55 protein-coding genes, 7 tRNA genes and 1 riboswitch (1 of these 63 only partly in view) are annotated in these 55,602 nt (G+C 63.4%); of the genes, 38 read left to right on the top strand and 24 right to left on the bottom strand.

All coding sequences use genetic code 11. From position 1 onward, the window contains the following. A protein-coding gene (locus GJ668_RS10450; protein ID WP_186343028.1) for an FAD-binding domain-containing protein crosses the window boundary here: on the bottom strand, positions 1-1,291 show its 5' portion. The gene continues 137 nt to the left of window position 1, outside the view; only the first 1,291 of its 1,428 coding nucleotides appear in the window; it begins with the start codon at positions 1,289-1,291; its stop codon lies beyond the left edge, outside the window. A gap of 185 nt (positions 1,292-1,476) precedes the next feature. Between GJ668_RS10450 and GJ668_RS10445 the strand changes: the two genes are divergently transcribed. Continuing rightward, positions 1,477-1,553, top strand: a tRNA-Met gene (locus GJ668_RS10445). 117 nt (positions 1,554-1,670) lie between these two features. Here GJ668_RS10445 and GJ668_RS10440 read toward each other — a convergent pair. Then, positions 1,671-2,414: a ferredoxin--NADP reductase gene (locus GJ668_RS10440; protein WP_155450091.1), complete on the bottom strand. Its 744-nt coding sequence runs from the start codon at positions 2,412-2,414 to the stop codon at positions 1,671-1,673. A 166-nt stretch (positions 2,415-2,580) separates the two neighbouring features. Between GJ668_RS10440 and GJ668_RS10435 the strand changes: the two genes are divergently transcribed. Next, a complete protein-coding gene (locus GJ668_RS10435) occupies positions 2,581-3,126 on the top strand; it encodes a glutathione peroxidase (RefSeq protein WP_155450090.1) in 546 nt (181 codons plus the stop codon). 64 nt (positions 3,127-3,190) lie between these two features. On the opposite strand, the gene GJ668_RS10430 is transcribed toward GJ668_RS10435, so the two are convergent. Together GJ668_RS10430 and folD are read right to left on the bottom strand one after the other, a co-directional pair. After that, positions 3,191-3,640 (bottom strand): PGPGW domain-containing protein, encoded by a 450-nt coding sequence (locus GJ668_RS10430; protein WP_155450089.1) that lies wholly within the window; start codon positions 3,638-3,640, stop codon positions 3,191-3,193. A 31-nt stretch (positions 3,641-3,671) separates the two neighbouring features. Then, positions 3,672-4,535 (bottom strand): bifunctional methylenetetrahydrofolate dehydrogenase/methenyltetrahydrofolate cyclohydrolase FolD, encoded by an 864-nt coding sequence (gene folD, locus GJ668_RS10425; RefSeq protein WP_155450088.1) that lies wholly within the window; start codon positions 4,533-4,535, stop codon positions 3,672-3,674. Between the two features lie 188 nt (positions 4,536-4,723). On the opposite strand from folD, the gene GJ668_RS10420 reads away from it, so the two are divergent. From GJ668_RS10420 to GJ668_RS10395, 6 genes are all read left to right on the top strand, one after another. Next, positions 4,724-4,800, top strand: a tRNA-Pro gene (locus tag GJ668_RS10420). 60 nt (positions 4,801-4,860) lie between these two features. Beyond that, positions 4,861-4,937 (top strand) — tRNA-Arg (locus GJ668_RS10415). Between the two features lie 73 nt (positions 4,938-5,010). Beyond that, positions 5,011-5,086: transfer RNA gene (locus tag GJ668_RS10410), tRNA-His, on the top strand. Between the two features lie 54 nt (positions 5,087-5,140). Next, positions 5,141-5,216: transfer RNA gene (locus GJ668_RS10405), tRNA-Lys, on the top strand. Positions 5,217-5,459: 243 nt separating this feature from the next. Continuing rightward, positions 5,460-5,678 (top strand): hypothetical protein, encoded by a 219-nt coding sequence (locus GJ668_RS10400; protein WP_155450087.1) that lies wholly within the window; start codon positions 5,460-5,462, stop codon positions 5,676-5,678. A gap of 28 nt (positions 5,679-5,706) precedes the next feature. Further along, positions 5,707-6,156, top strand: coding sequence for a DUF2335 domain-containing protein (locus GJ668_RS10395; protein WP_246194781.1), 450 nt, complete (start codon positions 5,707-5,709; stop codon positions 6,154-6,156). Positions 6,157-6,287: 131 nt separating this feature from the next. Here GJ668_RS10395 and GJ668_RS10390 read toward each other — a convergent pair. Both GJ668_RS10390 and GJ668_RS10385 read right to left on the bottom strand, forming a co-directional pair. Beyond that, a tRNA-Glu gene (locus GJ668_RS10390) sits at positions 6,288-6,363 on the bottom strand. 59 nt (positions 6,364-6,422) lie between these two features. Then, positions 6,423-6,498, bottom strand: a tRNA-Ala gene (locus tag GJ668_RS10385). Positions 6,499-6,688: 190 nt separating this feature from the next. On the opposite strand from GJ668_RS10385, the gene htpX reads away from it, so the two are divergent. Beyond that, the gene (htpX, locus tag GJ668_RS10380; RefSeq protein ID WP_155450085.1) at positions 6,689-7,567 is read left to right on the top strand and encodes a protease HtpX; all 879 of its coding nucleotides are present in this window, start codon (positions 6,689-6,691) and stop codon (positions 7,565-7,567) included. Positions 7,568-7,661: 94 nt separating this feature from the next. On the opposite strand, the gene GJ668_RS10375 is transcribed toward htpX, so the two are convergent. From GJ668_RS10375 to GJ668_RS10345, 7 genes are all read right to left on the bottom strand, one after another. Continuing rightward, positions 7,662-8,033, bottom strand: coding sequence for a diacylglycerol kinase (locus GJ668_RS10375; protein WP_155450084.1), 372 nt, complete (start codon positions 8,031-8,033; stop codon positions 7,662-7,664). Beyond that, positions 8,026-9,495 (bottom strand): aminomethyl-transferring glycine dehydrogenase subunit GcvPB, encoded by a 1,470-nt coding sequence (gene gcvPB / locus GJ668_RS10370; protein ID WP_155450083.1) that lies wholly within the window; start codon positions 9,493-9,495, stop codon positions 8,026-8,028. Before gcvPB ends, GJ668_RS10375 begins: the two co-directional genes overlap by 8 nt. 62 nt (positions 9,496-9,557) lie before the next feature. Further along, complete coding sequence (gene tpx / locus GJ668_RS10365; RefSeq protein WP_155450082.1) at positions 9,558-10,055, bottom strand: thiol peroxidase; 498 nt, start codon at positions 10,053-10,055, stop codon at positions 9,558-9,560. A 66-nt stretch (positions 10,056-10,121) separates the two neighbouring features. Next, positions 10,122-11,528 (bottom strand): aminomethyl-transferring glycine dehydrogenase subunit GcvPA, encoded by a 1,407-nt coding sequence (gene gcvPA, locus GJ668_RS10360; protein ID WP_155450081.1) that lies wholly within the window; start codon positions 11,526-11,528, stop codon positions 10,122-10,124. A gap of 46 nt (positions 11,529-11,574) precedes the next feature. Further along, positions 11,575-11,967: a glycine cleavage system protein GcvH gene (gcvH, locus tag GJ668_RS10355; protein WP_155450080.1), complete on the bottom strand. Its 393-nt coding sequence runs from the start codon at positions 11,965-11,967 to the stop codon at positions 11,575-11,577. Positions 11,968-12,019: 52 nt separating this feature from the next. Beyond that, the gene (gcvT, locus tag GJ668_RS10350) at positions 12,020-13,114 is read right to left on the bottom strand and encodes a glycine cleavage system aminomethyltransferase GcvT (RefSeq protein ID WP_155450079.1); all 1,095 of its coding nucleotides are present in this window, start codon (positions 13,112-13,114) and stop codon (positions 12,020-12,022) included. A 192-nt stretch (positions 13,115-13,306) separates the two neighbouring features. Then, positions 13,307-13,397: riboswitch (glycine riboswitch) on the bottom strand. Between the two features lie 73 nt (positions 13,398-13,470). Beyond that, on the bottom strand, positions 13,471-14,001 hold the full coding sequence (locus tag GJ668_RS10345) for a zinc ribbon-containing protein (RefSeq protein WP_155450078.1): 531 nt from the start codon (positions 13,999-14,001) through the stop codon (positions 13,471-13,473). 168 nt (positions 14,002-14,169) lie between these two features. Here GJ668_RS10345 and leuS point away from each other — a divergent pair, with 168 nt between their 5' ends. Continuing rightward, the gene (gene leuS / locus GJ668_RS10340; RefSeq protein WP_155450077.1) at positions 14,170-16,725 is read left to right on the top strand and encodes a leucine--tRNA ligase; all 2,556 of its coding nucleotides are present in this window, start codon (positions 14,170-14,172) and stop codon (positions 16,723-16,725) included. Positions 16,726-16,788: 63 nt separating this feature from the next. Continuing rightward, the gene (locus GJ668_RS10335; RefSeq protein ID WP_155450076.1) at positions 16,789-17,289 is read left to right on the top strand and encodes an LPS-assembly lipoprotein LptE; all 501 of its coding nucleotides are present in this window, start codon (positions 16,789-16,791) and stop codon (positions 17,287-17,289) included. Here GJ668_RS10335 and GJ668_RS10330 read toward each other — a convergent pair. Continuing rightward, complete coding sequence (locus tag GJ668_RS10330; protein WP_155450075.1) at positions 17,286-18,098, bottom strand: inositol monophosphatase family protein; 813 nt, start codon at positions 18,096-18,098, stop codon at positions 17,286-17,288. The genes GJ668_RS10335 and GJ668_RS10330 overlap by 4 nt on opposite strands. 95 nt (positions 18,099-18,193) lie before the next feature. Here GJ668_RS10330 and GJ668_RS10325 point away from each other — a divergent pair, with 95 nt between their 5' ends. The 7 genes from GJ668_RS10325 to GJ668_RS10295 all read left to right on the top strand — a co-directional run bounded on the left by GJ668_RS10325 (position 18,194) and on the right by GJ668_RS10295 (position 23,307). Beyond that, positions 18,194-19,702: a mannose-1-phosphate guanylyltransferase/mannose-6-phosphate isomerase gene (locus tag GJ668_RS10325; protein ID WP_155450074.1), complete on the top strand. Its 1,509-nt coding sequence runs from the start codon at positions 18,194-18,196 to the stop codon at positions 19,700-19,702. A gap of 54 nt (positions 19,703-19,756) precedes the next feature. Further along, positions 19,757-20,848, top strand: a complete 1,092-nt coding sequence (ychF, locus tag GJ668_RS10320; protein WP_155450073.1) for a redox-regulated ATPase YchF — start codon at positions 19,757-19,759, stop codon at positions 20,846-20,848. 165 nt (positions 20,849-21,013) lie between these two features. Then, on the top strand, positions 21,014-21,646 hold the full coding sequence (locus GJ668_RS10315; protein ID WP_155450072.1) for a CBS domain-containing protein: 633 nt from the start codon (positions 21,014-21,016) through the stop codon (positions 21,644-21,646). After that, positions 21,643-22,206, top strand: coding sequence for an HPP family protein (locus GJ668_RS10310; RefSeq protein ID WP_155450071.1), 564 nt, complete (start codon positions 21,643-21,645; stop codon positions 22,204-22,206). Before GJ668_RS10315 ends, GJ668_RS10310 begins: the two co-directional genes overlap by 4 nt. A 106-nt stretch (positions 22,207-22,312) precedes the next feature. Beyond that, the gene (locus tag GJ668_RS10305; RefSeq protein ID WP_155450070.1) at positions 22,313-22,510 is read left to right on the top strand and encodes a hypothetical protein; all 198 of its coding nucleotides are present in this window, start codon (positions 22,313-22,315) and stop codon (positions 22,508-22,510) included. A gap of 204 nt (positions 22,511-22,714) precedes the next feature. Continuing rightward, a complete protein-coding gene (locus GJ668_RS10300) occupies positions 22,715-22,942 on the top strand; it encodes a DUF433 domain-containing protein (protein ID WP_155450069.1) in 228 nt (75 codons plus the stop codon). Then, on the top strand, positions 22,939-23,307 hold the full coding sequence (locus GJ668_RS10295) for a DUF5615 family PIN-like protein (protein ID WP_222930774.1): 369 nt from the start codon (positions 22,939-22,941) through the stop codon (positions 23,305-23,307). The genes GJ668_RS10300 and GJ668_RS10295 overlap by 4 nt, the downstream gene beginning before the upstream one ends. Before the next feature lie 38 nt (positions 23,308-23,345). Here GJ668_RS10295 and GJ668_RS10290 read toward each other — a convergent pair whose 3' ends face one another. The 4 genes from GJ668_RS10290 to GJ668_RS10270 form a co-directional block, all read right to left on the bottom strand. Next, positions 23,346-23,945: a chemotaxis protein CheB gene (locus GJ668_RS10290; protein ID WP_155450068.1), complete on the bottom strand. Its 600-nt coding sequence runs from the start codon at positions 23,943-23,945 to the stop codon at positions 23,346-23,348. A gap of 16 nt (positions 23,946-23,961) precedes the next feature. Then, positions 23,962-25,494 (bottom strand): HD domain-containing phosphohydrolase, encoded by a 1,533-nt coding sequence (locus GJ668_RS10285; protein ID WP_155450067.1) that lies wholly within the window; start codon positions 25,492-25,494, stop codon positions 23,962-23,964. A 675-nt stretch (positions 25,495-26,169) separates the two neighbouring features. Further along, a complete protein-coding gene (locus tag GJ668_RS10275) occupies positions 26,170-26,820 on the bottom strand; it encodes a DUF4276 family protein (RefSeq protein WP_155450066.1) in 651 nt (216 codons plus the stop codon). Continuing rightward, positions 26,817-28,004: an AAA family ATPase gene (locus tag GJ668_RS10270; RefSeq protein WP_155450065.1), complete on the bottom strand. Its 1,188-nt coding sequence runs from the start codon at positions 28,002-28,004 to the stop codon at positions 26,817-26,819. The genes GJ668_RS10275 and GJ668_RS10270 overlap by 4 nt, the downstream gene beginning before the upstream one ends. 636 nt (positions 28,005-28,640) lie before the next feature. On the opposite strand from GJ668_RS10270, the gene GJ668_RS10265 reads away from it, so the two are divergent. The 14 genes from GJ668_RS10265 to GJ668_RS10200 all read left to right on the top strand — a co-directional run bounded on the left by GJ668_RS10265 (position 28,641) and on the right by GJ668_RS10200 (position 43,148). Next, entirely contained in the window at positions 28,641-28,949 is a 309-nt protein-coding gene (locus tag GJ668_RS10265; protein ID WP_155450064.1) for a helix-turn-helix domain-containing protein, read from the top strand. After that, positions 28,949-30,178: a type II toxin-antitoxin system HipA family toxin gene (locus GJ668_RS10260; protein ID WP_155450063.1), complete on the top strand. Its 1,230-nt coding sequence runs from the start codon at positions 28,949-28,951 to the stop codon at positions 30,176-30,178. Before GJ668_RS10265 ends, GJ668_RS10260 begins: the two co-directional genes overlap by 1 nt. Positions 30,179-30,377: 199 nt before the next feature. After that, positions 30,378-32,141 (top strand): biosynthetic-type acetolactate synthase large subunit, encoded by a 1,764-nt coding sequence (gene ilvB, locus GJ668_RS10255; RefSeq protein ID WP_186343023.1) that lies wholly within the window; start codon positions 30,378-30,380, stop codon positions 32,139-32,141. Between the two features lie 17 nt (positions 32,142-32,158). After that, positions 32,159-32,650: an acetolactate synthase small subunit gene (gene ilvN, locus GJ668_RS10250; protein ID WP_155450062.1), complete on the top strand. Its 492-nt coding sequence runs from the start codon at positions 32,159-32,161 to the stop codon at positions 32,648-32,650. 61 nt (positions 32,651-32,711) lie between these two features. Continuing rightward, positions 32,712-33,728, top strand: a complete 1,017-nt coding sequence (gene ilvC / locus GJ668_RS10245) for a ketol-acid reductoisomerase (RefSeq protein WP_186343027.1) — start codon at positions 32,712-32,714, stop codon at positions 33,726-33,728. Positions 33,729-33,809: 81 nt separating this feature from the next. After that, positions 33,810-34,232 carry a tol-pal system-associated acyl-CoA thioesterase gene (ybgC, locus tag GJ668_RS10240; RefSeq protein WP_155450060.1) on the top strand — a complete coding sequence of 141 codons (423 nt, stop codon included), beginning with the start codon at positions 33,810-33,812 and terminating at the stop codon, positions 34,230-34,232. A gap of 12 nt (positions 34,233-34,244) precedes the next feature. Then, positions 34,245-34,919, top strand: a complete 675-nt coding sequence (gene tolQ, locus GJ668_RS10235) for a protein TolQ (RefSeq protein WP_155450059.1) — start codon at positions 34,245-34,247, stop codon at positions 34,917-34,919. A 21-nt stretch (positions 34,920-34,940) separates the two neighbouring features. Continuing rightward, positions 34,941-35,384, top strand: coding sequence for a protein TolR (gene tolR, locus GJ668_RS10230; RefSeq protein WP_155450058.1), 444 nt, complete (start codon positions 34,941-34,943; stop codon positions 35,382-35,384). A gap of 2 nt (positions 35,385-35,386) precedes the next feature. Then, a complete protein-coding gene (tolA, locus tag GJ668_RS10225) occupies positions 35,387-36,562 on the top strand; it encodes a cell envelope integrity protein TolA (protein WP_155450057.1) in 1,176 nt (391 codons plus the stop codon). Between the two features lie 15 nt (positions 36,563-36,577). Beyond that, on the top strand, positions 36,578-37,888 hold the full coding sequence (tolB, locus tag GJ668_RS10220) for a Tol-Pal system beta propeller repeat protein TolB (protein WP_155450056.1): 1,311 nt from the start codon (positions 36,578-36,580) through the stop codon (positions 37,886-37,888). 73 nt (positions 37,889-37,961) lie between these two features. Then, entirely contained in the window at positions 37,962-38,495 is a 534-nt protein-coding gene (gene pal / locus GJ668_RS10215; RefSeq protein ID WP_155450055.1) for a peptidoglycan-associated lipoprotein Pal, read from the top strand. A gap of 10 nt (positions 38,496-38,505) precedes the next feature. Beyond that, positions 38,506-39,375 (top strand): tol-pal system protein YbgF, encoded by an 870-nt coding sequence (gene ybgF / locus GJ668_RS10210; RefSeq protein WP_155450054.1) that lies wholly within the window; start codon positions 38,506-38,508, stop codon positions 39,373-39,375. Positions 39,376-39,416: 41 nt separating this feature from the next. Further along, positions 39,417-40,673 (top strand): HD-GYP domain-containing protein, encoded by a 1,257-nt coding sequence (locus tag GJ668_RS10205; RefSeq protein ID WP_155450053.1) that lies wholly within the window; start codon positions 39,417-39,419, stop codon positions 40,671-40,673. 51 nt (positions 40,674-40,724) lie between these two features. Then, positions 40,725-43,148 carry a sensor domain-containing protein gene (locus GJ668_RS10200; RefSeq protein ID WP_155450052.1) on the top strand — a complete coding sequence of 808 codons (2,424 nt, stop codon included), beginning with the start codon at positions 40,725-40,727 and terminating at the stop codon, positions 43,146-43,148. A gap of 27 nt (positions 43,149-43,175) precedes the next feature. Here the strand turns inward: GJ668_RS10200 and GJ668_RS10195 are convergent, their stop codons facing one another. From GJ668_RS10195 to GJ668_RS10170, 6 genes are all read right to left on the bottom strand, one after another. Continuing rightward, the gene (locus GJ668_RS10195; protein WP_155450051.1) at positions 43,176-43,496 is read right to left on the bottom strand and encodes a BolA family protein; all 321 of its coding nucleotides are present in this window, start codon (positions 43,494-43,496) and stop codon (positions 43,176-43,178) included. Between the two features lie 43 nt (positions 43,497-43,539). Further along, on the bottom strand, positions 43,540-44,445 hold the full coding sequence (locus GJ668_RS10190) for a hypothetical protein (RefSeq protein WP_155450050.1): 906 nt from the start codon (positions 44,443-44,445) through the stop codon (positions 43,540-43,542). An 84-nt stretch (positions 44,446-44,529) separates the two neighbouring features. Continuing rightward, positions 44,530-44,928 (bottom strand): PIN domain-containing protein, encoded by a 399-nt coding sequence (locus GJ668_RS10185; protein ID WP_155450049.1) that lies wholly within the window; start codon positions 44,926-44,928, stop codon positions 44,530-44,532. 10 nt (positions 44,929-44,938) lie between these two features. Beyond that, on the bottom strand, positions 44,939-45,169 hold the full coding sequence (locus GJ668_RS10180) for a type II toxin-antitoxin system Phd/YefM family antitoxin (protein ID WP_155450048.1): 231 nt from the start codon (positions 45,167-45,169) through the stop codon (positions 44,939-44,941). Between the two features lie 182 nt (positions 45,170-45,351). Then, complete coding sequence (locus GJ668_RS10175; RefSeq protein WP_155450047.1) at positions 45,352-45,921, bottom strand: ankyrin repeat domain-containing protein; 570 nt, start codon at positions 45,919-45,921, stop codon at positions 45,352-45,354. 53 nt (positions 45,922-45,974) lie between these two features. Beyond that, positions 45,975-46,757: an IclR family transcriptional regulator gene (locus tag GJ668_RS10170; RefSeq protein ID WP_155450046.1), complete on the bottom strand. Its 783-nt coding sequence runs from the start codon at positions 46,755-46,757 to the stop codon at positions 45,975-45,977. A 145-nt stretch (positions 46,758-46,902) separates the two neighbouring features. Here GJ668_RS10170 and GJ668_RS10165 point away from each other — a divergent pair, with 145 nt between their 5' ends. From GJ668_RS10165 to GJ668_RS10140, 6 genes are all read left to right on the top strand, one after another. Continuing rightward, entirely contained in the window at positions 46,903-49,155 is a 2,253-nt protein-coding gene (locus GJ668_RS10165) for a phosphoketolase family protein (RefSeq protein WP_155450045.1), read from the top strand. A 146-nt stretch (positions 49,156-49,301) separates the two neighbouring features. Next, positions 49,302-50,633, top strand: a complete 1,332-nt coding sequence (locus GJ668_RS10160; protein WP_155450044.1) for a four-carbon acid sugar kinase family protein — start codon at positions 49,302-49,304, stop codon at positions 50,631-50,633. A gap of 179 nt (positions 50,634-50,812) precedes the next feature. Then, positions 50,813-51,034 carry a DUF2065 domain-containing protein gene (locus GJ668_RS10155; protein ID WP_343032202.1) on the top strand — a complete coding sequence of 74 codons (222 nt, stop codon included), beginning with the start codon at positions 50,813-50,815 and terminating at the stop codon, positions 51,032-51,034. A gap of 38 nt (positions 51,035-51,072) precedes the next feature. After that, positions 51,073-52,275, top strand: a complete 1,203-nt coding sequence (locus GJ668_RS10150; RefSeq protein WP_155450043.1) for an ATP phosphoribosyltransferase regulatory subunit — start codon at positions 51,073-51,075, stop codon at positions 52,273-52,275. Between the two features lie 95 nt (positions 52,276-52,370). Continuing rightward, positions 52,371-53,669: an adenylosuccinate synthase gene (locus GJ668_RS10145; RefSeq protein ID WP_155450042.1), complete on the top strand. Its 1,299-nt coding sequence runs from the start codon at positions 52,371-52,373 to the stop codon at positions 53,667-53,669. A 193-nt stretch (positions 53,670-53,862) separates the two neighbouring features. Beyond that, positions 53,863-55,602 (top strand): DUF2868 domain-containing protein (locus tag GJ668_RS10140; protein WP_186343022.1); only part of this gene is annotated, 1,740 nt, incomplete at its 3' end.

Here is a 55,602-nt window from a genome sequence, read left to right as displayed (position 1 = left end):
GATACTTATCCGGCAGCCGCGCCAGCTCCGGACACCAGCGACGCACATAGCCGCCATCGGGATCGAAACGCTGGCCCTGAAGCACGGGGTTGAAGACGCGAAAATAGGGCGCGGCATCAGCCCCGCAACCGGCGGTCCACTGCCAGCCGAGCGTGTTGCTGGCCAGATCGGCATCGACCAGGGTATCCCAGAACCAGCGCGCGCCGTCCTGCCAGGGAATCAGCAGATTCTTGGTCAGCAGCGAGGCGACCACCATCCGCGTGCGATTGTGCATCCAGCCGGTATGCCAGAGTTCGCGCATCCCGGCATCGACCAGTGGTATGCCGGTCTGGCCGCGCTGCCAGGCGCGCAAGGCGACGTCCGCGCCATCCGTTGCCCAGGGAAAGGCGGCGAAGCGTCCATCCAGCGGTTCGCTCGGCGTGCGCGGATAGTGATACAGCAGGTGATAGCCGAATTCGCGCCAGCCGAGTTCGCGCACATAGGGCGCGGCGGCGCTCGTGGTCGGGTCGCCGAACGCCTCGATGATCAGGCTCAGCAGACGTCGCGGGCTGATTTCGCCGAAGTGCAGATAGGGCGACAGACGCGAACTGCCCGGCTGGTCGGGACGGTCGCGCGCGGTGCCATAGTCGGCGAGCCGCTCGGCGATAAAGGTGCGCGCCTGTGCAAGTGCCGCTGTCTCACCGATGCTCCAGGTGGCGCGCAGACCCTGATCCCAGTCGCGGCGCGGCAGCAGCTCCAGGGCATCGAGCGCGAGTGTTGCGCTGGGTGTGATGTGCGCCGGGAGGCTCGGAATGGTCGCTGGTGCCGGGATAGGCTGGGCAACCGGCCGTGCGCGCATGCAGGCACGCCAGAAGGCGCTGAAGACGCGATAGGGCTGATGGCTGTTGTTGAGAATATCCCACGGCTCGAAGAGCAGGGCGGCGTTGTGACTCTCGCCGCGTAGCCCCTCGGCGCGCAGCGTCTGCTTGATGGAGGTATCGCGGTCACGGGTGGCCGGATCATAGCGGCGATTCCACTGGATCGTCCCGGCGCCGGTCTCGCCGGCGAGACGACGCAGTGCGTCCAGACTCGGGCCGCGCAGAATCCAGAGCCGATTGCCACGCGCCCGCAGTGATTCATCGAGCGCGTTCAGGCTCCAGTGCAGCCACCAGCGGCTTGCGGCGCCCGGCTCCCAGGGTGATTCTTCCTCCGGGGCATGGATATAGACCGGAATGATCGGGCCGCCGGTCTGATGCGCGGCGAGTAATGCTGGATTGTCGTCCAGGCGCAGATCGTGCCTGAACCAGAGGATGGTCGGAGCAGTGCCGGTGCCGGCCGTGTGATTTGATGGGGTATGTGTTTGATTTGAAGGCTGAATCAAGGCGTTGATCCTGATTGGTTAGTGCGTGTTGAACGCGGCTCGCCGCCGCAGATGATACAAATTTTCAAATTAGGGGTTGCGCCCCAGGCGGTGGGTGGTTATTATGGGCCCTCAGTTGCGGGGTGGAGCAGTCAGGCAGCTCGTCGGGCTCATAACCCGAAGGTCGTAGGTTCAAATCCTGCCCCCGCTACCACATACCAAAAAGGCTTACAGTTCATCGCTGTAAGCCTTTTTGCTGTGCGCTCGATAAACAGGCGGCAGGCGAGAACCCCGGTCGATGGGGCGCTCGCGCGTGCCGGGTCTTCGCGACTCAGTGATACTGCTCGGTGGTGTAGTGGCCGGGTACCTGCCGTCGGTGCCGCACCAGTCCGCGCGCCTCCAGGATGACCTTGGCATCCTTGATCATGGCCGAGTTGCCACAGAGCATCACATGGCTGGTGGCCGGATCGATGGTCAGATCCACATGGCGCTCCAGATCCCCGCTGGTCAGCAGATCCGTGATGCGGCCGGACAGGGCTGTCGGCCAGGACTCGCGACTGACGGCCGCCACGCGCGTGAAGCGTCCGGGGTAGCGGTTGGCGATCTCATCGAGCGTCTCGCTATACGCCAGATCCGCGCCCTGACGCACGCCGTGGACCAGGATCACCCGTTCGAACAGGCGCCAGGGATCGGGCGAGCGCAGAATCGAGAGATAAACCCCGAGTCCCGTCCCCGTGGCCAGCATCCACAGATCCCGCGCCGGCTGGACTGTCTCCAGCGTGAAGATGCCACTGGCGGTCGCCGTCAACCAGACCGTATCGCCCGGATTCAGTGCTGAAAGCGGTCGTGTCAGTGGACCCTGTGGCACCTCGTTGAAAAAGATCTCGACCGGCTGCTCACCGGGTGCATTGACCAGCGAGTAGGGACGCCCCACGCGCTCACCCTCGATGTCGAGCGCGACCTTGATGTACTGACCTGCCACGAAGTTTGTGATCGGCGCCTCGAATTGCAGACTGTAGAGTCCTTCGGTCCAGCAGTGCTTGCCGACGACTCGCGCCTTGACCCAATCGTTCATATCTGTACCGCCTTGACTCTGTCTCGAATCTGTTTTTGTAGAGATAAAGGTGTGTGCGGATAGCTGAAATCCGCTCTCACATCATGATCGGTGCAATCGCCGTCATTGCAATCCCGGCGCGATGCTCCACTTCTGTGAGCCAGACGAACCGCGATTGGAGCGATGCATGAAATCATCCCTATGGCTACTCGGGCTGGCGGCCATGAGCACGACGGCCGGCGCCGAAACGAAGACCTGTTCCTCCCTGCTCGATCTCGATGTCCGGCGTCTGGCTGGCGAGGAGGTTGTCAATCTCTGCCAAGCCTATCAGGGGCAGGTGATCCTGGTGGTCAACACCGCCAGCAAGTGCGGTTTCACCTCCCAGTATGAAGGGCTGGAGCACCTCTACCGGACCTACAAGGATCGCGGTTTGGTGGTCCTGGGCTTTCCGTCCAACGACTTCGCCAATCAGGAGCCGGGCAGCGAGCAGGAGATCCAGAAATTCTGCCGCATGACCTATTCGGTCGAATTTCCGATGTTCGAGAAGGTCAGCGTCAAGAAGGGTCAGGCCGCACCGCTGTTCGAGCGCCTGGCGGTGGCCGGTGCGCCCTATCCGAAATGGAATTTCTACAAGTATCTGATCGACCGCAACGGCAACCTCGTCGATCACTACATCAGCACGACCAAGCCCGACAGCGGTAAGGTCATCAAGGCCATCGAACGGCTGCTATGAGCGTCAGGCGGCGACAGACGCGTCAGGGCAGCACTCCCGTTCGGCACATCACGGACGGAAAGCCTTAGCGATCGCGTGGTGTGAGTGGCGGCTCCGGCGCCTGGAGCGGCGGCCGCCCGGCGCGCTGTCGCAACCAGTTGAAAGCGCCCATGACCCGGGGCATGGACGCCAGCCGGCGTTCGAGCGCGAACTTGCCTGGAAAATCGCTGAGCACCAGCCCGACCAGAATCGTGAGCAGTCCCTGGCCGGGCAGCACCAGCATCAGGATTCCGCACAGCACCAGCAGCCAGCCCGCGACATTTTTCAACACCCGCAGTCCCAGATAGACCAGCGGATGAAAACGCCGCAGACGGCTCTGTTGGCGCTTGGCATCGAGGAAATAATCCTCCGGCATGGACGCCACCAGCACGGGCAGCGCCAGAATGGAACCGATGAACGTCAGCATGGAAGCGCCCGCCAACAGCAGCGTCAGCGTCTGATGCGACTCGATCCAGCTCATTAACGCATCGAGCATGGCCGGCACGACCTGATGAAGCGAGTCGGTTTCAAGATGCGGCTTCCGCGTGCAGCTCGGCCGCCTGGAGCGTGTTCTCCAGCAGACTGGCGATGGTCATGGGACCGACCCCGCCCGGCACCGGCGTGATCCAGGACGCGCGCTCGGCGCAGGTCGCGAAATCCACGTCGCCGACGAGCTTGCCGTCCGCGGTGCGATTGATGCCGACATCGATCACGATCGCTCCGTCCTTGATCCAATCGCCCGGCACGAAGCCGGGCCGACCGACGGCGGCGACCAGGATATCCGCGCCCCGAACCTTCTCGGCCAGATCGCGCGTTCGGCTGTGGCAGATGGTGACCGTACAGCGCGCCGCGAGCAGTTCCAGCGCCATGGGCCGACCGACGATGTTGGACTGGCCGATGATGACGGCGTCCAGCCCCTCTAAAGGTCGGCCCGTGCGCGCGAGCATCGTCATCACGCCCTTGGGCGTGCAGGAGCGCAGCAGCGGCATCCGCAGTACCAGACGCCCGACGTTGTAGGGATGAAAGCCGTCGACATCCTTGGTTGGCAGAATACGCTCGGTGACCGCTGTCTCATCGAGCTGTTCGGGGAGCGGCAGTTGGACCAGGATGCCGTCGATGGCCGGATCGGCGTTGAGCCGGTCGATCAGATCCATCAACTCAGCCTGAGACGTGTGCTCCGGTAATTCGTGCAGTTGCGAGTGGAATCCGACCTCGGCGCAGGCACGGCGCTTGTTGCGCACATAAACCTGAGAGGCCGGGTTCTGGCCTACCAGGACCACGGCCAGTCCTGGCGCCCGGCCTCGGGTGGACAACATCGCGGCGGCGTGCTGTTTGATGGTTTGCTGAATATCGGCGGCGATGGCTTTGCCATCGAGTATGGCGGCACTCATGTGAATCCTGAAAAAAGGCCAATAGGCTAGGGATGCACCATGATAGCGACTCACCGTCGACTGTAAACAATCTCGCCGTCCTGTAGAAATCATGCAACGAAACGGTTGACGTCGCCCGGAACGCTGGCTATCATGCCGGCTCTTCGGTTCCTGGATGCTTCAAAAAGCTCCGGATACGCATCCGAAGCCGGGGTATAGCGCAGTCTGGTAGCGCGCCTGCTTTGGGAGCAGGATGTCGGGGGTTCGAATCCCTCTACCCCGACCAAATGCTTTCCAGACGTGGCTCTGCTGCGTTGAATGCGTTGACCGAACTGCACCCGATAAAGCGCTCGTAGCTCAGCTGGATAGAGCAACGGCCTTCTAAGCCGTGGGTCGCAGGTTCGAGTCCTGCCGGGCGCGCCATTTGCGAATCCGGAGATGCTATAAAGGCATCGATTGCGATAGAATGACAGGGATGCGTCGGAATGCTTCAATGGTGGACGTAGCTCAGTTGGTAGAGCGCAGGATTGTGATTCCTGTGGTCGTGGGTTCGATCCCCATCGTCCACCCCAAATTTGAAAACTTGAGTCCAATCAAATAGACTCAAGTCGTTCGAGAAAGTCAATGGGCTGTTAGCTCAGCTGGTAGAGCAGTGGACTCTTAATCCATCGGTCCGGGGTTCGAATCCCTGACAGCCCACCAATAAAACAAAGGCTTAGGCGAGAAATCGCCTAAGCCTTTTGTTCGTGTAGGCGGATCGCAGGCAGGCGCCAAATCGAGATTTTGCAGGGGATTCTTGCAGGGCGATGAACGCTGGCGCGCAGCCAGGGATGGCCGCTCGCCCGGTAGGCAGTGGAACCTGAAGTTGTTAGGCTAGCCAAAGGCTACAGACTGGAAGTAGCGACATCGATAACAGGGACATGACAACAACCTGAGAGAAGGGCTATGCAATCAACCCGCGTCGACAAGCGAACCATCGAGGCCGTGGGGTCCGTGATGGATCTCTGGCCAATGGGCGACTACTCAGAGTATGTACCGCGCGGCACGGCGCGCGAGCGGATCTACCGACACTGGGTCACCGTCGGTCGGCATCTTAAGACAGCCGTCGCTCAGTACGAGCGCGCGGCGCCGGCGTCGAGGGCCTTCCGTGCCGATGGACGCTGAAGATCAGATCGCGCCACCCCAGGATCCGATGGAACTCGAATCCCTGTATCGCGGTCTGGAGACAGGTACCCTGTCACCGCCAGAGCAGCAGCGTCTAGCGGTGTCCACGCGCGCGCTGCTCATGGCCGAGGTCCGCGAAACCCATATTGGGCCGCTCCCTCATGCCGACCTGCTCAATCGTTACGACGACGCCACCCGGCAAATCATCGTGCAGATGGCCGTCGATGAACAGCGCCACACGCACCAGATGCAGGCTAAGAGCCTGGATGGCGCCATTCGTAAAGACCGTCGCGGCCAAGTCTTTGGTTTGCTGATTGCCTTGACCGGCCTCCTAGTCGCCGGCTTCGTGGCTACATTCAGCCCGACCGCCGCCGCCGTCATTGGCTCGATCGATCTGCTAGGGATGGTGGCGCTGTTTGTGGCGCCGCGCGTTTTGGAGGGCTTGGGCCGATCCTCGAAGACAAACGACGAGTCCTGACGCCAACTTCAGCGCCACGGATAGCGCCTTCCACTAAGCCCGCCGCGCGCGGGCTTTTTGGGCCCAGACCTTAATTTCTTGGCGGCACAACAAAAAAGACCTGGATTTTCATCACAGGTCTTTCTTAAATGTGGCGTCCCCACGGGGGTTCGAACCCCGGTTACCGCCGTGAAAGGGCGGTGTCCTAGGCCACTAGACGATGGGGACAATAATCGTTTCCCAACGAATTCGACGAACTGGACTTGATCATCGAACCTGTTTGAATTTGGTGGAGCCAGGCGGGATCGAACCGCCGACCTCAACACTGCCAGTGTTGCGCTCTCCCAGCTGAGCTATGGCCCCAGTGCTCTGAGACCGTTAATGCTACAGATGCTCGTTAGGTTTGTCTAGCGTTTTTTCACATTTTTTTGTTCGGACTCTGTCCCCATCTTACGCGCCAGTGCTCAACGCGCATCTTGGGGCTTGTGTCCCAGTGGCCATCTGGCGATCAAATACTTGTTTTTTAAATGGTTAAATTAAAGGTTACCTCGACATGATGCGTATTTTGCTGTTTCTGGCAACCAACGCCGCCGTGCTGGTGGTCATCAGCGTCGTTTTCCGGCTACTTGGGATCGACGGCCTGCTGCTGGAGAGCGGCGGTATCGACATGGGCTCGCTGCTGATCATGGCCGCCGTCATCGGTTTCAGTGGCTCGCTGATCTCGCTGTTTCTGTCCAAGACCCTGGCCAAGCGTGGCATGGGTGTCCATGTCATCGAGCAGCCATCCAACCAACTGGAGCAGTGGTTGATGGAAACGGTCGCGCGTCAGGCCGAGCAGGCCGGCATCGGCATGCCCGAGGTCGGGATCTTCGACACGCCCGACCCCAATGCTTTCGCGACCGGCTGGAATCGCAATGAGGCGCTGGTGGCCGTCAGCACCGGATTGCTGCGGAACATGCGCGAGGACGAGGTTGAGGCGGTCATCGGTCACGAGATCAGTCATGTCGCCAATGGCGACATGGTGACGCTCGCGCTCATCCAGGGCGTGGTCAATACCTTTGTCGTCTTCCTCTCGCGCATCGTCGGCCATGTGGTCGACCGCGTGATCCTGAAGAACGAGCAGGGCTATGGCGTGGGTTACTTCGTGTCGTCGATCGTCGCCGAGCTGATGCTCTCGGTGCTGGCGACCATGATCGTGATGTGGTTCTCGCGCTATCGCGAGTATCGAGCTGATGCCGGCGGCGCGAGCCTTACCAGCCGGCAGCAGATGGCCTCGGCGCTGCGTGCACTCCAGCGCGTGCATGAGCCGCAAGACCTGCCGTCTGGTGAGTTTGCTGCCTTCGGCGTCTCGGGCCAGGTCAGTGAGGGGTTCATGGCGCTCTTCCGCAGCCATCCGCCGCTGGAGAAACGCATCGCAGCACTGGAGTCCTGAGCGGCGTTCCTGGATGCATCACACTTGAACTGATCTGATGTCGAAAGCGCCGGCGCCGGTTGGACGCTGGATATCCAATCGGCGCCGGGCGCACTCACACCCATTTGGGCAGCAGGATCAGCGCCCAGACCACCAGACAGAACGCGATACTGGAGAACACAGCTGCCGAGGCAATGTCCTTGGCGCGCCCGGAGAGTTCGTGACGCTCCAGCCCGACGCGGTCGACATTGGCCTCGATGGCCGAGTTGAGCAGCTCGACGATGGGGACGAGCAGCAGACTCCCGACCAGCATGGCGCATTCGACGGGCGAGTCGCCGAGCCAGAGTCCGAGCGGAACCAGCGGGATCAACAGAAAGATCTCCTGCCGAAAAGCCTCCTCCAGCTCGAAGCAGGCCTTGAACCCCTTCATCGAATAGCCGAAGGCGCGCACCACGCGCCGCCAACCGCCTCCATTGTGGTTAGCCATGCGCATCCTCGCTGGCGCCCGGCGTCCAGGCCAGATCCAGTTGACGTGCCGCGCGCACGTCGTCGAGTCGGCGCACCGGCAGGCTGTGAGGCGCGCCCTTGACCTGTTCGGGAGTCTCCTGCGCCTCGTGTCGAATGGCGGTCATGGCCGCGACGAAGCCGTCGAGATCTTCCTTGCTCTCGGTCTCGGTCGGCTCGATCAGCAGGCACTCGGGCACCAGCAGCGGAAAATAGGTGGTCGGGGCGTGATAGCCGTAATCGAGCAGGCGCTTGGCGAAGTCCATGGTGTTCACGCCGAACTCGCGCGCTTCGCGCTTGAGGGTGACGATGAACTCATGGCTGGCGCGCCGCTCGGGATAGGCGGCCTCGAATCCGGCTTCCTGGAGCCGTGCGAGCAGATAGTTGGCGTTGAGCGTGGCGAACTCGGCCACCCGGCCCATGCCCTCGCGTCCGATCAGCCGCGCATAGATATAGGCACGCAGCAGGATGCCCATGTTGCCGCCGAAGGCCGTCAGCCGGCCGATGCTCTCGGGGCGGTCGGACTCGGTCAGCCAGAGGTATCCGGCGTCCTCGTGCGCGACCAGCGGCACCGGCAGATAGGGCTCCAGACGCTTGGAGACACCCACCGGACCCGCGCCCGGACCGCCGCCGCCGTGCGGGGTCGAGAAGGTCTTGTGCAGGTTCATGTGGATGACGTCGAAGCCCATGTCGCCGGGGCGCACCTGGCCGAGGATGGCGTTGAGGTTGGCCCCATCGTAATAGAGCAGTCCGCCGGCCGCGTGCACCGCCTGGGCGATGGCCTGGATGTTGCGATCGAAGACACCGACCGTACTCGGGTTGGTGAGCATGATGCCGGCCGTCTGCGGACCGACCGCCGCGCGCAGGGCGTCGAGGTCGACATCGCCATCGGACCCGGTCGGGATCTCGCGTACCTTGAAGCCGCACATCACCGCCGAGGCCGGGTTGGTGCCGTGCGCGGCATCCGGAACCAGGATCTCGGTGCGGGCGTGATCGCCGCGCGCGCGATGATAGGCGCGGATCATAGCCACGCCGGCGAACTCGCCCTGCGCGCCGGCCGAGGGGGCGAGCGAGACGGCGTGCATGCCAGTCACGGCCTTGAGGATCTCTTGCAGGTCGAACAGACAGGCCAGGAGGCCCTGCCCATGCGTCTCCGGTGCCAGCGGATGACGCCCCAGGAAACCAGGCAGCATCGCCAGACTGTTACAGGCCCGGGGGTTGTACTTCATGGTACAGGAGCCGAGCGGATAGAAATGGGTGTCGATCGAGAAGTTCTGCTGCGACAGCCGCGTATAGTGGCGCACCGCCTGCATCTCGGAGACCTCCGGCAGCGCGGGTCGGGCGCGGCGGCGCAGTCCCTCAGGGATATCGGCGACCTCGGGCGAATGGAGCGGCGCTTGCGCCGTGGCACGGCGGCCGGTTCTGGATTGCTCTTGGATCAGCATGGCGAGGCGATCATGGGTTGACTTAGGTGAGTCCCCCGAGGGCTTCGGGGGACGGACAGGACTCAGAGCGCGGCCAGGGCGGCCTCGTAATCAGGCTCTTCGGTGATCTCGGGGACGAGCTGGGTGTAGACCACCCGGTTGTCGGCGTCGAGCACCACGACCGCGCGTGCGGTGATGCCAGCGAGCGGGCTGTCCTCGATCAGGACGCCATAGTCCTTGGCGAAGTGGCGCGAGCGCATCATCGACAAACCGATGACGTTCTCGATCCCCTCAGCACCACAGAAGCGGCCCATGGCGAAGGGCAGATCAGCCGAGACGACCAGGGCCACGGCCTCGGGCTTGGCGGCCATGGCGGCGTTGAACTTTTTGGTCGAGGTCGCGCAGACCGGGGTGTCCAGGCTCGGGACGATGTTGAGCAGCTTCTTCTTGCCGGCGAAATCGGCCAGTGAGCGGTCGGCCAGATCCTTGTCGACGAGCTGGAAGTCGGGCGCGACGCTACCGACGGCCGGAAGTTCGCCGCTGAGCGTGACGGGGTTGCCTTGCAGTGCGGTTTGGGCCATCTCTGGTCTCCAGGGCTGGATGTGAATGAAGTCTTCTGGTCTTCGGTCAGGCCGGCTGGATTTCGGCTAGACCTGACTCACCTGGCCAGAAGACGAGGTGACTGGCGTGGCAATGAGCCGTGCCAGGGTATCGGCATAGCGGCGCAGTTCGTCCTCGGTGCGCATCTCGGTCGCGCATACCAGGAGCGCCGGGTCGAGTTCGGGATAGTCCGGCCCGAGATCGAAGCCGCCCAGGATGTCCTCGGCGGCCAGCGAACGTAGCAGCTCGGCCGTCGGTGCCGGCAGACGCAGCGCCAGTTCATGGAAGACCGGGCGCTCGAACAGCGGTTCGACTCCAGGGATGGCGCCGAGCAACTCGCCCAGCCGGCGCGTGTTGGCATGACAGTTCGCCGCCACCCGCTCCAGTCCCTCGGCTCCAAGCAGCGCCATATGAATGGTCGCCGCCGTCACCAGCAGACCCTGGTTGGTACAGATATTAGACGTCGCCTTGCCGCGCCGGATGTGCTGCTCGCGCGCCTGGAGCGTGAGCGTGAAGCCAGGCTTGCCGTCCAGATCCAGGGTGCGTCCGACGATGCGGCCGGGAAGCTGGCGTACATACTCCTGCTTGCAGCACAGAAAACCGGCATAGGGTCCGCCCGAGGACAGCGGCATCCCCAGCGGCTGAGCCTCGCCACAGGCAATGTCGGCACCCTTCGCACCCCAGTCGCCCGGCGGCGAGAGCAGGGCCAGCGCGACCGGATTGACCACGGCGATCGCCAGCGCTTTGTGCGCGTGCGCCCAATCGGTCAGTTCATCGACCGCTTCCAGGATACCGAAGAAATTTGGCTGATTGATGACGACAGCGGCGCATTCCTCGCTGCCCGCTGCCGCCTCCAGCCGCTCGACCGGCGTGTGCCCACCGCGCGGATCGAAATCCACCTCTACCAGCTCAAGGCCCTGCGGTTCGATGATCGCGCGCAGCGTGCGCCGGTAGGCCGGATGCAGCGCACGCGGGATCAGAACGCGCTGTGACTTGGTCTGGCGATTGGCACGCACCGCCATCAGCACCGCCTCGGCCAGCGCCGAGGCGCCGTCGTAGAGCGAGGCGTTGGAGGCATCCAGCCCGGTGAGCGCCGTCATCATCGACTGGAACTCATAGAGCAACTGAAGCGTGCCCTGGCTGGCCTCGGCCTGATAGGGCGTATAGGCACTGTAGAACTCGCCGCGCGTGGCGATCTGCCAGACGGCGGCCGGGATATGATGCTCATAGGCCCCGGCGCCGATGAAGCACAGGGGTTGGCCATCGGTGCGGGCGCGCGCTTGCATCAGGCGCGTGATCTCCATCTCCGAGAGCGCGTTTGGAATAGCATTGAGCGCCGGTGCGCCGACGCGCAGATCCGCCGGGATCTCGTCGAAGAGCGCCTCGATGGAGTCGACCCCGATGGTCGCGAGCATCGCGGCGATGTCGTCTGGTGTGTGTGGGATGAACGGCATGCGAGTTCGACCGCTTGGGTTGGACGATGAGAGCGGGCAGGGTGGATCAGGACTCGTCGGCGACGATCTGCTCATAGGCCGCCGCATCGAGCAGGCCGGCGAGCGCGCCCATGTCGGCTGGTGTCAGACGGAAGATCCAGCCGTCCTCGTAGGGACTGGTGTTGATGGCGTCCGGGGTGTCGGCGAGCGCCGCGTTGCCCTCGACGATCTCGCCGGCGAGGGGCGAATAGATGTCGGAGGCAGCCTTGACCGACTCGACCACGGCGCTGGCCTCCTCGGCGGCGACTGTGCGCCCGTTCTCGGGCACTTCGACGAACACGATGTCGCCGAGTGCGTCCTGGGCATGGTCGGTGATGCCGACAGTGACGGTACCGTCGCCGTTGTCGCGCACCCATTCGTGGGTCTTGGTGTATTTCAGATCAGCAGGCAGGTTGCTCATAGCGGGTCACTCCGAATGAATGGTCAGACAGGCAAAGGGATTTTTTAGACGTTCACAGCTCGACCAGGATCCGGCCCTGGCGCACGAACGGCGGCTTGACGATGCGCGCCGGAACCGGCTTACCGCGGATATCGACCTCGCAGGTCTCGCCCAGACCGGGCGCCACGCGCGCCAGCGCGATCGAGCGTTGCAGTGTTGGCGCGAAACCGCCGGAGGTGATCTCGCCGACCTCGCGCCCATGGCTGAGCACGGTCTGATGGGCTCGGAGCACGCCGCGCCCGGTCAGTAGTAGCCCGACGAATTCGCGCCGCTCGGGACTCGCGCGCAACTCTTCCAGCGCGGCGCGGCCGATGAAATCGCGCTCGGCCGGCTCCCAGGCGATGGTCCATTCCAGGCCGGCTTCCAGCGGGCCGACGTCCTCGCCCATGTCCTGACCATAGAGGTTCATCCCGGCTTCCAGACGCAGCGTATCGCGCGCGCCCAGACCACAGGGCCGGACACCGGCGTCCAGCAGCACCGACCAGAGATCGACGACATGATCGGCGGGTAACAGGATCTCAAAGCCATCCTCGCCGGTATAACCGGTGCGCGCGATGAACCAGCCGCCGCATTCGGTGGCGTTGAATGGGGCCAGCTCCAGGGCGGATTCAGCCATCTCGCGCGGCAGGCAGGTCGCGGTCAGTTCGCGCGCCCTGGGGCCTTGCACCGCGATCATGGCCAGATCGTCGCGACGACGGATCTCGACGTCGAAGCCTTCGCGGCGGGCCTCCAGCCAGGCCAGATCTTTGTCGGCTGTGCCGGCATTGACCACCAGCCGATAGTGGCCGGCCGGGCCGCGCAGATAGACGATGAGATCGTCAACCACGCCGCCGGAGTCGTTGAGCATGCAGGAATAGAGCGCCTTGCCGACCGTCTTGAGCTTGGCGACGTCGTTGGCGAGCAGGCGACGCAGAAAGCCTTGGGCGTCCGGTCCCTCGATGTCGACCGGGCACATGTGCGAGACGTCGAACATACCAGCGTGCTCGCGCACGGCGTCGTGTTCCTCGATCTGAGAGCCGTAGTGCAGCGGCATGTCCCAGCCGCCGAAGGGCACGAGCCGCGCGCCAAGACGCGCATGCTCGGAATGGAGTGGGGTACGCAGGGCCATGCGGCTCTCCTCGTGGCATGAAGGGGCTGCCTCGGCCGGGCGGCGCGTGGCAAACGACAACAGCGAGGATCCCTGATCCCCGCCTGTCGCCCCTCTGTCCTAGACCTGAGAGTTTGCGCTCGGACGTTTGGCATCCGGGCGGCCCCGTCGGTGGGCGCGGATCTCGATCCGCGCCGCTCTCCAGAGTCGGTCGCTATTCCCGCGGTCCTTCTGCCTGAGCGATTCCGGGCGGTGTTGCGCCTTCGGCGCCGGCCAAACGGCCGGTCTCTCCCACGGGACATGACACGAAGCCGGCACTATAAGCGCGAGCCGATCGGATTACCAGTCGTCCGGTGCCATGAGCGAGGTGAGGCCGATCAGCCCTTGTCCTCGGTACGCCGGCGGAACCGGGTGCCGCCGCAGTCGGCGCAGGGCGGAATGCGGCCGGCCTTGACGAAATGGGTCTCGGCGCCGCACTTGTCGCAGACCAGGGTGCCGGGGCCGGTGATCTCGCCGGCCTGATAGAGACTCATCTGGCGCGCGGTCTCGGCCCACTGGGCCAGTTGCAGGCTGGTCTGATCGGCGACCAGCTTGAACATGTCGAGCATGCGCTTTTCCATCAGCTCCAGATCGAAGCGCCACCAGTCGCGGATGTCCTGTCCGGTGTCGGCGATGTACTTGGCTGCGTCCTCGATGTCGCGCTGGACATAGTCCGAGACCTTATCGGCCTCCTCGCGGGTCAGCTCGCCGAGTTCGACCATGCGCTCGCGCGTCTTGTCGAGGATCTCGCGAAACCTGGGCGCCGATTCCTGCTGCGCCTGTTCGATCGCCTCGTGGGTCTGCTTGAGCATGCGCTCGTAGGCATCGACCAGCTTGTCGGTGGTGTCGTGCGTGTGTTCTTCGCTCATGGCGGCGTCGCTCTTTGTTGGCTTAAGGAATGTTGGCGTGCTCGGAATTAGGATAGCAAAAGCCCATGCGGTATCCTTGCGCGATCGAATCCCAGGCGCGTTTGGCGTCTCCGTGGTTTCAACATTCAGTTATAAGCCTTCACTCTTTCGTCAGGACCATCAGCACCCATGCAGACCGACTATGATCCGCGCGCCATCGAGGCGGCGGCCCAACGCTATTGGGAACAGCAGCAGTCTTTCAAGGCCGTCGAAGATCCGTCCCGCGAGAAGTTCTATTGCCTGTCCATGTTTCCCTATCCCTCGGGTCGGCTGCACATGGGCCATGTGCGCAACTACACCATCGGGGACGTAATCGCGCGCTATCAGCGCCTGCTCGGCAAGAACGTGCTCCAGCCGATGGGCTGGGACGCCTTCGGTCTGCCCGCTGAGAACGCCGCCATCCAGCACGGTATCCCGCCCTCGCAGTGGACGCGCTCCAACATTGAGTACATGAAGGGCCAGCTCAAGTCGCTGGGCTTCGGTTACGACTGGGAGCGTGAGCTGGCGACCTGCGACCCGGACTATTATCGCTGGGAGCAGTGGCTGTTCACACGCCTGATCGAGAAGGGGCTGGCCTATCGCGCCAAGGCCACGGTCAACTGGGATCCGATCGACCAGACAGTGCTGGCCAACGAGCAGGTCATCGACGGGCGCGGCTGGCGCTCGGGCGCCCTGGTCGAGAAGCGCGAGATCGAACAGTGGTCGGTGCGCATCACCGACTATGCGCAGGAACTGCTGGACGCGCTCGACGGACTGGACGGCTGGCCGGAGCGGGTGCGGATCATGCAGCGCAACTGGATCGGGCGCTCCGAAGGTGTGCACATGGAGTTCGGCGTCGCCGGCTCTGACGAGACGCTCGGCATCTACACCACCCGTCCCGACACCGTCATGGGCGTGACCTATGTCGCGGTGGCCGCCGAACATCCGCTGGCACAGCGTGCCGCTGAGCAGAACCCGGCGCTCGCGGCCTTCATCGACGAGTGCCGTCAGGGCGGCACGTCCGAAGCCGAACTCGAAACCATGGAGAAGAAAGGCCATCCGCTCGGCCTCGACGCTCTCCATCCCATCACCGGCGAGCCGGTGCCCATCTATGCGGCCAATTTCGTGCTCATGGGCTATGGCACCGGCGCGGTGATGGCGGTGCCGGCACACGATCAGCGCGACTGGGAGTTTGCCGAGCGTTACGGCATCGCCAAAAAAGCCGTCATCCGTTCGGCCGACGGCAGCCCATGCGGAATCGAGCAGGCCGCCTATACCGAAAAGGGCGTGCTTTTCGACTCCGGTCCTTTCGACGGCCTGACCTCGGAAGCGGCCTTCGACGCCATCGCCGACTGGCTTGCCGAGCGCAACACGGGCAGCAAGACCATCAACTTCCGGTTGCGCGACTGGGGTGTCTCACGTCAGCGCTACTGGGGCTGTCCGATTCCGGTGGTCAGGACCGCCGATGGCGAGATCCGTCCCGAGACCGATCTACCCGTGCGACTGCCCGAGGATGTCGTCGTCGACGGCTCCGGCTCGCCGCTCAAGAAGATGCCCGAGTTCTATCAGCTCGCTGGCGACGAGACACGCGAGACCGACACCTTCGATACCTTCTTCGAGTCGAGCTGGTATTACGCGCGCTACTGCTCGCCCGACTGCGACACGGCCATGCTCGATGAACGCGCCAGCTACTGGCTGCCGGTCGATCAGTACATCGGCGGCATCGAGCACGCCATCCTGCATCTGCTCTATGCGCGCTTTTTCCACAAGCTGATGCGCGACGAGGGGCTGGTCGACTGTGACGAACCCTTCACCAATCTGCTCACCCAGGGCATGGTGGTCGCCGAGACCTGGTATCGCGAGGACGCCGAGGGCCGCAAGCAGTGGTTCAACCCGGCAGAGGTCGAGGTCGAGCGCGACGAAAAGGGCAAGCTGCTCGGTGGCCGGCTCCAGTCCGACGGTCAGCCGGTCCACTTCGGCGGCATCGAGAAGATGTCCAAGTCCAAGAACAATGGCGTCGATCCGCAGACTCTGACCGAGCGTTATGGCGCCGATACGGTGCGCCTCTACACGATGTTTACTTCGCCGCCCGATCAGTCGCTCGAATGGAACGACGAGGGCGTCGAGGGCGCGTTCCGCTTCATCCGTCGGTTGTGGGCGCTGGCAGTCGGCGAGGCTGAGTCGATCCGTTCCATGCCAGATTCAGGCGAGCTGGACGAACCAGCTCAGGTCGCCCGGCGCGAGATCCACACCGCGCTCAAGAAGGCGCTCTACGATTACGAGCGCCAGCAGTTCAACACCGTGGTCTCGGGCTGCATGACCATGGTCAACGCGCTCTACCGGCTGGAATCCTCGACCGCGCGGGCGGCGGTGATCCGCGAGGGCGTGGGGATCGTGCTGCAACTGCTGGCGCCCATCGCGCCGCACGTCACCCATCATCTGTGGCGCGAGCTGGGCTTCGGTAATGACATCCTCAACGGCGGCTGGCCGAGCGTCGATGAGGACGCGCTCAAGCAGGACAGTCTCGACTATGTGGTCCAGGTCAACGGCAAGATGCGCGGCCGCGTCAAGGTGTCAGCCGACGCTGATCAGGCGACCGTCCAGGCCGCCGCATTGGCCGATGAGCAGATCGCCAAGTTCATCGACGGCAAGCCGATCCGCAAAGCGATCCTGGTGCCGGGCAAGCTGCTCAATCTGGTCGTTTGAGGTCGGTAGCGGGCGGTTTGGATCGTCTGCCGTCACACGCGGACGCAGAAGAGGTTGGGTGCAATGGCGCGGACGAAGATGACCTTCATGGGTCTGTTGGTACTGATCCTGACGTTACAGGCCGGTTGCGGTTTCCGGCTGCGCGGCAGCGTCGAGATTCCAGCCGAATACAACCCGTTGCTGATCCAGGCACCCTGGGCTTCGCCGGTCGAGCGCGCCATCCGCGACCTGCTGGCAGGCAGTCAGGTCAGGCTGACGACCAACCCGACGGAGGCGAAGCTGACGCTGCGCATCCTGTCCGAGAACCGCTCCGAGCGGGTGGCGGCCGTCGATCTCAATGGCAAAACGCTCGCCTATGAGCTGCATTATCTGATCAAGTTCGATGCCGTTGGAGCGGACGGCCAAGCCCGGCTCTTGCCGCAAACGCTCGATCTGACACGCAACTTCGACAACCCGGACGTCGAGGTGCTCGGCAAGCAGCTTGAACAGGCGATGATCTACGAAGACTTCGCGGTCGAGGCGGCTGACCGCATCCTGATGCGGCTGTGGGCGGTGTTGCGCTAATCGGCGGTTACGTCCAGTTCCAGACAGGCGCGCCAGGCCGCGAGCAGCTCGACGTTAGCGGCGGCGATGGCCAGCCGGGGTTCCAGCGTGATCGCTGGGCTGGGTTCGAGGCTGTCCGGGATCAAATGGCAGGCCGCCGCACCCGCTTCATCGGCGATCAGACGCCCGGCGGCATAGTCCCAGAGCTTTTGACCGCCGTGCAGATAGAGCTGAAAACGCCCGGCGGCCAGCCAGCACCATTCGAGCGCCACCGAGCCGAGACTGCGTTGCGAGCTGAAGCAGGCGTGACTGGTGATGGTCTGGAGTTGCGCCGGCGGGAGCCGTTTGAGATCGGCCATCGCCAGACAGTCCTTGAGCGATCGGCTCGGGGCGAAGGGCTGGATCGGCTGGCCGTTCAGGGACGCGCCCTGGCCCTTGGCGGCGACGAAACACTCATCGCGCACCGGGTCGAGGATCGCACCCAGCACCGGCTGGCCGCCTTCGATCAGCGCCAGCGAGATCGAGAACGCGGGAAAGCCCGCGGCATAGTTGCTGGTGCCATCCAGCGGGTCGACCACCCACAGGGCGCGGTCAGCCTGCTGGAGCATCTGTTCCTGCTCAGCGGGCGTCATCTCCTCGCCGAGCAGTGGGATACCGGGGAAGTCGCGTGCAAGTGCCGCCGCCAGATGACGCTGTGCGGCCAGATCGGACTCGGTGACGAAGCTGCCGTCAGACTTGTGTCGCGCCTCGATCCCATGCCAGTTGGGCAGGATGGCGGTCGCGGCGGTCTCGCGGAGCAAACGGGCGAGATGGGTCGGTTCGGCTGTCATAGGTGGCCTCTTGGTTCGGTGAGCTACACATCGGGCGCCGGACGCGGTTTAATTCACGCCTTTATTCTTCGATTTCAAGCTTGGAGCCTGTTGCGATGCCTTTACAACCCGTCATTCTTTCCGGTGGATCCGGCACGCGACTCTGGCCGCTTTCGCGTGAAGCCTATCCCAAGCAGTTCCTGCCGCTGACCAGTCAGCATACCATGCTGCAGGAAACGGTCGGACGGCTCGACGGTCTGGCTGAGGAGCATCCGCGCCAGGCCATCGTGCAGCGCGATCCGCTGGTGGTCTGTAACGATGCCCATCGCTTTCTGGTCGCTGAGCAACTGCGGCTCATAGGGCGGCGTCCGGCCTCCATCGTGCTCGAACCCAAGGGACGCAACACCGCGCCCGCGCTGACACTGGCCGCGCTCGTTGCCGCGCCGTCTGATGACGATCCGGTGATGCTGGTGATGCCCGCCGATCACAACATCCGCGACGAACCCGGTTTTCGCGCCGCTGTCGCCGATGCGCACGCCCTTGCACGCGACGGCGCCGTTGTCACCTTCGGCATCGTGCCGAGCAAGCCCGAGACCGGCTATGGCTACATCCGTCAGGGTGCGCCCTTCGAGATGGCCGATCTGCACGGCGCGGCCTACGCGCTCGACGGCTTCGTCGAAAAACCCGATGCCGAAACCGCCCAGCGCTATCTGGCCTCGGGCGATTATCTGTGGAATAGCGGAATCTTCGTGCTGCGCGCTTCGGTGTGGCTGACGCTCATCGAGCGCTTCCGGCCCGACATCGCGCAGGCTGTGACCCTGGCGTTCGAGAGCGCCACAAGCGACGGCGACTTCCTGCGTCTCGACGGCACACTGTTCGCGGCCTGCCCGAGCGATTCGATCGACTATGCGGTCATGGAGCCGCTGGCGCGTGCGGCCCGAGGCGGGGAGGGCCGCGATCTGCCGTCGGCGATCGTGATTCCGCTCAACGTCGGCTGGTCGGACGTCGGCGCCTGGTCGGCGCTGTGGGAAGTGCGCGAGCAGGACGCCAGCGGCAACGTGCTCGATGGCGATGCGTTCGTTCACAATGCGCACGACAATCTGCTGGTGGCCAAGCATCGCATGGTGGCGGCCATCGGCGTCGACAATCTGATCGTGGTCGAGACCCCGGATGCGGTGCTGGTCGCGACCAAGGAGGCGGCGCAGGACGTCAAGGCCGTCACCCAGTTCCTCCAGCATCAGAACCGCGACGAATATATTCATCATCAGCGCGTGCATCGGCCCTGGGGCGCTTATGAGTCGATCGGGCAGGGATCGCGCTATCAGGTCAAGCGCCTGACCGTGAAGCCCGGCGAATCGCTGTCATTGCAGATGCATCATCATCGCGCCGAGCACTGGATCGTCGTCTCAGGGACGGCGCGCGTGAGCTGTGACGACAAAAGCTTTCTGCTCACCGAGAACCAGTCGACCTATATCCCGGTCGGTACCACGCATCGGCTGGAGAATCCGGGCCGCATCCCGCTCGAACTGATCGAGGTCCAGTCCGGCAGCTATCTGGGCGAGGACGACATCGTGCGCTTCGAGGATCGCTACAATCGCGATCCGGTCGAGCCGCGCCAGGATTGACGCACCACCTGATTTTTCACTCATTTCACTCGATCACAACGCGGTTTACATCACATGGGATTCAAATGCGGCATCGTCGGTCTGCCCAACGTCGGCAAGTCGACCCTTTTCAATGCCCTGACCAAGGCGGCCATCGCGGCCGAGAACTACCCCTTCTGCACCATCGACCCCAATGTCGGCGTGGTGCCGCTGCCTGACCCCCGGCTCGATGTCATCGCCGGCATCACCAAGCCGCAGAAGGTGCTGCCGACCTCGATGCAGTTCGTCGACATCGCCGGGCTGGTGGCCGGTGCGTCCAAAGGCGAGGGGCTGGGCAACAAGTTCCTGGCCAATATCCGCGAGACCGATGCCATCGCCCATGTGGTGCGCTGCTTCGAGAACGATGACGTGGTGCATGTCGCGGGCAAGGTCGATCCGCTCGGCGATATCGAGGTCATCAACACCGAGCTGGCGCTGGCCGATCTGGAATCGGTTGGCAAGGCGCTCGACCGGGCGCAGCGTGCCGCCAAGACCGGCGACAAGCAGATCCTCAAGCGTAAGGAGATCCTGGAACGGGCGCAGGCCCAGCTCGACGCCGGCCAGCCGATCCGCGCCCTGGGTCTGGATGACGACGCACTCGACGAGCTACGCGATCTGTTCCTGCTGACGGCCAAGCCGACCATGTATATCGCCAATGTGTCCGAGGACGGCTTCGAGAACAACCCGCTGCTCGACCGCGTGCGGGCACTGGCTGAGGCCGAGGGCGCGGTGGTGGTGCCGGTGTGCGCGGCGATCGAGGCCGAGATCCTCGAACTCGACGATGAGGCACGCGATGAGTTCCTGGCCGATCTCGGGCTGGATGAACCGGGCCTGAACCGCGTGGTGCGCGCCGGTTATCGGCTGCTGGGTCTGGAGACCTATTTCACCGCCGGACCCAAGGAGGTGCGCGCCTGGACCATTCCCAAGCAGTCCAAAGCCCCCCAGGCCGCCGCCGTCATCCACACCGACTTCGAGCGCGGTTTCATCCGCGCCGAGGTGATCGCCTATGAGGATTTCGTCGCCTGCAAGGGCGAGCAGGGCGCCAAAGAGGCTGGCAAGCTACGCTCGGAAGGCAAGGAATATGTCGTCCAGGATGGCGACATCATCCACTTCAGGTTCAACGTCTGAGGCTGGGGGAGGTTCTCGTTGCGGGTTGGGAGCCTGGTAGCGATCTCAGCGCATCCTGGGCGCTACCCGACGTGACCCTGGACTTGACCTGCATCAAGGCGTCAATCGTCGTGCGCGTGTGCAATGAGCCAACTGGCGAACCCATCGCCCTGGAGGTTCCGTGCAATGACCCAGCGCTCGTCCCGCGATTCGTCGGAGCCGTCGTCCGCTCAGGGCGACCTTGCTGATATCGAGTTCACCGACGCCGACATCCTGGAGGCGATGCGCGAGATCCCCGGCTATCTCGATATCAGCACGATGGATTTCCGCGCCATCTATCGTCTGGCGCATCGTCACGCGCTCGACCGGCTGTTCAGCGGCATCACCGCCGGACGGCTGATGCGCCGCGAGGTCAATCCGCTGACGCCCGAGATTTCGCTCGCCGAGGCCATCCCCAGCTTCGTGCATCAGGGGCTGAAATCGCTGCCGGTGGTGGACGGGCAGCAGCAAGTGCTTGGCATCCTGACCGAGACCGATGTGCTGCGCTGGCTTGGGGCCGAGACCTTTCTCGGCCTGCTGGCGCGGGTGATCACGGACGAGCCGTGGATCAAGTCGGATCCGTACCATCGTGCGGTCGGCGAGTTCATGACCTCGCCTGTGGTGAGTGTACCGCTGGACGCCGGACTGCGTGAGCTGCTCGCCGCCTTCGCCAGCCATCCCGGCCGCGCCATGCCGGTCCTTGCAGCCGATGGGCGTCTGGCAGGGCTGCTTCAGCGCAAGGTCTTTCTGGCCGCCTATCATCCGGATCGCCGCTCATGAGACTCCATGGCGATAGACTCAGTGACTATTTGAGCAAGATGCGCGGCAGCGTCTATGGCAGCCCGCCCCGCGTCAGCCTGCCGGAGGTGCTCTGGTCGTGGGCCGGCGCGTTTCTGGGGATTGCCGCCGTCGCCTGGCTCAATCAGTGGTTCTTCGTCGGGACTGATCTGACGCTCGCCATCGGCTCGCTCGGCGCTTCGGCGGTGCTGGTCTTCGGCGCGGTACGCAGCCCACTGGCCCAGCCGCGCAATCTCATCGGCGGGCATGTGCTCTCAGCGTTGGTGGGCGTGACCTGCTGGCAGTGGCTGGGTGGCGAGCCCTGGCTGGCGCAGGCGGTCGCGGTCGCCACCGCCATTGCTCTGATGCATCTGACCCGCACCCTGCATCCTCCGGGCGGGGCGACGGCGCTCATCGCCGTCATCGGCTCCGACCAGGTGCATGCCATGGGCTATCTCTTCGTGCTGCTTCCGGCTACGCTGGGGCCGCTGGTACTGTTGGTGGTGGCACTGCTGTTCAACAATCTCCCCGCCGCCAGGCGCTATCCTGAGTTCTGGCTGTAGCCGACTCGACTCGGTCTCAGTCTCGGTCCATGGCTGGATCGTCGATACCTCGATCGAATGCGATCATCAGCGATTCAGCGGCTTTCTCAAGGTATCCCTGGAGGAGGTGCTGATCGCCCTGCGGGACGACCGGCATTTGTTGAATGATCCTGAAGGCATCTTGTCTGGTCGGTATCAAGCCGATGAACTTGCCATAGCGGAGGAGGCTCACACTGAAACATCGCTTTACCCAGGAGGCTTCACCGTGGAAGGTTTTATGGATGCGGTGGAAAAGGAGGCGGTTTGGGAAGAGGCTGGCTACTGAGGTTCAAGCCTCTTTCTGGCGCCCCGCTGTGAACGGGGTTTGGAATGAGAGAAAAGCTCCGAGCGAGAAGGGCGATTGGGGACATAAAGGCGTGGTGCAAATTTGTGCATCGTTTCCGGCAGACTTCTGAAAAACAATGATTTAAGCTTTGCCGTGCAAGCATTCACAACACGACCTTTCGCGAACCGGGTCTTGAGGATCACCATGGACATTGATCGAATCACCTTGAATCCGGCGGTGATGGGCGGCAAGCCCTGCCTCCGAGGTCTCAGAGTCACAGTGGGAACAGTCCTCGGACTCATGGCCGAGGGCGTCAGCCGGGAGCGCATCCTGGAGGCTTACCCCTACCTGGAGCCGGCGGATCTGGATGCCGCGCTTGCCTATGCCGCCTGGCGTCTTGAAGAGCGCGAAGAGGTTCTTACGGCAGCATGACCCTGCGACTGGTCATCGATGTCAATCTCTCGCCCGACTGGGTGCCTGTTCTCAAGGAAGCGGGATTTGATGCCGTGCATTGGAAGCAGGTTGGAGATCCCACGGCACCTGACCGCGAGATCATGGATTGGGCGATCGCCAACGGCCACGTCGTCTTCAGCCACGACCTGGATTTCTCGAGCATGCTCGCACTCACACATGCCGGCGGGCCGAGTCTGGTTCAGCTCAGGGGGACAAAGGTACTGCCTGAACAGATTGCCGAGACATTGATCCACTCGCTGCGGCGCTTTCACCTCGACTTGGAGGCCGGTGCCCTGCTGCTCATCGAGCCCGGACGCAGTCGGGTACGGGTGTTGCCCCTCTGACTCTCCGATCTCAGTCGATCCGGGCTGCCGGTCAGCGTTTAGTGGTTCTGTGTGTTGGACTCGCCGGCAATACCGACGATTTTTAGCGCAATCTCTTCGGGTGAAAGTACGAAATCGATACACCCGCTGGCGATGGCGCTCTCCGGCATCTCCGGCTGCGTGGCGGTTGCGAGCGTCTGCGCGATGGTGATGCCTCCCACGTCCTTGATTCCGCAGAGCGCCGCCGCCCCATCGCCATCGTAGCCCGAGACGATGACGGCGATCAGCGTGCCGTCCCAATACTGCGTGAGTGAACGCAGAAAGACCGTGATCACATCCGGCCATCCCCTCGGCTTTGAGATCGGCTTGAGACGAAACTCGTCATCGCAAATGTGTAAATCCCGCTGTGCCGGGATGATGAACACATGGTTCGGCTGAATCAGCAGGCGTTCCGTGATCAGCTCGACCGGCATCCGGGTGTAATTCGGGAGAATCTCGTGCAGTCGGGTGTCGACGGTTCTCAGGTGATTCACGATGACGATTGCCGCCCCTGTGTCGCTCGGCAGCTGCCGGAGTAACCGGATATAGGCATCGAGACCGCCGGCCGATCCACCCACGCACACAATCGGAAAATCGGTTTCAAAACGCTTGGCTTTCATGGACTCGGTACCTTTCCTAAGCCTCAATGCTGTATCCCCGATCCCGGAAGACACGCAGACAGGCATCCACTACGTCGGCATCGAAGGTGAGGCCGCGATGCGTGGTGATTTCGTCCAGAGCCGCTTCAAGACCCAGAGCGGATCTGTAGGGTCGGTGCGAGGCCATCGCCTCCACCACGTCGGCGACGGCGAGGATTCTGGATTCCAGCAGGATGGCCTCTCCCGTCAGGCCCAGCGGATAGCCGGAACCATCGATCCGCTCGTGATGTTGATGAATGATGGTGGCAATCGGCCAGGGGAAAATGACCTTTTTGAGAATCTCGAATCCGATGGTCGGATGTTCCTTGATCAGTCCGAATTCCATCGCGCTCAGGCGCCGGGGCTTGGCCAGGATCTCGGCCGGAATGCTGATTTTTCCCAGATCATGAATCGTCGCCGCGAGATGAAGACCACGCAGGCGATCCGCCGATAATCCGAGTTCCATGGCGATGCGGGTGCAGAGGTTCGCCACCCGGCGTTGATGGCCGGCCGTGTAGGCGTCGCGCTCTTCGATGGTGTCGGCAATGACCTGGATGGTTTGCTCCAGGCTGATTTGCAGGTTCTGCTCATACTGCATCTTGGCCGCCGCCGTGCGCAGGGCGGCGATTCCAAAGGCCAGGTCGGCCGCCATTTCCTGCAACAGTTTCCGTTCGGAGTCAGACCAGGCATCACGCCGCTCGCTGTACAGGATCAAACAGGCCATCGCCCCGCTGGGGAGCGCAAAGGGCACGGCGATGACGGAATGGTAGCCACGCGCCAGCGCCTCGGCCCGCCAGGGCGTCATCACCGGGTCCGTGGAAATATCCTCTGAGAATTGGACGTGTCCCGACCGAAGCGCGCGTCCGATCAGGTCATCGCCCGGCGTTGTTTCCGCCCAGGTCAGGGGGCCGACCGCTGAATCGCCGGCCTTGTGACCATAGAGCGCAACCGTTTGGAGGCTTTGATCTTTCTCCGTGTGTGCAAAACCGACGCAGGCCATGCGATAGCCGCCGGTTTCGACGGCGATCCGGCAATATTCGGTCAGTAACGTGGCTTCCGACTTTGAACTGAGCAACGCCACATTACTCTCACTGAGCATTTTGAGTGCCCGCGTCGTCGTGCTTAACGCCATCTCCGCCAGATGTCGCGTCGTGTTGTCGCGGATATTGCACTGGATGACATCCATTCCCGCACACTCGTAGATGTTGCTGACATACTCGACGGAAATCCGGCGTCCGTCCTTACGCTCCAGCGGCAGGTTGTCGTATCGAACGCAGCGGGTCGCCCTCAGTTCGATAAACATGTCGATGCTCAGTGCGGTGTCCTTGAAGGCACCGATCTCCCAGAGCTTCTTGCCCAGGAATTCGTCATACGAATAGCCGAGCAGGTTGATCAGAAAGGGATTGACATCCTCGATCTGCGCGGTCTCGGCATTGAGCAGCAGGATGCCGTCCTGCGCGGTTTCAAACAGGCGGCGATAGCGCGCTTCCGATAGGCGCAGGGCTTGATCAGCTCTCGATGGGGCGACCATGTTTTCTGCAAAATCCTTGATTCATCAGTCTTCCGCGAGAAACCCCGTCCTTCAGGGCGGGGAGGGATAGCGCACCGCGCCAAGCGCGGTTAGGCCGCCCGTCTCGCGGCCTCCATTTCTGGTTTAAGTCCGCAGCAGGGTCTCCAGTGTTCGGGCGACATCCAGCAGCGCGTCGGCGTCGAGCGTCTGTGGCGCACGGTCAAGTATGAGGATGTCTATCCCAAGGGCTATGAGACCCTGCCTGAGTTGCTCACGGGACGCAACACCGATCGAAGCCTGAAGCAGAGCTTACTGAAACATTCAAGCAACATCCGTTCGGTAGCGTACATAAGCGTCGAGTCCCCGCGCCTGTTGCGGAATGCGCACGAACAGGACCGCTGCGCCAGGACGCACCTCAACCCTGCCGACTGTCACTCATCTGCCGGCAATACCGCTGTAGATTTTCCGGCGCGTCGGCGGGACAGACGCCGCATTCCCGGTTTCCCGGCACCGCATAGTCGATGAAGGTCGGATAGGCCAGATCCAGCGCGGTCGTGATGTGATCGGCGTGGATGTGGGTGTCGAGCGTCTAGAACAGCTTCAGCCCGAGTTCGGCGATGGCCGCCAGATCGCGCGGCCCTGGTGGAAACAGCGTTTTTAGCAGCCGGTCGGCCGGTCTGTCTTTTCGTTGCTATTTCAGGCTGTGCTGCCCCAGGCTTGAAGTGTCCCCACCCACTCGTTGAAAGCCGGGCATTTGGCCCGAATCGCGGCGATGCCCGTCGCTTCGGCGATCAGTGGGCCGTGCTCGGGCTTTGAATAGGTGCCGTCGGGAAAGATGCTCAGAATCCGCTTGGACGGCGCGGTCTCGGGGCTGTCGTTGATGTCTTCCGGGTTGGGAAAGGCCCGGGCCACAGCCATCAGTTTGGCTTTCGCGTCTTCGCTCCAGCCGTCTTCCGCCCACTCGAAGTCGGCGGGATTGGTGAACAACAGGCCCTCGAATTCATGCATCTGCACGTAAGGCAGCACATAGCGTGGGTCATAGCCCGTGGTGATGGCCCGCGCGGCTGCGGCAATGTCGGCTTCGAGTTGAGATCGGGTGCGGCCGGCGCGGTCTTGAAAGCCGTAGAAGTCCACCAGTGTGGAGACGTAATCGGCCTCGCTGTAGTGCAGTGAGATCTTGTTGGCCAGTCGGTCTAAGGTGACACGCCCGCCACGATGGCGGCCCGACTTGGCGCTCAACACGGTTCCGTAGGCGCTGACGCCGCTGGGTCGCAGGTACGGCTCCAGGCAGCGGTTGACGAACTCCACCTCGGTGGAGCCTTCGCAGATGATGCAAACCCGGATCATTCGACCCGACCCGCCTCCAAGGAACTTTCACGCTTGACGGGCTGGTCGTCACCCAACCAGGCCACGCCGCCCGTGGCCTGCTGCAACCAGATGTCGGACAGCGCGTATTCCTCGTCCAGCCAGCGCTGATAGTGCTCGCGCGGCAGGTTGCGCAACAGGGTCTCGCCGTTGTTGGCGTTGGCCACAATGATGTTTTCCAGCTCGAAGCAGTCGACCAGGTAGGGCGACTGCGTGGCGATGAAGATCTGCCGCTGTTTGGACAAGCGTTTGAACATCTCGGCTACCAGGGTGATGGCATGAGGATGCAGCCCCAATTCAGGCTCATCGAAGAACATCACGTCCGGCAACCGCTCGGGCGGCAGGTTCAACAGCGTCAACAGGCAGAACAGGCGCAGCGACCCGTCCGACGTGAGGTGCGAGCCGAAGACCTTGTCGCTTTGCCGGCCCATCCAGCGCAACAGCACCTTGCCGGCTTCTTCTTCCAGTACAAAGTCCTTGAACGCCGGCAACACACGGCTAATCTGTTTGACGATCAGCGCGTAGCGTTTGTGGTCTCTATGGCGCAGATCCAGCAGCACGGCGGCGAGATTGCCGCCGTCAGAGCGCAGGCGGAACGAGTCGGTGACGTCCCAGCGGTTGTGAAGGGCTGCGTTGATGGATGTGTCGTGGAAATGATAGGTGCAACACTGCCGCAGTAGATTGACGATGGTTTGGGCCGTCTCGTGCTTGTTCTCCAACAGGCTGGACTCCTTTCCCACAGCGTCAATCTCGGTCCATTTCGCCTTGATCGGAATGTCGTGGGCCGAATACCGATAGGCTTCGTTCATCACCATCACCGAATCTCCGGCCGGGATGTGGGCCAGATCAAACCGATAGTCGTTCCAACCTAATGCGGTCTCCAGACATAGCTCGGCATGGATGCGCGGCGTCTTGCGCGCACCCATGAAGAACTGGTCGTCGCCTCCCCCGTGGCGAAGCACGAACTCCTGCAGGTTCTTCGTCTTGAGCATCCAGCTCAGCATCTCGAAGAAGCGGATCAAGGTGGACTTGCCTGCGCCGTTGGCCCCGATGAGCACGGTGAGCGGCGGCAGCTCCAGATTCCGAATGTTCTTCAGGCTGCGAAAACCTTCGATGGTGACCGAACGAATCCGGTTGGTTCTGGCGGGTGGCGTTGTGGCGGTCATTCAAACGTCCTCACCAAGAACATGCGCTCCAGAAACTCCGGCTCTGCGATGAGATCAAGACCGAGGCTGAACCTTTGCCCGGCTGCGAAGATGCGGGATTGCCTACGCATGAGCGATCACCAGCGCCCATCGCGGCCAGTGCATCCGAACCACCGGGCGAGATCGCGGAGCGACCCCAGGAGCGAGGGGGCTACGGTACTAAGCAACTGATATTCTAAGATTATTTTATAATAAGTCACGGTGACTTAAACCAATTTTGACTTAACTTAAGTCATTTTAAGTCACTTTGACTTAACTTTAACTTATCAGCATCCAGTGTTCCGAAGGTTCGACGGGACTGGCGCGATGGGCGATGGGCGTTGGGGTGATCGAGCACGGCGTCGGCCACAAGCTTGTTGCACCCACGAACCCGCGCCTGCGCCCTGACGATCCTTCACGACGATCTGTTTGGCCGCGTCACAAGTCCGTGTCAGCCTGACCGAAACCGCCATGACCGTCTGTTCGATGACGGACACACCTGGGGCAGGAGGGCTGGAGCGGTTGCGAACGATCTTGACCACTGCCGACGATCCCTGTAACGCTAAAATTCATTATGATGGCTCTTAACGTCTTTCTCTGAGCTTTAGAGCCATAAAAATGGTTTTTAATTTTGCAGTACCCACCGAGATTCAGCAGACACTCGGTTCTCGCCTGCGGACACAGCGTCTGGCTCAAGCACTGTCACAGCGCGATCTGGCTCAGATGGCCGGGCTGTCTCTGGGGGCCGTGCGCAAGCTGGAGCAGGATGGTCAGAGTTCGCTGGAAACCCTGATTCGTGTGGTTCAGGCGCTGGGACTGGTCGAGGAGCTGGAAGGCCTGTTCGTGCTCAAGCGCCTGTCCATCGCGCAGATGGAGCAGGCCGAAGTCGCCGGCCAACGCCGGCGTGCACCACGGCGGAAAGTCTGATGCAGCGATTGATCGTGCATTACAGCGGTTGGGGTGAGGACTGGCCGCTGGGTCGAGTGGCCGATGACGGCTCGAACCTGCTGTTCGAGTATGCGCCCGAAGCGCTCGTACAGGGGCTGGAGTTGTCGCCGCTGTCACTCAAGCTGCGCGCGCCGGCCTATGGCGGTTTTCCGGAGCATTTGTATCGCCTGCCGGGCTTGATCGCCGACAGTCTGCCGGATGGTTGGGGTCTGATGCTGATGGATCGACTATTTCGTCGGCAGGGTGTGCGTTATCCCAGTCCGCTGGATCGTCTGGCGTTCATCGGTGATCGCGCCATGGGGGCCTTGCGTTTCGTGCCGGCGCGTGAGGCGGATGTCGAGGAGCCGGACTGGAATCTGCTGGCGCTGGCTGAGGAAAGTGCCCGCGCCCTGTCCGGCGAAGCGGGAGCCGCCTTGCGTGAATTGGCACTGACCGGCGGTTCACCGCAGGGCGCGCGTCCCAAGGCTCTGGTGCAGTACGAGGCCGCTACGGGTCAAGTCAGCACACTCGCGAATGCGTCGGGACTGCCCTGGCTGGTGAAGTTTCCGGCCCAGGGTGAGCACAAGGAGGTCTGTGCTATCGAGCAGCTCTATGCCGAGCTGGCGCGGGATTGTGGACTGGAGGTGCCGGATAGTGCCTGGTTCGACCTGTCACCCCGGCTGGCCGCCTTCGGTGTGGCGCGCTTCGACCGTGAACAGGGGCTGCGCGTCCCGGTACATAGCCTGGCCGGACTGTTGCAGGTGGACTTCCGTCTGCCGGGAGCCACGGACTACACCGCGTTTCTGCGTGCCACGCGCTTTCTGACGCGGGATGAGCGCGAGGTGGAAAACGCCTATGCCCGCGCGGTCTTCAACGTCCTGTTTCACAACCGCGACGACCATCCAAAGAACCTGGCCTGGCGTCTGGGGCGTGACCGGCGCTGGCGTTTGGCGCCGGCCTTCGATCTGACTTTCAGCGCGGGACCGATGGGGCAACATCACATGGACATTTGCGGGGAAGGTGCGGCTGTGGGTCGCGACCATTTGCGGCGTCTGGCGATGGAGGGCGGAGTGGCCTCGAGTGCGGCGGAAGGGATCATCGAGCGGATGCTGGAACAGGCCGCCAGCTTTGCCCGGCGTGCGGCCGCCTTTCCGATTCGCCGTGCGACGGTGCGAGAGATCAGCTCGGCGATTGAGGTCTGTCGCCAGCGTTTGGATGACGGACGATGAAGCGCTCCCGATCGCTTTCGAGCGAGCAGCATCCGAATCACTCTCGAACGATCTTGACCACCACCAAAGATCCCTGTAACGTCAACCTCTTTTTCAATTTCTAGTCTTCGCTCTCCCGGAGTCCCTCAACCCGTCGGCGTTCCACGCCCGACGCGCGAGCGGCATTCCGGCGAGCGGGCCGAAGCGGAGGTCGCTCAAGGTGTCACTGACTGATGCACAACCGGACGGGGCGGTGCCGGAGCTGAGCGGGGCGGAGATCGTCATCCAGGCGCTGGTCGACGAAGGCGTCGAGCTGGTCTTCGGTTACCCCGGCGGGGCGGTGCTGCATATCTACGACGCCCTGTTCAAACAGGGCTCGCTCAAGCACATCCTGGTGCGTCACGAGCAGGCGGCGGCCCATGCCGCCGACGGCTATGCACGCGCCACCGGCAAGTGCGGCGTCTGCCTCGTCACCTCGGGGCCGGGCGCGACCAATGCCGTCACCGGCATCGCCACCGCCTACATGGACTCGATCCCGATGGTGGTGCTGACCGGACAGGTGCCCACGCCCTTCATCGGCAGCGATGCCTTCCAGGAAGTCGACACGGTCGGCATCACCCGTCCGTGCGTCAAGCACAACTTCCTGGTCAAGGACGTGCGCGACCTAGCCCTGACCATCCGCAAGGCGTTCCATATCGCGACCACGGGGCGTCCGGGGCCGGTGGTGGTCGACATCCCCAAGGACGTTACCGACCCGAATATCAAGATCCCCTACGTCTACCCACGCGAGATCAAGCTGCGTTCCTACAACCCGGTGGAGAAGGGCCATCTGGGCCAGATCCGCAAGGCCGTCGACCTGATGCTGGCGGCCAAGCGCCCGGTGTTCTATACCGGCGGCGGCGTGGTGCTCGGCGACGGCTCGGCGCAACTGACCGAACTGGTGAAGGCGACCGGCTTTCCGATCACCAGCACCCTCATGGGCCTGGGCGCCTTCCCCATGACCGACCCGCAGTTCCTCGGCATGCTGGGGATGCACGGTACCTATGAGGCCAACATGGCGATGCACGAGACCGACGTGCTGATCGCCATCGGTGCGCGCTTCGACGATCGCGTCACCGGCAAGATCGAGCACTTCTGTCCGCACGCCCAGATTATCCACATCGACGTCGATCCGGCCTCGATCGCCAAGAACGTTAAGGTCGACGTGCCCATCGTCGGTCAGGTCGCGAGCGTGCTCGCCGACATGCTCCGGCTCTACCGCGAGCAGCAACCCAAATCGCCCGCCAACGCGCTCAATGACTGGTGGACCAAGATCGGCGAATGGCGCGCGCTCAACTGTCTCAAGTATCCGGCCAATACCACCGCCATCAAGCCGCAGTTCGCGGTCGAGACGCTCTACAAGGTCACCAACGGTGAGCTCTATCTGGCCTCCGACGTCGGCCAGCACCAGATGTTCGCCGCCCAGTTCTACCCGTTCGACGCGCCGCGCCGCTGGATCAACTCGGGCGGACTCGGCACCATGGGCTATGGTCTGCCGGCCGCGATTGGCGCCCAACTGGCCCATCCCGAGGCGCAGGTGGCCTGTATCTCAGGCGATGCCAGTATCCTGATGTGCATCCAGGAGCTGGCGACCTGTCAGCAATACCGGCTGCCGATCAAGGTGGTGCTGCTCAACAACGGCTACATGGGCATGGTGCGCCAGTGGCAGGAGCTGTTCTACGAGAGCCGCTACTCGCACTCCTATGTCGACGCGCTGCCCGATTTCGTCAAGCTCGCCGAGAGCTTCGGCCATGTCGGGATGCGCATCGAGCGGCCCGAGGATCTGGAAGACGCCATGCGCGAAGCCTTCGCCATGCGTGACCGCTTCGTCTTCCTCGACGTGATCGTCGACCCGACCGAGAACGTCTATCCCATGATCATGGCCGGCAAGGGGCATCACGAGATGCAGCTCTCGCCGAGCCACAGCGACCGCGAACTGGCCTGATTTTTTAGGAACCGGATATGAGACACATCATCGCCGTGCTGCTGGAGAACGAGGCCGGCGCGCTCTCGCGCGTCGCCGGACTGTTTTCGGCCCGTGGCTACAACATCGAATCGCTCACGGTCGCGCCCACCGACGACCCCACACTCTCGCGCATGACGCTGGTGACGACCGGCAACGACGAGATCGTCGAGCAGATCAAGAAGCAGTTGAACAAGCTCATCGACACCGTCAAGCTCGTCGACCTCTCCGAGGGCGATCACATCGAGCGCGAGATGCTGATGGTCAAGGTGCGCGCTGAGCGTCCCGACCGCGAGGAGCTCAAGCGGCTGGTCGACATCTTCCGCGCCAAGATCATCGACGTCACCGAGGTGAGCTATGTCATCGAACTGACCGGCGCCTCGCGTAAACTCGACGCCTTCATCGCGGCGCTGCCCGAAGGACTCATCATTGAGGTCGTCCGTTCCGGCCCCACCGGCATCGCCCGTGGGTCCAAAGGACTGACCCTGTAAACCCCGTTTCGAACCGATTCTCGAACCCGATCCATCCAAGACTAGGATTCATCGCATGACCATCAACGTGTACTACGACAAAGACGCCGACCTCTCGCTGATTCAAGGGAAGAAAGTCACCATCGTCGGCTATGGCTCACAGGGCCATGCCCACGCCAACAACCTTAAGGAATCAGGCGTCTCGGTCACCGTAGCCCTGCGTCCGGGTTCGGCCTCGGCGGCTAAGGCCACCAATGCCGGTCTGACCGTCAAGCCGATCGAAGAGGCTGTGGCCGACGCCGACGTGGTCATGATCCTGGCGCCCGACGAGCATCAGGCCGCGCTCTATCGCGATCAGATCGCCCCCAACATCAAGCAGGGTGCGGCCCTGGCCTTCGCCCACGGCTTCAACGTCCACTTCGGTCAGATCACCCCGCGTGAGGATCTGGACGTCATCATGATCGCCCCCAAGGGTCCGGGCCATCTGGTGCGCTCGACCTACACCCAGGGTGGCGGTGTGCCCTCGCTGATCGCAGTCCATCAGGATGCCACCGGCAACGCGCGCGACATCGCCATGGCCTATGCCTCGGCGAACGGCGGCGGCCGGGCCGGCATCATCGAGACCAATTTCCGCGAAGAATGCGAAACCGACCTGTTCGGCGAGCAGGCGGTGCTGTGCGGCGGTCTGACTTCGCTGATCCAGGCCGGTTTCGAGACCCTGGTCGAGGCCGGTTATGCGCCCGAGATGGCCTACTTCGAGTGTCTGCACGAAGTGAAGCTGATCGTCGACCTCATCTACGAGGGCGGCATCGCCAACATGCGCTACTCGATCTCCAATACGGCTGAGTACGGTGACCTGACCCGTGGTCCGCGTGTCGTCAACGCCGAGACCAAGGCCGAGATGAAGCGCATCCTGACCGAGATCCAGACCGGCCAGTTCGCGCGTGAATTCATCCTGGAGAACCAGGCCGGCGCGGCTTCGATGAAGGCCATGCGTCGTCTCGGCGCCGAGCATCAGATCGAGGAAGTCGGCGAGCGTCTGCGCGAAATGATGCCCTGGATCCGCGAGAAGAAGCTGGTCGACAAGACCCGCAACTGATCTGACCTGCCAGGTTGTTTCCGGCTCCCGCGCCCAGTCGCGGGGCCGGAGTCAAATGTCGTGTCGCAAGGAACTTCCAGTATGTCGACACAGGATCACCGCGCCCTGTCCAGTTTCGACTGGCCGGTGCGTGTCTATTACGAAGACACTGATGCCGCCGGCGTCGTCTTCTATGCCAACTATCTGCGCTTCATGGAGCGTGGCCGCACCGAATGGCTGCGTGCGCTCGGCTTCGAGCAGGACCAGTTGCGCGCGGAACAGGGCGTCGTCTTCGCGGTCACCGACGTCGATCTCAAGTATCTGACCCCGGCGCGTTTCAATGAGCAGTTGACGGTGCGTTCCAGTCTCAGCCACAAGGGCGGCGCCAGTCTGGCGTTCGAGCAGGACATCCTGCGTGTCACCGACCAGGCGGTCTGCTGTCGCGGTTCGGTCAAGGTGGTGTGTCTCGATGCGGCGACCATGCGCCCGCGTCGCCTTCCGAGCGCCTTGGCGGCGGCGATCTGAGTAAAAAATCCCATGACATCCGATCTGTCCCTGTTCGCTCTGATCCTCGATGCCAGTCTGGTGGTGCAACTGGTGCTGCTGGTGCTGGTGGCCGCTTCGGTCATCTCCTGGACCATGATTCTGGATCGTGCCCGCGTGCTCGGGCGTGCGCGCAAGCTGGCCAACCGCTTCGAGGAACGCTTCTGGTCGGGTGGCGATCTGAACGCGCTCTACAAGGAGCTGAGCCAGGATGAGAAGGGCAGCCAGGGGCTGGCCGTGATCTTTCGTGCCGGCTTCAAGGAGTTCGTGCGGCTGCGCAAGGTCGAGGACAATGACACCCAGGTCGTGCTGCAAGGGGCGGAGCGTTCGATGCGTGTCGCCCTGAGTCGCGAGATGGACCGGCTCGAAACCAATCTGGCCTTTCTGGCCACTGTCGGCTCGACCAGCCCCTATATCGGTCTGTTCGGCACCGTCTGGGGCATCATGCAGTCTTTCCATGCGCTCGGTAACGTCGAGCAGGCGACTCTGGCCCTGGTCGCGCCCGGTATCTCGGAGGCGCTGATCGCCACCGCCATCGGGCTGTTCGCCGCCATTCCGGCGGTCGTCGCCTACAATCGCTACTCCAATCAGGTCGAGCGGCTCAACAACCGCTACGAGGAGTTCATCGAGGAATTCGCGACTCTGCTTCAGCGCCAGGGGCGCGGCTGAGCGGGCCGGGGGCTTCGACGCATGGTCAAGCACAGCCGCCGCCGCACCCGCCGTCGTCTCATGGCCGAGATCAATGTCGTGCCCTATATCGACGTGATGCTGGTGCTGCTGGTCATCTTCATGGTGACGGCGCCGCTCATCACCAGCGGGGTCAAGGTCAGTCTGCCCCAGGTCACGACGGGCGCGATCACCGGGCCGGCCACCGAGTCGGTCGTCATCACGGTCGATCAGTTCGGCGACTATTACATCGACATTGGCGCTGAGAAGCATCAGCCGGCGAGCGATCAGATTCTCTATGACCGGCTGCGGGTCGTACTCAATTATCAACCCGACACGCCGATTCTGGTGCGGGGCGACAACAGCGTCGACTATGGCCGCGTGGTGCGCGCTATGGCGATTGCCCAAAAGGCCGGCGCGCCCGAGGTCGGGCTGATCACCGTGCCGCCGGAGCGCCGCGAGCCCTGATCATGTGGGAGATTCTGCGCGTCAATCCGCGCGCCTTCTACTGGTCGCTCGGACTGCATCTACTCTTTGCGCTGCTGTTTTTCGTTGGGCTCGATATGCTCCGGCCCACGCAGGATGCCGGGTCTCAGGCGCGTGTGGTCCAGGCGACTCTAGTCTCGGATCGGGCGCTGGAGGCGCTGGTGTCCGATCTGGAGACCGGCGCGGCTGGATCTCCGGCGGATTCAACGTCAGACACGGATAACGGTGCTGAGACTCCGGTTCCAGACCTCCCCGAACCCGAGCCACCCACGCCTGATCCAGCCGAGGCAAGTCGTCTTGCGGCTGAAGAAGACGCGCGTCGAGCGGCTGAATTGGCGGCCCAGCGCGAAGCAGAAGACGCGGCCCGACGCGAAGCCCTGGAGCTGGAAGCCCAGCGTCTCGCGGAAGAACAGGCCCAAGCTGAGCAGGAGGCCGAACGTCGACGGATCGCGGACGCGGAAGCTCGGGCGCGTGCCGAAGAGGAAGTGCGTCGTCAGGCCGAGATCGAACGCCAGCGGGCCGAGGCCGAGGAACTCGCCCGACGTCAGGCGGAAGACGCGCGTCGAGCCGAGGAGGCCCGTGCCCGCGCCGAGGCCGAACGTCGGCTGGCCGAGCAGGAGGCGCAGCGCCTGGAAGCCGAGCGCGAGCGTCTACGCCAGGAAGCCGAGCGGCTCGAAGCTGAATTGGAGCGCGAGCGTCAACAGCAGCTCGCCGAGGAGGCGGAACGACTGGCTCAGGACGAAGAGCGCCGCCTGGCTGAAGAGATCGAGCAGCAGCGTCGCGAGCAGGCCGCCGAGGATGAACAGCGCGCTGCCACGGTGGCCGCCCAGCGTGCGCGTGAAGAGGATTTGGCCTCGCGGCTCGCCTTCGAACAGCTCGCGCGCGAGGCTGATCGCTATGTGCCGGTCATCCGTGATCGCGTGCGCCAATTCTGGGTGCGCCCCCCGGCAGTCGACCAGGATCTGGTCACTGTGGTCTCGGTGCGGCTGATCCCCGGCGGCGACGTAGTACCCAACAGCGTGCGCATCGTCCGCCGCAGCGGTCACACGGCTTTTGATCAATCCGTGGTCGCCGCCGTGTACAATGCCTCACCACTGCCGGTACCTTCGGGTCCGACATTCGAGCGTTTCCGCGAATTCGACCTAACCTTTTCGCCCTAGACGGGATCTCGCCCCATGAGCCGACACACCCGCCCGCCGCGCCTGTTTCTCGCCGTTGTCCTGATCCTTGCCAGCCTGGGGCAGGCGTTTGCTGCTCCCCGACTCAACATCGAGATCACCGGGGGCATCGAAGCGGCACAACCCATCGCCATCGTCCCCTTCGGTACTGCCGAGGGCCTGATCCCGCCGGTCGACATGGCCGCCATCATCGGCGCCGATCTGGCCCGCACCGGGCGCTTCAAGCCGATGCCGACCCGCGACATGCTCGACATGCCGACCACGCGCGAGGAGGTCGACTTTCGCGACTGGAGCCTGCTCGGCATGAACAACCTGGTCATCGGTCGCATCGAGCCGGACCCCTCGGGCTATCGGTTGAGCTTCACCCTGTTCGACGTCTTTCGCGGCACGGAGCTGGCCAATTCAACCCTGGTCAGCACCAAAGCCGGGATGCGTCAGACCGCGCACCGTATCGCCGACGAGATCCATGAAAAACTCACCGGCCAGCCGGGCGTCGCCGCGACCCGCATCGCCTATATCACCTCCACCGGCAGCGGTGCGGATCTGAGCGTCACCCTGCGCGTCTCCGATGCCGACGGCTACAATCCGCAAACCATCGTCTCCTCGGCCGAACCCCTGATGTCGCCGGCCTGGTCGCCGGACGGTCAGCGACTCGCCTATGTCTCCTTCGAGAACAAGCGTGCGGCCATCTATATCCAGGAACTCAGCTCAGGGCGCCGCGAGCTGGTCGCCAGCCATCCGGGCATCAATGGCTCGCCGGCCTTCTCGCCCGACGGCACGCGCCTGGCGATGACGCTCTCCAAAGACGGCAATCCCGACATCTACAGCCTCAATCTGCTCAGCCGCGAACTCACCCGGCTCACCGATCACTATGCGATCGACACCGAGCCATCCTGGTCGCCCGACGGACAGTCGCTCATCTTCACCTCGGACCGGGGCGGCAGTCCGCAGATCTATCGTATGGCCGCCTCAGGCGGTCCCGCCGAGCGCATCAGCGTCGAGGGCGACTACAATGGACGGGCGTCCTACGCGCCGGACGGGCGCTCGATCGTCATGGTCACGCGCGTCAATGGCGCCTTTCGGATCGGGGTGCTGGACCTGGCACGCGGCGTGAAGCGCCTGCTCAGTCGCGGCGATCTGGATGAGTCGCCGAGTTTTGCGCCCAACGGGGCCATGGTCATCTATGCCACCATTCACGGCAATCGCGGCGTGCTGGCCACCGCCTCGGTCGAGGGCGGCGGCAGTCAGCGTCTCACGCAAGACTCAGGGCAGGTCCGCGAACCGGCCTGGTCGCCTTTGAAACGCTGACGTCGTGTTCCCTGCAGGGCCGCACAGTCACTTCGCGCCCGAGGCGCCATGATCGATTTATCAGGAGACTTTTATGGCGGAACTCCGCATAGGGCGATTGGCCACGCTGGCCGTGATCCTGCTTGGTATGAACCTCGCCGGTTGCGCCTCCAAGCCAGCGCCAATGCCACCAACCTCGATGTCGACGCCGTCGACTCTGTCGCGCGAGACGACCACGGCGCCGGCGGTGGAATCCATCCGCCCGACCTATGCCGGCCCCTGGGAAGATCCGGCCAGCCCGCTCTATGAGCGCACGATTTATTTCGATTACGACACCGCCGAGATCAAGCCGCAATACCTGAGCGTGATCCGCACCCATGCGCGCTATCTCGGCAACCAGCCCGGCACGCGCGTCACTCTGGAAGGGCACACCGACGAGCGTGGCACGCGCGAGTACAATCTGGCCCTGAGCGACCAGCGCGCTGAGTCCGTGCGCCGCTTCATGCTCGCCGAGGGCGTGCCGGCCAACCAACTTGCGACACTGAGCTATGGCGAAGAACGCCCAGCCGATCCGGGACACAGCGAAACGTCCTGGCGCCTGAACCGCCGTGTCATCATCCAGTATTGAGGTGAGATCCATGCCGCCGTTCGTTCGATCCCTGTCGCTTCCAGTCATGCTGGTCCTCGGCGGACTGATCGCGCCCAGTCTCTGGGCCGCCGATCCTGAAATCGAGGGACGCATCGGGCGTCTCGAACGCATCCTGGAGAATCAAAGCGGCTCGGATTTGCTGCTCCAGATGCAGCGTCTCCAGAGCGAGATGCAGGAACTGCGCGGTATGGTCGAGCAGCAGCGTTTCGATATCGAACGCCTTCAGCGCCAGCAGCGCGATCAGTTCCTCGACCTCGACGCGCGTCTGGCCGGCACCGGACGTTCCAACCAGCCAGGGGAGGGCGAAGCCGCCGGGTCAACCGTCCAGCCCGGACTCGTGGATGCAAGCGGTACCGGCTTGGACGCGCCACCCGGCGCGACGCCGGCGGAGACGCCCATTGCGCCGCCAGTTCCATTCAGCCCAGGGTCAGCCGGCATTCCAGCCTTGCCCGCGCCCGAGACCTTCGGCGCCAGCGAGCGTGATCTCTATAGCCAAGCCTTCGAACATCTCAAGGAGCGCCGATATCAGGAGGCCAAGACCGCCTTCAATGATCTCCTGCGGCGTTATCCTCAAGGCGAATATGCCGACAACGCCCGCTACTGGCTCGGCGAGACCTATTATGTACTGCGCGAGTATCCAGCCGCGCTGGCCGAATACGACCGGCTGGTCCAGCTCAGTCCGGCGAGCCCCAAGGTGCCGGGCGCGCTGCTCAAGATCGGCTTCATTCAGTATGAGCAAAACGCCATCGAGCCGGCCCGGGCGACTCTGGAGCGCGTGATCCGCGACTATCCGAACAGCACCGAGGCCCGGCTCGCCCGCGACCGCCTGGAGCGTGGCGTGCGTGAACTGAGACCCTGATTCCAGGCCCATACAGCGCTGATCGCATGGAGATCTCGGACATGGGCGATACCCAGGCTCAATTCATCGATGTCGACGAGTTGCGCGTCGGCCTGTACATCTACCTGGATCTCGGGTGGATGGGCCATCCGTTCGCGCTCAATAATTTCAAGATCGACTCCGAGAGCCAGATCGAGACCATTCGCGGACTCGGCCTGAAGCGTCTGCGCTGGTCGCCCGAGCTCAGCGACCTGTCCACGCCAGCCAGTCACGAGACCTCGATCGATACACCGGTCGCGCGGCCCTCGCTGGCCGAGCAGCAACGTCGGCTCCTGTTGGAGCAACAGGCCAGTCTGGCCCGTTGCGAGCGTGAGTTCGCCGATGCCACACGCGCTTTTCGCGAGATCCTCAAGCTCGCGCCCGTCGAGCCTGAGCAGGCGCGTGAACGCTCACAGCGCATGGCCGCCGGCTTGGTCCGGGGGTTGCTCGACCAGGGAGAATCCTGTATTCGTCTGCTGTCGGAGCAGGCTGGCGAGCAAACGTCATTACATGCGATCAATGTCTCCGTCATCGCGCTGCTGCTCGGCCAGCGTCTCGGCCTTGATGCCGCTGTGCTCGATCAGCTCGCGCTCGGTGCGCTGCTGCACGATATCGGCAAGGTCGCCTTGCCTGAGCGTCTGCGCTGGCGCGATACCGTGGTCAGCGCCGCTGAACGCAATCTGTTTCAGCGTCATGTCGAGTATGGCGTCGATCTGGCCAAACGCATGGGACTCGACCCCGAGGTCAGCGCCATCATCGCCCAGCATCACGAATATGTGGATGGAACCGGCTTTCCAGGGCATCTGCGCGGCGAGGAGTTGAGCTATCTGTCGCGCATCGTGACCCTGGTCAATCATTACGACATTTTGTGCAATCCCGCCAATCCGGTCGCCGCCATCACGCCGCATCAGGCGCTGTCGTTGATGTTCGCGCAGTCACGCGACAAGTTCGACGCCGCCATTCTGGCCGTTTTCATCCGCATGATGGGCGTCTATCCGCCGGGTTCCGTGGTGGTGCTCAGTGATGGGCGCCATGCGCTGGTCGTCTCGGTGAATGCGGCACGTCCACTCAAGCCCCGCGTGGTTGTCCATGATTCCAGGGTGGTGCGCGACGAAGCGCCCCTGATCGATCTCGAACACGCGGATGGATTGGGCATCCGCCAGAGTCTCAAGCCGCTGCAACTCCCGCGCGCTGTCTTCGAGTATCTCTTGCCCCGTCAGCGGATCTGCTATTTTTTCGAGCGGGCGCGCGAATCCATGGATCGCCCCCAGCCACCATGATCCGGTACGTGTCTCAGGTCCACCACTGGCCAATGTGCCGAGGATGCTGACTTGACCTCTGATCTCGACGTTGCTCAAGCGCTCATCGACGCCCTGATCGAAGCAGTATGGCTGGTCGATGCCCAGGATCAGCGTCTGCTGGCCGTCAATCGGGCCGCCGAGGAACTGCTCGGCCAGGAGCGCGCCTCCCTGGTCGGTCGCCCCGTGAGCGAACTGGCCTGTACGCCCGAGGATCTGTTCTTCTGGGAGGACGTCGCCGCCGGGCGTGTCGATACCCTGATCTCCGAGACGCTGCTGTGTCGCCAGGACGGAACCCTGGTGACGGTTCTGCGCCGGGTCGGCTGGGTGTCCAGTCTCGATGGCGGCGTCTATCTGGCCTGTTTCTCCAATCAAAGCGAGCGGCGCACGGTTGAGAACGAACTCGAAAAGCTGGTCGCCGAGTTGCGCGCGACCCTGGAATCGAGCGCCGATGGCATCCTGGTCACGGATCTCGATGGGGCGATCCGCAGTTTCAATCAGCGCTTCGCTGAGTTGTGGAGTCTGCCTGCCGCACTTCTGACCGAGCGCAACGACGCCGGCATCCACGACTGGATGACGCACGAGGTGCTCGATGCCCCGGACTATGTCGCGCGCCTCCAGACCATCGCCCAGAATCCGCTGCTGGAGGCGTCGGATCTGCTGACCCTGCGCCAGGGGCGGGTGCTGGAGCGCGTGACCCTGCCGCAGTACGCGCGCGGTCGTCCCATCGGGCGCGTCTATTCGTTTCGCGACATCACCCAGCGCCTGCACGACGAGCAGGGGCTGAAGCTCGCCGCGCGCGTGTTTGAAGCCAGTCTGGACGCCATCTTCGTCACGGATTCCGAATTTCGGATCGTGGCCGTCAATCCAGCCGGCGAGCGTATGACCGGTCGTGCCAGTGCTGAACTCATCGGTCAGAGGCTCGACCGGTTGCTGCGACTCTGGGTTGACGAGACGCTCGATCCAGACATCCAGGCCGCGCTCGATGGCGGCGGCCACTGGCAGGGCGAGCTCGAACAGCGACATGCCGATGGTTCGAGCTTCCCCTGCCTGGTCTCGCTGATGCGGGTGATGGATGACGAGGAACGCCCCTGTCACTACGTCGGTTTCGTCAAGGATCTATCCGAGACCGTGGCCGCGCGTCAGCGCATCGAGCAACTGGCCTTCAACGATGCACTGACCGGCCTGCCGAACCGGCTCCGGCTCAATGAGCGGCTGGAGTTCAGTATCGAACTGGCCCGGCGCGAGAACAGCCGTTTCGCCGTGCTCTTCATCGACATCGATCGCTTCAAGCAGATCAACGACTCCTTGGGGCATGTCTTCGGCGACCGCGTCCTGATCGAGGTGGCGCAGCGCATCCAGCAGTGTCTGCGCAATGTCGATACCCTCGTCCGGTTGGGCGGTGACGAGTTCGTGCTCCTGCTGCATCGCGTCGAGGCCTATGAGTCCGAACTGGTCGCGCGCCGGTTGCTGGAGATCATGGCCCAGCCTTTCGAACTCGATGATCTGAAGTTCTCGCTGTCACTCAGTATCGGCATGGCGCTCTATCCCGAGGACGGTGAGACGCTCGATGACCTGATCAAGAATGCCGACAGCGCCATGTATCACGTCAAGGAGCATGGTCGGGGCGATTGCTGTTTCTATCAGCGCCAGATGAACGTCGATCTGCTCGAACGAGTGCAGCTCGATCACGCCATGCGCGAGGCGCTGCACCAGGGCTATTTCCGGCTCGCCTATCAGCCGCAGATCGATCTGCAGAGCGGTCTGGTGATCGGCGCCGAAGCCCTGCTACGCTGGCGCGATCCCAATCTGGGGGAGCTTTCGCCGGGGCGCTTCATTCCCATCGCCGAGGAGACGGGCTTCATCATCGCGCTCGGCGGCTGGGTGTTGCGCGAAGCGATCCAGCAGGGGGCACGCTGGCAGGCGCAGGGCCTTGGGCTGGCGCTCTCGGTGAACGTCTCGGCCGCGCAGTTCCATCAAGCCAATTTCATCGACTTCTTGGCGCAGTGTCTGGAAGAAACGGGGCTGCCGCCCGGCTGGCTGGAGCTGGAACTCACCGAATCCCTCCTGATCCACAACGTCGAGGAGACCCAGCGCCGGCTCGAAGAGCTGGTAGCGCTCGGTGTGCGATTGGCGATCGATGATTTCGGCACCGGCTATTCCAGCCTGGCCTATCTGAAGCGCTTCCCGATTCACAAGCTCAAGATCGACCAGTCCTTCGTGCGCGACATCCCGCACGACGAAAGCGATACCGCGATCGCCACGGCTATCATCAGTCTGGCCAGCGTGCTCAAGCTGCGCGTGATCGCCGAAGGCGTCGAGAACGAGACCCAGCGCCAGTTTCTGCTGGACGCCGGGTGTCATGAATTTCAGGGCTATCTGTGCGCGCCGGCCTTGGAACCGGCGGCCTTTCTGGCGCGGGTCGCGCAGATCGGTCGGGCCGAGCCGGTCCGCTGATTGGTCTGAAGGCGGCGTACAGCGGATTCAGGCGCCCTGGCGTTTGGAGCCGCCCTGGCACGGTGGCGAGTCGGGCGCACCGCCCTTGGCGTGCCATTCCTCCGGGGTCCAGGTGTGCATGGTCAGTGCATGCAGACCCTGACTGAACTCGTCGGCGAGCAGCTCGTTGAGCCGGCGATGACGCTCGATCAGCGGCACATCTTCGAAGGTCTCACTCACGACCAGGAGCTTGAAATGGGATTCGGAGTCCGGCGGGACGGCGTGCATATAGCTCTCGTCGACCACATCCAGATACAGGGGCGCCAGGGTCTCTTGGATCCGGGTCTCGATACGCGGCTTACGGCTCATGATGGCGGGATCTCCGTGTGGTGGAATCGTTCGAGGTTTGTGGTCAGCGCTGTTTTTGATTCGGGTCTGGGTCTGCGTTTGGATCTGGATCGGGTCGCTCATCGGCCAGCTCGATGTGCTCGCTGACGAGCCAGGTCTGCGCGGCCTCCAGGATCTGCTGCTGGACCTCCTGAAGACGCGGATCGCTCAACGACTCCCGCTCGATCACTTCCAGGCGGCCATAGAGACTCAGGCGCAGATGGTCGGTGGTGCGCACATGCAGTCGGAGGTCGTTGAGCAGGCGCGTGAATTCGCGGCGTGTCGGCGCCGCCCCGAGTGCCTCGAACAGATGGGTCAGGGCATCGAATACGAGTTGCGCCTCCGGACCCAGATCGAAATCGGCTGGATGATAAACCAGTTGGCGCTCGGACTGGCGACCGATCCAGAGACGAAAACTCTCCTGGCGCAGGGCGTGATAAAGCGGAGCCTCTGAGATCAGGACGATCAGCAGCCGGTTGGGATTGGCAAAATAAGATCCGCCGCGCACCTCCCAGAAGCCGTCCTTGATCAGACGCTGGAGACGAATGTGCTCGCGGAAGTCGGCGGCCTGGAGCTGGTCGAGGATCAGCACGGTCGGATCGCCCTCGCTCTGGGCGCAGGCCTCGCTGACGATGCGGTCGAACGGCTCGATCGGCGGTTCCTCGCGCCCGAGTTCGTCCTGGCTCGGCGGCAGGATCACGTCCGGCAGCGGCGGATGGGTCTCGGTGAAGTCGTGATAGAGGATCTGGGGGAAGTCGAGCGCACGGGCCAGCGCGTTGGCGAAGGCGGTTTTGCGCCGCTCGCCATCGCCCTCGATGTTGAGGGCGCGGATGCCGGAGGTCGGGGTTTCGAGCAGACAGCGCACCTGGAATTCGTAGTCGTCGTTGGACTCGAATCCGTGCTCGGTCAGTTTTTCAGTCAGGCTTGGCATGGAGCCAAGCATAATCGCGACGGCGGTTTAGCCCAAGCGGTCGCGTAGCGGCTGGACGATCGATTCAGCGCAGCCGGCTCAAAGTCACCTTAACCAGTTCTCGGTGCGCAGGCCGGGGACACGTGTGAATTCGGCCTGATTATCCGTCACCACAATCGCGTCCAGAGCGGTGCCTTGTGCGGCAATCCAGAGGTCATTCGCGCCGATAGGGGTTCCACGGCGCTCGAGATGGGCGCGGATTTCGGCATAGCACCGGCTGACCCGCGCGTCGATGGGCAGCAGTTCCAGCTTCTGCACCAGCTCAGCCAGATGGGCCGCGTTCTTCTCCCGATGAGCACTTTTTTCAACGCCGAATTCAAGCTCGCCCAGGACTACGGGGGAGAGCAGAATATCGGCCAATCGCGTTTGTTCCAGACGGCGCTTGACCGGGGCGACCCCTTTCATCGCCGCAATCATGATATTGGTGTCAAGCAGGTATCGCATCCGCGACGGCCTAAAGTGTCGCGACCGGCTCCGGCGGCCTGTCATCCGGCGCCACCAGGTCGATCTCCTCGTGCATGCCCCAGAATGGACGAAAGGCGTCTGCCGCCAGACTTGGAGTGTCGGGCACCAGCCGGGCAATGACCCGCCCCCGGCGGGTTATTGCCACCGTCTCGCCCGCTTCGACAGCGGCTAACAGCCCGGAAAACGCCGCTTTTGCTTCAGTGACTTGCACATGTCGCATTGGGGTAACTCCAGCAAATGACCATGTGGTCAGAATAGCGCTGGACTTGGTTGGATACAAGAGGCGTTCTGAAACGATGCCCGTTGGCATCCGGGTCAGCGTTATGACTCGCTGCCGAGCCGCTGGGCAAGCTCAGGTATGGCCAATGGCCCAAGCGGTCGCGTAGCGGCTGGACGATCGATTCAGCGCAGTAGGGCCAGGATCTCGTCGTGTCCATCCTCGCGTGCCCAATCGGCGGCGGTCTTGCCATCGAAGTCCTTGAGGGTCTGGTCGGCGCCGTGTTCGAGCAGCGCCTTGACGCTGGCGACATGGCCCTGCTTGGCCGACCAGATCAGCGCTGTCCAGCCCTTGGTCGATTCCTGATGGTCGACCATGGCGCCCTTTTCGAGCAGACGCTTGACGATGGCGGCATGATCGTTCGAGGCCGCGAGCATCATGGCCGTATAGCCGCCCGAGTCCATGGCGTCGACCTTGGCGCCGGCCTGGAGCAGACGGTCCACGATGGCGGCATGACCATTGAGCGCCGCCTTCATGAGCGGCGTCCAGTCGCAGCTGTCGCGCACATTGGGCTGACGATGCCGTGACAGAAGCTGCTCGACGCTGCTCAGGTCGCCCTGTTCAGCGGACTCGATCAGGGCCATGCCTGGGCCGTCGGCGACCATGGCGGTATTCGAGCTGGAGCCGGACTGTCCGCACCCGGCCAGTAGTGACAGAAGAATGACGAGGAGTAGGAGTGTATGGAGTCTGTTCATGGTCGCGCATTCTCGTCCTCCGGGTTCGGACGGCCAATGACAATGCGCAGTTGTCAGGCATTGGCCCGATAGCCGAGTTGGGCCGAAAGACTCCGGCCAGCCTCGGTCAACGCCTCGATCCACTCCAGACGCCGACGCGCAATCGGTGCCGACACCGACAGCCCCGCGCTGACATTGCCCGTGCTGTCGCGGATCAAGACCCCGATGCAACCGACATCGATCTCGGCCTCCTCGTCGTCGAGCGCATAGCCGCGCGCGAGCGATTCGCGACAGGCGGCGATCAGGTCGGGCAGGGCGGTGAAGGTGTTGCGGGTGTAGGCGGGCAGGTTGGTGCGCTGAGCATAGGCGCGAATCGCGTCCTCGCCGCTCGCGCCGAGCATCAGCTTGCCGACCGCCGTCACATGCAGGGGCGCGCGCGAGCCGATGAGCTGCTGGACATGGATCATGCGGTTGGGCGTGGCCTTCTCGATATAGACCACCGAGTCGCCCTCGCGGATGGTGAGATTGATGGTCTCGCCGAAGTGGTCGCGCAGTGACTCCATGATCGGGCGGGCGAGGGCGCGCACGTCGATGTTGCCGTGCAGCCGCACGCCGAGTTGCAGCAGGCGTCGACCGAGCCGGTAGTGACTGGCGGCGTCCTTCTCGACGAACTGGTTCTGGATCAGGGCGGCGAGGATGCGATGCGCGGTCGAGACGTTGAGTCCGGTCTCGGCGGCCAGGATCTTGAGACTGACCGGCTCCGGATAGCGGGCGATGGCGTCGAGCAGGGCGGCGGCGCGGTCGATGACCTGGATGCCCGAGTGTCGGGTGCTGTCTTCTGGAGTGTCTTGGTGCATGGCGAATGTCCCGTTTGTGAAAGCACATGATTTCGCATAGTGAAATCTATCCTCTATTGCGAAAAATCAATACGATCTCTACAGTCTCTCCAACGCCAACGGCCGCGCGCCTGGCCAAAACAACACCAACCCAGAGGGAGAGACCATGACCCACGCCGCCACTCCGATCAGTCACGACAGCGCCACGGCCGATTTCCGCGATGGCATCCTGCATTTCGGGACGCTTTCAACCGAGTTCGCGCCGCTTGGCCAGACGCCCGTGATCGGCGAAGGCCGCGCGGCCATCGACGCCATCGACGACGCCGCCGTGCAACAGACCCAGTGGGCCGCCGATGCGCTGCGCTATCTGACGCTCCAGCTCTGTGCCTCCAAGCAGTCCGGTCATCCGGGCGGTTTCGCCAGCGCGGCCGATGCCTATGCGGCGCTGGTGATGCTGGGTCATACCAACATCGTCACCGAGGTCGGCCATCATGCGCCCGGTTTCTACAGCGCCATGTTCCTCGACGGTTCGCTGGAGTCGATGGGCATCCACACCCTGACCGAGCTTCAGGCGCGTTTTCGCGAGCGTGACGGCTTGCTCGGCCATCTCTCGGGTGCGATTCCGGGACTGCTGGCCCCGGCCGGTCCCCTTGGTCAGGGCCAGCATTTCGCCATGGCCGGGGCCTATCTCAATCGCGACCGGCTCTTTCCCTGCACCATCGGCGACGGCGGTCTCGGCGAGCCGTACATCCTCTCGGCCATGAAGCATTTCCACACCGCCTATCCGGAGGTGACCAACTTCCTGCCGGTGCTGGTCTGGAACGGCTACAGCCAGGAGCATCATTCGATGGTGTCGCTGATGGACAACGACGCCATGACCGCCTACTGGCGTGCGCACGACTTCGAGCGCGTGATCCTGATCGACGCCAAGGACTTCGACGATGCCGGGCAGGAAGGCGCCTATGTCGATAGCACTCGCTTCAGTCCCGAGGCGCGGCTGGCCTTCTCGCGCGCGGTGCTCGAAGGGATGCAGGCTGCCGCCGAGTCGGCGCTCGGCGGGACGCTGACAGCGGTGATCCTCAAGCAGCTCAAGGGCGCCGGTGTGCACGCCAGCGGCGCCAAGTCGCACAATCTCTATCCGGGCGACACGGCTGAGAAGCCCAACATCGCCGCCGCCCTGGAGCGCGGCGCCCTGGCTCCTGAGATCTGGGCGCTGACCCGGACCAATATGAGTCGCGCCGGCGGTGGTCCGGCCGCGCGGACCGTAGTCACTGAGTTCGAGCGCCAGTTGCCCGAGATCGGTCAGCTCCCGCTGCATGAATTCGCGCGCGGCGAGCAGGCCGTTCCGGCGAGCGCCATGGCGACCCTGGTGGCCGAGCTCGGCCAGCGCGATCCGCTGTTCGTGGTCACCAATGCCGACGGCAACGAAGCCTCGGCCATGAAGGCGATCAACGACGCGCTCAAGATCCGCCATCCGACCGCTGATCCGCTCTACAACCAGTCGCCGAGCGGTCAGGTCTATGAGCCGCTGAACGAGGACGCCTGCGCCGGACTCGCGGCCGGGATCGCGCTCTTCGGCGGACGCTCGCTGTGGCTGTCTTACGAGAGCTTCGCCATCAACGGCTGGCCGATCGTGCAGACCGTGGGTCAGGCGATGGCCGAGCTAAGGCGCAAGACGCCGGCCATGGTGTCGATGTTCACCGCCGGCGCGCTGGAGCAGGGCCGCAACGGCTGGACCCATCAGCGTCCCGAGATCGAGAACTACATCGGTGGCCAGGTGCGCAACGGCAACGTCTATCTGCTCTATCCGACCGATGCCAACATGATCCAGGCCGCCTATGCCTGGGCGGTCGAGCAGTCCAACAAGTGCATCAGCATCGTCGCCTCCAAGTCGGCGCTGCCGGTGCATACCACGCTCGATCAGGCCCGCGAGGCGATCGAGCGCGGGGCGACCTGTCTCTATGAATCGGCGCAGGGTGCGCGCGGCACGGTGGTGTTCGCCGTGACGGGTGATCTGGTGTTCCAGCCGGTGTTCGCCGCCAAGGAGCGGCTGGAAGCGGCGGGCTATCGAGTGCGCATCGTCGCCGTGGTCAACCCGCGCCGGCTCTATCGCGAGCGCGATGTCGCCTGGTCGCACAGTGCGCAGCCGGATGATCGGTTTATGTCGGACGCGGAGTTCGAGGCGCTTTTTGCGGGCGAGGCGCTGATCGGAGTGAGTGGCGGCGGGACTGTGGCTCTGGAGCCGGTGCTGCTGCGCTCGCGGGCGGCGGGACGCGATCTGATCGGCTGGCAGCGCGGCGAGACCACCGCCAGTCCGGCCGAGATCATGGCCTACAACGGCATCTCGCCCGAGAGTCTGGAGCAGCGCGCGCTGGAGTTGCTGGATTCCGAGGTCGCGCGTTTGGATCGGGCGGCTTAGGTTGGGGCGGGGCGGCTCGGGGTACGGCGGCCGGGGGGACGCCGTGAATACATCCCTGTAGGCTTGACGGCCGCATCCATGCGGCCGACACCCCCCGGCCGCCGCATCCCGAGCCTTGTGCCTGAGAACTTTTCGCGGAGCTGCTGATGAACGCTTCTATCAAGACCAAGATCATCGCTATCGACGACGACCCGACCGGCTGTCAGACGGTGCATTCCTGTCTGCTGCTGACGCGCTGGGATGTGGACACGCTCGTCGAGGCGCTGAACGATGAGTCACCGCTGTTCTTTGTGCTGAGCAATACGCGCGGTCTGGAGGCGACACAGGCCGCTGATGTAACACGCGAGATTTGCGTCAATGTGCGTGCGGCGCTCGACCGGCTCGCCGGGTGTGGACAGCCGATCCAGCCGTTGATCGTCAGCCGTTCGGACTCGACACTGCGTGGTCACTATCCGGTCGAGACCGATGTCATCGCTGAGGAGCTTGGCCCCTTTGATGCGCATTTCCTGGTGCCGGCGTTCTTCGAGGGCGGGCGGATCACGCGCGGCGGGGTGCATTATCTGCTGGTCGACGGCCAGCCGGTGCCGGTCAACGAGACCGAATTCGCACGCGACTCGGTCTTCGGCTTCACGCACGCCTTTCTGCCCGATTATGTGGAGGAGAAGACCGGTGGGCGCCTCCGCGCCGATCAGGTCGAGCGCTTCGGTCTGGACGAGGTGCGGGGCGAGATCGGTGAGCGTCTGCGCCATCTGAGCGGCAATCGCTGTTGCGTCGTCGATGCCGAGCGTCAATCCGATCTCGACAGCTTCGCGCGTCAGGTGCTCGCGGCGGCGGGGGAGGGCAAGCGTTTTCTGTTTCGCAGTGCGGCGAGTCTCCTGACCGCCTTCGCCGCGCTGCCGCCGCAGCCGGTCGCGGCGCAGTCGATGTCGGCCTATGTGCGCGGCGGACGTCCCGGCGTGGTGCTGGTCGGTTCGCATGTGGCCAAGTCGAGCCGTCAGTTGCAGACCCTGATCGAGACGACCGATGTGGTTCCGGTCGAGATCGATCTGGAGCGCTTGATTCAGGACGAGGCGGGGTTGTTCGACGCGATCATCGACCGTCTGGAAACGGCTCAACACGCGAACCAAAGCCTGGTGCTCTATACCAGCCGTGGCGAGCGTCAGTTTCCGACCAAGGCCGAGCGTCTGGCCTTTGGCGAGCGCGTTTCGAGCTTTTTGGTGCGCCTCGTCCAGAATCTGCCGCGCGAGACCGGTTTCCTCATCAGCAAGGGCGGCATCACCTCGAACGACACCCTCAGTCAGGGGCTGGCGCTGCGCACGGCGCGCGTGCTCGGTCAGATACTGCCCGGCTGTCCTGTGGTGCGCTGTCCCGCCGATCATCCGCGTCTGCCCGAGCTGCCGGTGGTGATCTTTCCAGGCAATGTCGGCGACGATGCTGCGCTGGCCGAGGTCTATCGCATTCTGACGGCCGGTCGCTGAGTGAGTCCATGCAGGACCACAGATCAAACCACGCGCAGAAACGATTTCAAGTTCACCTGAGCCTCAGAGTTTGCCAGAATCTGACAAGCGGTGAGGTTCAGGGTTTCCAGCATTGGACAAACCCGTGATCCTCTGACAGGATAACGCCCTTTGACGCGCCCGACCGCCTTGGTGTCTGGGTGTCCTATCCATTCATCTCGCGGGATCCGTTCATCATCGTGCACGACATCCTGGTCGCCTTCTCGCTCGTGTTCATCATCGAGGGGATCTGGCCTTTTCTCAGTCCAGCCAGCTTCAGGCGTCTCCTGGCGATGGTCGCGCTCGAACACGAACGCTCGCTACGCATCGCCGGGTTCGTCAGCATGCTCTCCGGCCTCGGACTGCTCTATCTGGTCAACTGAACCCGAAATCCTGCCGATCAACTGTAATCATGTCTGCCATGAACGAGGAACGCTGGCTGCTGCCAGCCGGCATCGAGGAAGTCCTGCCGCCCCAGGCCCACGTCATCGAGTGTCTGCGGCGCGAGCTGCTGGATCTCTACGCAAGCTGGGGCTATGAGCTGGTCATTCCGCCCTTCATCGATTATCTGGACTCGCTCCTGACCGGCACCGGGCAGGATCTCGATCTCCAGACCTTCAAGCTCACCGATCAGCTCACCGGACGTCTGCTGGGTGTGCGCGCCGACATGACGCCGCAGGTCGCGCGCATGGACGCCCATCATCTGCGCCGCGAGGCACCGACCCGGCTGTGCTATCTCGGCACCGTGCTCCATACGCGTCCGGACGGTTTCGCCGGCACCCGCAGTCCGCTCCAGCTCGGGGCCGAAATCTATGGTCACGCCGGCATCGAGAGCGATGCCGAGATCCTGCGTCTGGTGCTGCTGACACTGCGCACGGCCGGCATCGCCGAAACCTATCTGGATCTGGGGCATGTCGGCATCTATCGCGGACTGGCGCGTCAGGCCGGTCTCGACGCGGCTCAGGAGCATGCGCTCTTCGACGCACTCCAGCGCAAGGCCATCCCCGAGATCGAGGCGCTGATCGGTGACTTCGGGCTGACCGGCGCGCCCGCCGGGATGCTGGTGGCCCTGGCCGAATTGAACGGCGACGACGCCCTGGAACGCGCCGCTAAGGTGCTGGCCGCCGCCGATCGTCCGGTACGTGAGGCGCTCGACTATCTGCGTCGACTGGCCGAGGAACTCAATCACTGGCTGCCTGAGGTCTCGATCCATTACGATCTGGCCGAACTGCGAGGCTATCGCTACAAAACCGGCGTTGTCTTCGCGGCCTTCGTGCCAGGCTGGGGTCTGGAGGTAGCGCGTGGCGGACGTTATGACGACATCGGGAGCGTCTTCGGCCGCGCACGTCCGGCCGTCGGTTTCAGCGTCGACCTCAAGGGCCTGCTTCAGCATGGTCGGGGGTTGGAGGAACGCTACCATCAGCCTGGAGCCATTCTGGCGCCCTGGTCGAATGATCCGGCCCTGCGTGAGACCGTCGAGTCACTGCGCGCCTCCGGGCGGCGGGTGATCCAGGCGCTGCCGGGACTCGACACGGATCCGCGCGAACTCGGCTGCGAGGAGCGCCTGGACTATTGCGACGAACGCTGGGTCGTGCATCCCCTGGCGTCAGCCGCGAAACCTTAAACGCACGCAAGCGCCGCGTCAGACCGCTTCGGTGGCACTGGTGTCGACAGCGTGAGCAGACTTACTCGGACTCAGTTAGATTTGGGCATGTTTTTATGAGCGGCAATAACGTTGTTGTGATTGGCACCCAGTGGGGCGATGAAGGCAAGGGGAAGGTCGTCGACCTGCTGACCGACCGCGCGGCGGCCGTGGTGCGCTTCCAGGGCGGTCACAATGCCGGGCATACCCTGGTCATCGATGGCAAAAAGACCGTGCTGCATCTGGTGCCCTCGGGCATTCTGCGCGACAACGTCAAGTGCTTGATCGGCAACGGCGTGGTGCTCTCACCGTCGGCGCTGTTCGAGGAACTCGACATGCTGGAGCACGCCGGCGTGCCGGCCACCGAGCGTCTGGGTATCAGTGCCGCCTGCCCGTTGATCCTGCCTTATCACATCGCGCTCGATCAGGCGCGCGAGCTCAAGCGCGGAGCCAAGGCGATCGGCACCACCGGGCGCGGCATCGGTCCGGCCTATGAGGACAAGACTTCGCGGCGCGGCATCCGGCTCGGCGAGCTGCTCGACGCCCGGCATTTCGAGGAGCGTCTGCGCGAGGTGCTGGAGTATCACAACTTCGCGCTTATCCACTACTACAAGACTGAGGCGGTGGATTTCCAGTCCGTGCTCGACGAGGCGCTGGTCCAGGCCGAGCGGCTGCGTCCGCTGGTGGTCGATGTGCCCGGTCTGCTGCACAGTCTGCGCGCCCAGGGGCGTGACGTGCTGTTCGAGGGCGCGCAGGGCGCGCTGCTCGATATCGACCACGGCACCTATCCCTATGTCACCTCCTCGACCACCACCGCCGGTGGAGCGGCGAGCGGCAGCGGTGTGGGGCCGCGTGATCTCGACTATGTGCTCGGCATCGTCAAGGCGTATACGACGCGCGTCGGTGCCGGTCCCTTCCCGACCGAGCTCGACGATGCCGTGGGCAAGCATCTGGGCGTGCGTGGCAACGAGTTCGGCGCCACCACCGGACGCAAGCGCCGCTGCGGCTGGCTCGATATGGTCGCGCTCAAGCGGTCGTTCGCCATCAACAGTGTCACCGGGATCTGCATCACCAAGCTCGACGTGCTCGACGGGCTGGAGACGATCAAAATCTGTACCAGCTATCGTCTCGATGGTCAGGAGATCGATGCACCGCCGGTCGGTGCCGATGCCCTCGAACGTTGCGAGCCGCACTACATCGAGTGCCCCGGTTGGACTGAGTCCACGGCCGGCGTCTCGTCGCTGGACACACTGCCCGCCAATGCGCGCCGCTATCTGGAAACCATCGAGCAGTTGAGCGGTCTGCCGATCGATCTGATCTCGACCGGACCGGACCGGATGGAAACCCTGATCCGGCGTCATCCGTTCGATGTCTAATCAAAGGGCCTGGTGACGCCCTGGTTGGACGGCGACTCATATCCTTCGGCACGGAAAAGACATCAAGGCTCAGCCAGAGACCCGGGTCTCTGGGGCGTGAATTGAAGTCCCGTCTGTGGGATTATCCGTGTTTCGGGCCGCGTCCGTGCAAGCGGGCGCGGCATTTCGATGCCTATAACGACAACCACAGGCCATGGATCCACGACACCCAACAGACGACTCGATCCATACCGGAAGCGCGCCCGTCAAGGTCGCGGACTGGACCGCTGCCGATCTCATCGATCTGGAGTATTACCTCGACACCGATGAGCGTGAGCTGCGCGAGCGGCCTTCGATCCGCAAGACACTCGCCGAACGCGATCGCTTGCTCTATCTGGACCGCATCGAGTCCGAGCTCGACGGCGAGCCGGCCCATACACCCAAGCATCGGCGCCTGAGTCTGCGTCTGTGGCTGAGAGCCAGACGCACCGACGAGGATCCGAGTCTCAGGCCGCTGCTGCCCGGTCTGATCTTTGCGCAGGCGCAACGCTTGGGGCTGTGGATTCTGGCCGCGCTGGGCTTTGTATTCGGTATCAGTCTGGCCTCGACCCTGCTCAGCTATGACGGCCATTTGCCGGTCAGTATTCCCTGGTTCGTTTTCCTGCTGGTGGTGGTGCAGTTCGTCCTGTCGATTGGGGTCATCTGGACCTGGCTGAGGCGCTCGTTACGACGCCAACGCACCGATGTCGAGGAATCCTGGCTGCTGAGCCATGTACTCCAGCCCGCGCTGGAACGGGTGGCGCATTGGCTCCAGGAGCAGCATCTGTCCCATGCGCCCCAGGACGTCCGCGAGCGCGCGCTGGCGACCAAGGGGTTGGTGCGCTCTCAGTTCAGCGTCTATGGTCCGCTGTCGATCCTGACGCTGTTGATTCCGATGCAGGTGTTCGGCGTCGCCTTCAATCTGGGTGTCATCCTGACCACGATCGCGCTCGAATGGTTCACCGATATCGCCTTTGGCTGGGGCACCTCGCTGGTGGCCCATCCGCAGACGATCTACGATCTGGTGCGCGTGATCGCGACGCCCTGGAGCTGGTTGTTCGGCGAGGGTGCCGGCTATCCGACTCTGGAGCAGGTCGAGGGGTCGCGCATCTATCTGGAGCAGTGGACGGCGGCGGCCGCCGGTCTCAAGCCCAATCCGGAGCATCTGCGCTCCTGGCGCTGGTTTCTGGTACTCGCGGTCTTTACCTATGGTCTGCTGCCACGTTTGATTCTGCTGGGCGGATCCATGATCGCCCAGCGTCTCACGCTGGCCCGGCTGACGTTCACCCATGGGCGTATCCAGGCGCTCTATGCGCGGATGCTCACGCCGCGTCTGGACACGCACGCCGGCGAGTCGGGGCAGGGACCGGAGATGCACATTCCGGCCGAGATCACGCCCGGCCGACCGCGCGTTGGATTGATTGGACCGCTCAAGACATCGGGAACGACCGTCAGCCGCCGCCCCTGGCGCGATGAGCTGTCGAATCGCGACGAGACGGCGCCAGCCGAGGCGCGGACCACCGAGACCTTACCCGCGCCCGAACCCGAATCCGAACCCAGATCCGTGCCACCTGTGGTTCAGCCACGACCGGTGCGCGATGAGTCGACGGTCGAGCCGACACCGGTTGCCGAGGCCGAGTCTGAGGCCACGCCCAATATCGAGGCGGAGGTTCCCGCTGAGCAGGAGTCGGCGGCACGCGTCGAGTCGCTCCCAGAATCCATGCCGGAGCCAGAACCGGAGCCGGAGCCAGAACCGGAGCCAGAACCAGAACCAGAACCAGAACCAGAACCTGATCCTGAACCTGAACCAGAACCTGAACCTGAACCTGAACCTGAACCTGAACATGAACCTGAACAGGACCAAGAAGAAAACCATGAAGAAGAACAAGACCAGGAAGAGCAGGACGAAGTCGAA

Source organism: Allochromatium palmeri (assembly GCF_009720725.1).
Taxonomy (GTDB): Bacteria; Pseudomonadota; Gammaproteobacteria; order Chromatiales; family Chromatiaceae; genus Thermochromatium; species Thermochromatium palmeri.
This window is presented reverse-complemented; position numbering and strand designations above follow the sequence as displayed.

Coding starts and splice junctions, on each gene's coding strand:
- GJ668_RS10285 (WP_155450067.1), bottom strand. CDS start 25,494: ATGGTCGCCCCATCGAGAGCTGATCAAGCCCTGCGCCTATCGGAAGCG.
- tolR (WP_155450058.1), top strand. CDS start 34,941: ATGGTCAAGCACAGCCGCCGCCGCACCCGCCGTCGTCTCATGGCCGAG.
- GJ668_RS10265 (WP_155450064.1), top strand. CDS start 28,641: ATGGTTTTTAATTTTGCAGTACCCACCGAGATTCAGCAGACACTCGGT.
- GJ668_RS10300 (WP_155450069.1), top strand. CDS start 22,715: ATGGACATTGATCGAATCACCTTGAATCCGGCGGTGATGGGCGGCAAG.
- GJ668_RS10175 (WP_155450047.1), bottom strand. CDS start 45,921: ATGAACAGACTCCATACACTCCTACTCCTCGTCATTCTTCTGTCACTA.
- GJ668_RS10375 (WP_155450084.1), bottom strand. CDS start 8,033: ATGGCTAACCACAATGGAGGCGGTTGGCGGCGCGTGGTGCGCGCCTTC.
- ychF (WP_155450073.1), top strand. CDS start 19,757: ATGGGATTCAAATGCGGCATCGTCGGTCTGCCCAACGTCGGCAAGTCG.
- pal (WP_155450055.1), top strand. CDS start 37,962: ATGGCGGAACTCCGCATAGGGCGATTGGCCACGCTGGCCGTGATCCTG.
- GJ668_RS10395 (WP_246194781.1), top strand. CDS start 5,707: ATGGAACTCGAATCCCTGTATCGCGGTCTGGAGACAGGTACCCTGTCA.
- GJ668_RS10325 (WP_155450074.1), top strand. CDS start 18,194: ATGCCTTTACAACCCGTCATTCTTTCCGGTGGATCCGGCACGCGACTC.
- ybgF (WP_155450054.1), top strand. CDS start 38,506: ATGCCGCCGTTCGTTCGATCCCTGTCGCTTCCAGTCATGCTGGTCCTC.
- folD (WP_155450088.1), bottom strand. CDS start 4,535: ATGAGTGCCGCCATACTCGATGGCAAAGCCATCGCCGCCGATATTCAG.
- GJ668_RS10160 (WP_155450044.1), top strand. CDS start 49,302: ATGAACGCTTCTATCAAGACCAAGATCATCGCTATCGACGACGACCCG.
- tolA (WP_155450057.1), top strand. CDS start 35,387: ATGTGGGAGATTCTGCGCGTCAATCCGCGCGCCTTCTACTGGTCGCTC.
- gcvPA (WP_155450081.1), bottom strand. CDS start 11,528: ATGCCGTTCATCCCACACACACCAGACGACATCGCCGCGATGCTCGCG.
- GJ668_RS10170 (WP_155450046.1), bottom strand. CDS start 46,757: ATGCACCAAGACACTCCAGAAGACAGCACCCGACACTCGGGCATCCAG.
- GJ668_RS10400 (WP_155450087.1), top strand. CDS start 5,460: ATGCAATCAACCCGCGTCGACAAGCGAACCATCGAGGCCGTGGGGTCC.
- tpx (WP_155450082.1), bottom strand. CDS start 10,055: ATGGCCCAAACCGCACTGCAAGGCAACCCCGTCACGCTCAGCGGCGAA.
- GJ668_RS10190 (WP_155450050.1), bottom strand. CDS start 44,445: ATGCCAAGCCTGACTGAAAAACTGACCGAGCACGGATTCGAGTCCAAC.
- GJ668_RS10260 (WP_155450063.1), top strand. CDS start 28,949: ATGCAGCGATTGATCGTGCATTACAGCGGTTGGGGTGAGGACTGGCCG.
- htpX (WP_155450085.1), top strand. CDS start 6,689: ATGATGCGTATTTTGCTGTTTCTGGCAACCAACGCCGCCGTGCTGGTG.
- GJ668_RS10145 (WP_155450042.1), top strand. CDS start 52,371: ATGAGCGGCAATAACGTTGTTGTGATTGGCACCCAGTGGGGCGATGAA.
- GJ668_RS10315 (WP_155450072.1), top strand. CDS start 21,014: ATGACCCAGCGCTCGTCCCGCGATTCGTCGGAGCCGTCGTCCGCTCAG.
- gcvPB (WP_155450083.1), bottom strand. CDS start 9,495: ATGCTGATCCAAGAGCAATCCAGAACCGGCCGCCGTGCCACGGCGCAA.
- GJ668_RS10195 (WP_155450051.1), bottom strand. CDS start 43,496: ATGAGCCGTAAGCCGCGTATCGAGACCCGGATCCAAGAGACCCTGGCG.
- GJ668_RS10165 (WP_155450045.1), top strand. CDS start 46,903: ATGACCCACGCCGCCACTCCGATCAGTCACGACAGCGCCACGGCCGAT.
- GJ668_RS10430 (WP_155450089.1), bottom strand. CDS start 3,640: ATGCTCGATGCGTTAATGAGCTGGATCGAGTCGCATCAGACGCTGACG.
- GJ668_RS10335 (WP_155450076.1), top strand. CDS start 16,789: ATGGCGCGGACGAAGATGACCTTCATGGGTCTGTTGGTACTGATCCTG.
- tolB (WP_155450056.1), top strand. CDS start 36,578: ATGAGCCGACACACCCGCCCGCCGCGCCTGTTTCTCGCCGTTGTCCTG.
- GJ668_RS10185 (WP_155450049.1), bottom strand. CDS start 44,928: ATGCGATACCTGCTTGACACCAATATCATGATTGCGGCGATGAAAGGG.
- gcvT (WP_155450079.1), bottom strand. CDS start 13,114: ATGGCCCTGCGTACCCCACTCCATTCCGAGCATGCGCGTCTTGGCGCG.
- GJ668_RS10440 (WP_155450091.1), bottom strand. CDS start 2,414: ATGAACGATTGGGTCAAGGCGCGAGTCGTCGGCAAGCACTGCTGGACC.
- tolQ (WP_155450059.1), top strand. CDS start 34,245: ATGACATCCGATCTGTCCCTGTTCGCTCTGATCCTCGATGCCAGTCTG.
- GJ668_RS10295 (WP_222930774.1), top strand. CDS start 22,939: ATGACCCTGCGACTGGTCATCGATGTCAATCTCTCGCCCGACTGGGTG.
- GJ668_RS10310 (WP_155450071.1), top strand. CDS start 21,643: ATGAGACTCCATGGCGATAGACTCAGTGACTATTTGAGCAAGATGCGC.
- GJ668_RS10330 (WP_155450075.1), bottom strand. CDS start 18,098: ATGACAGCCGAACCGACCCATCTCGCCCGTTTGCTCCGCGAGACCGCC.
- GJ668_RS10270 (WP_155450065.1), bottom strand. CDS start 28,004: ATGACCGCCACAACGCCACCCGCCAGAACCAACCGGATTCGTTCGGTC.
- GJ668_RS10345 (WP_155450078.1), bottom strand. CDS start 14,001: ATGAGCGAAGAACACACGCACGACACCACCGACAAGCTGGTCGATGCC.
- GJ668_RS10275 (WP_155450066.1), bottom strand. CDS start 26,820: ATGATCCGGGTTTGCATCATCTGCGAAGGCTCCACCGAGGTGGAGTTC.
- leuS (WP_155450077.1), top strand. CDS start 14,170: ATGCAGACCGACTATGATCCGCGCGCCATCGAGGCGGCGGCCCAACGC.
- ilvN (WP_155450062.1), top strand. CDS start 32,159: ATGAGACACATCATCGCCGTGCTGCTGGAGAACGAGGCCGGCGCGCTC.
- GJ668_RS10180 (WP_155450048.1), bottom strand. CDS start 45,169: ATGCGACATGTGCAAGTCACTGAAGCAAAAGCGGCGTTTTCCGGGCTG.
- GJ668_RS10205 (WP_155450053.1), top strand. CDS start 39,417: ATGGGCGATACCCAGGCTCAATTCATCGATGTCGACGAGTTGCGCGTC.
- GJ668_RS10150 (WP_155450043.1), top strand. CDS start 51,073: ATGAACGAGGAACGCTGGCTGCTGCCAGCCGGCATCGAGGAAGTCCTG.
- ybgC (WP_155450060.1), top strand. CDS start 33,810: ATGTCGACACAGGATCACCGCGCCCTGTCCAGTTTCGACTGGCCGGTG.
- gcvH (WP_155450080.1), bottom strand. CDS start 11,967: ATGAGCAACCTGCCTGCTGATCTGAAATACACCAAGACCCACGAATGG.
- GJ668_RS10435 (WP_155450090.1), top strand. CDS start 2,581: ATGAAATCATCCCTATGGCTACTCGGGCTGGCGGCCATGAGCACGACG.
- GJ668_RS10290 (WP_155450068.1), bottom strand. CDS start 23,945: ATGAAAGCCAAGCGTTTTGAAACCGATTTTCCGATTGTGTGCGTGGGT.